This window comes from Leptospira harrisiae (assembly GCF_002811945.1).
GTDB lineage: Bacteria > Spirochaetota > Leptospiria > Leptospirales > Leptospiraceae > Leptospira_A > Leptospira_A harrisiae.
In genome coordinates this window covers 115,343-173,013 of sequence record NZ_NPDX01000001.1, presented here as the reverse complement: position 1 = coordinate 173,013, position 57,671 = coordinate 115,343, and the positions used below count along the sequence as shown (strand labels likewise).

56 protein-coding genes (2 of these 56 running past the window's edge) are annotated in these 57,671 nt (G+C 36.9%); 25 read left to right on the top strand and 31 right to left on the bottom strand.

The annotated features are described in order from the left end of the window. From CH364_RS00800 to CH364_RS00730, 15 genes are all read left to right on the top strand, one after another. Positions 1-367, top strand: the 3' portion of a protein-coding gene (locus CH364_RS00800; protein ID WP_100741738.1) for an ABC transporter permease. Its footprint begins 419 nt before the window's first position; only the last 367 of its 786 coding nucleotides appear in the window; its start codon lies off the left edge, out of view; its stop codon occupies positions 365-367. Positions 368-459: 92 nt separating this feature from the next. Continuing rightward, a complete protein-coding gene (locus tag CH364_RS00795) occupies positions 460-873 on the top strand; it encodes an LIC_11090 family protein (RefSeq protein ID WP_100741737.1) in 414 nt (137 codons plus the stop codon). A gap of 106 nt (positions 874-979) precedes the next feature. Further along, the gene (locus CH364_RS00790) at positions 980-1,765 is read left to right on the top strand and encodes a hypothetical protein (protein WP_100741736.1); all 786 of its coding nucleotides are present in this window, start codon (positions 980-982) and stop codon (positions 1,763-1,765) included. Positions 1,766-1,842: 77 nt separating this feature from the next. Further along, a complete protein-coding gene (locus CH364_RS00785) occupies positions 1,843-3,459 on the top strand; it encodes a copper chaperone PCu(A)C domain-containing protein (RefSeq protein WP_100741735.1) in 1,617 nt (538 codons plus the stop codon). Positions 3,460-3,648: 189 nt separating this feature from the next. After that, a complete protein-coding gene (locus tag CH364_RS00780; RefSeq protein ID WP_100741734.1) occupies positions 3,649-4,260 on the top strand; it encodes a GNAT family N-acetyltransferase in 612 nt (203 codons plus the stop codon). Between the two features lie 12 nt (positions 4,261-4,272). Next, positions 4,273-5,034 (top strand): phytanoyl-CoA dioxygenase family protein, encoded by a 762-nt coding sequence (locus CH364_RS00775; protein WP_100741733.1) that lies wholly within the window; start codon positions 4,273-4,275, stop codon positions 5,032-5,034. Positions 5,035-5,220: 186 nt separating this feature from the next. Further along, the gene (chrA, locus tag CH364_RS00770) at positions 5,221-6,390 is read left to right on the top strand and encodes a chromate efflux transporter (protein ID WP_100741732.1); all 1,170 of its coding nucleotides are present in this window, start codon (positions 5,221-5,223) and stop codon (positions 6,388-6,390) included. Between the two features lie 82 nt (positions 6,391-6,472). Beyond that, entirely contained in the window at positions 6,473-6,970 is a 498-nt protein-coding gene (locus tag CH364_RS00765; protein ID WP_100741731.1) for a DinB family protein, read from the top strand. Between the two features lies 1 nt (position 6,971). Next, positions 6,972-7,379, top strand: coding sequence for a hypothetical protein (locus tag CH364_RS00760; protein WP_100741730.1), 408 nt, complete (start codon positions 6,972-6,974; stop codon positions 7,377-7,379). After that, a complete protein-coding gene (locus CH364_RS00755; protein ID WP_100741729.1) occupies positions 7,369-7,818 on the top strand; it encodes a GNAT family N-acetyltransferase in 450 nt (149 codons plus the stop codon). Before CH364_RS00760 ends, CH364_RS00755 begins: the two co-directional genes overlap by 11 nt. 19 nt (positions 7,819-7,837) lie before the next feature. After that, positions 7,838-8,443: an FMN-binding negative transcriptional regulator gene (locus tag CH364_RS00750; protein ID WP_100741728.1), complete on the top strand. Its 606-nt coding sequence runs from the start codon at positions 7,838-7,840 to the stop codon at positions 8,441-8,443. An 80-nt stretch (positions 8,444-8,523) separates the two neighbouring features. Next, positions 8,524-10,086 carry an NAD(P)/FAD-dependent oxidoreductase gene (locus tag CH364_RS00745; protein ID WP_100741727.1) on the top strand — a complete coding sequence of 521 codons (1,563 nt, stop codon included), beginning with the start codon at positions 8,524-8,526 and terminating at the stop codon, positions 10,084-10,086. A gap of 2 nt (positions 10,087-10,088) precedes the next feature. Next, complete coding sequence (locus CH364_RS00740; protein WP_100741726.1) at positions 10,089-11,387, top strand: DUF2079 domain-containing protein; 1,299 nt, start codon at positions 10,089-10,091, stop codon at positions 11,385-11,387. 41 nt (positions 11,388-11,428) lie between these two features. Next, positions 11,429-12,004 (top strand): LBF_2127 family putative lipoprotein, encoded by a 576-nt coding sequence (locus CH364_RS00735; RefSeq protein WP_100741725.1) that lies wholly within the window; start codon positions 11,429-11,431, stop codon positions 12,002-12,004. Next, positions 11,974-12,336 (top strand): hypothetical protein, encoded by a 363-nt coding sequence (locus CH364_RS00730; RefSeq protein ID WP_100741724.1) that lies wholly within the window; start codon positions 11,974-11,976, stop codon positions 12,334-12,336. The genes CH364_RS00735 and CH364_RS00730 overlap by 31 nt, the downstream gene beginning before the upstream one ends. Here CH364_RS00730 and CH364_RS00725 read toward each other — a convergent pair. The 5 genes from CH364_RS00725 to CH364_RS00705 all read right to left on the bottom strand — a co-directional run bounded on the left by CH364_RS00725 (position 12,333) and on the right by CH364_RS00705 (position 22,327). After that, positions 12,333-13,682 (bottom strand): TolC family protein, encoded by a 1,350-nt coding sequence (locus tag CH364_RS00725; protein WP_423790143.1) that lies wholly within the window; start codon positions 13,680-13,682, stop codon positions 12,333-12,335. The genes CH364_RS00730 and CH364_RS00725 overlap by 4 nt on opposite strands. A 17-nt stretch (positions 13,683-13,699) precedes the next feature. Further along, complete coding sequence (locus tag CH364_RS00720) at positions 13,700-16,765, bottom strand: ATP-binding cassette domain-containing protein (protein WP_100741723.1); 3,066 nt, start codon at positions 16,763-16,765, stop codon at positions 13,700-13,702. Positions 16,766-16,767: 2 nt separating this feature from the next. Then, a complete protein-coding gene (locus CH364_RS00715; protein ID WP_100741722.1) occupies positions 16,768-17,871 on the bottom strand; it encodes a beta-barrel domain-containing protein in 1,104 nt (367 codons plus the stop codon). Next, complete coding sequence (locus tag CH364_RS00710) at positions 17,864-20,929, bottom strand: peptidase domain-containing ABC transporter (protein WP_100741721.1); 3,066 nt, start codon at positions 20,927-20,929, stop codon at positions 17,864-17,866. Before CH364_RS00710 ends, CH364_RS00715 begins: the two co-directional genes overlap by 8 nt. Positions 20,930-21,145: 216 nt before the next feature. Further along, positions 21,146-22,327, bottom strand: a complete 1,182-nt coding sequence (locus CH364_RS00705; protein ID WP_100741720.1) for an acetyl-CoA C-acetyltransferase — start codon at positions 22,325-22,327, stop codon at positions 21,146-21,148. 104 nt (positions 22,328-22,431) lie between these two features. On the opposite strand from CH364_RS00705, the gene CH364_RS00700 reads away from it, so the two are divergent. Then, complete coding sequence (locus CH364_RS00700) at positions 22,432-23,814, top strand: DUF6938 domain-containing protein (RefSeq protein WP_244280380.1); 1,383 nt, start codon at positions 22,432-22,434, stop codon at positions 23,812-23,814. A gap of 6 nt (positions 23,815-23,820) precedes the next feature. Here the strand turns inward: CH364_RS00700 and CH364_RS00695 are convergent, their stop codons facing one another. Continuing rightward, a complete protein-coding gene (locus CH364_RS00695) occupies positions 23,821-24,129 on the bottom strand; it encodes an Hpt domain-containing protein (RefSeq protein WP_100743328.1) in 309 nt (102 codons plus the stop codon). 143 nt (positions 24,130-24,272) lie between these two features. Here CH364_RS00695 and lpxA point away from each other — a divergent pair, with 143 nt between their 5' ends. Together lpxA and galE are read left to right on the top strand one after the other, a co-directional pair. After that, on the top strand, positions 24,273-25,079 hold the full coding sequence (gene lpxA, locus CH364_RS00690; RefSeq protein ID WP_100741718.1) for an acyl-ACP--UDP-N-acetylglucosamine O-acyltransferase: 807 nt from the start codon (positions 24,273-24,275) through the stop codon (positions 25,077-25,079). Beyond that, positions 25,076-26,044 (top strand): UDP-glucose 4-epimerase GalE, encoded by a 969-nt coding sequence (gene galE / locus CH364_RS00685; RefSeq protein WP_100741717.1) that lies wholly within the window; start codon positions 25,076-25,078, stop codon positions 26,042-26,044. Before lpxA ends, galE begins: the two co-directional genes overlap by 4 nt. Here the strand turns inward: galE and CH364_RS00680 are convergent. The 5 genes from CH364_RS00680 to CH364_RS00660 are packed head-to-tail and all read right to left on the bottom strand — an operon-like array spanning position 26,039 to position 31,007. Beyond that, positions 26,039-26,839, bottom strand: coding sequence for a M15 family metallopeptidase (locus CH364_RS00680; RefSeq protein WP_244280378.1), 801 nt, complete (start codon positions 26,837-26,839; stop codon positions 26,039-26,041). The two genes, galE and CH364_RS00680, sit on opposite strands and share 6 nt — an antisense overlap. 14 nt (positions 26,840-26,853) lie before the next feature. Further along, positions 26,854-28,923 carry an ATP-dependent DNA helicase RecG gene (recG, locus tag CH364_RS00675; protein ID WP_100741715.1) on the bottom strand — a complete coding sequence of 690 codons (2,070 nt, stop codon included), beginning with the start codon at positions 28,921-28,923 and terminating at the stop codon, positions 26,854-26,856. Continuing rightward, positions 28,920-29,321, bottom strand: coding sequence for a hypothetical protein (locus tag CH364_RS00670; RefSeq protein WP_100741714.1), 402 nt, complete (start codon positions 29,319-29,321; stop codon positions 28,920-28,922). Before CH364_RS00670 ends, recG begins: the two co-directional genes overlap by 4 nt. Further along, positions 29,322-30,326, bottom strand: a complete 1,005-nt coding sequence (locus CH364_RS00665; protein WP_100741713.1) for a metallophosphoesterase family protein — start codon at positions 30,324-30,326, stop codon at positions 29,322-29,324. After that, the gene (locus CH364_RS00660; RefSeq protein WP_100741712.1) at positions 30,327-31,007 is read right to left on the bottom strand and encodes a hypothetical protein; all 681 of its coding nucleotides are present in this window, start codon (positions 31,005-31,007) and stop codon (positions 30,327-30,329) included. It lies immediately after the preceding gene. 57 nt (positions 31,008-31,064) lie between these two features. On the opposite strand from CH364_RS00660, the gene CH364_RS00655 reads away from it, so the two are divergent. Then, positions 31,065-32,066: an NAD(P)H-dependent glycerol-3-phosphate dehydrogenase gene (locus tag CH364_RS00655; RefSeq protein WP_100741711.1), complete on the top strand. Its 1,002-nt coding sequence runs from the start codon at positions 31,065-31,067 to the stop codon at positions 32,064-32,066. On the opposite strand, the gene CH364_RS00650 is transcribed toward CH364_RS00655, so the two are convergent. The 8 genes from CH364_RS00650 to CH364_RS00615 all read right to left on the bottom strand — a co-directional run bounded on the left by CH364_RS00650 (position 32,063) and on the right by CH364_RS00615 (position 38,697). Next, the gene (locus tag CH364_RS00650; RefSeq protein ID WP_100741710.1) at positions 32,063-32,467 is read right to left on the bottom strand and encodes an MAPEG family protein; all 405 of its coding nucleotides are present in this window, start codon (positions 32,465-32,467) and stop codon (positions 32,063-32,065) included. The genes CH364_RS00655 and CH364_RS00650 overlap by 4 nt on opposite strands. A 125-nt stretch (positions 32,468-32,592) precedes the next feature. Continuing rightward, positions 32,593-33,384: an alpha/beta fold hydrolase gene (locus CH364_RS00645; RefSeq protein WP_100741709.1), complete on the bottom strand. Its 792-nt coding sequence runs from the start codon at positions 33,382-33,384 to the stop codon at positions 32,593-32,595. A gap of 5 nt (positions 33,385-33,389) precedes the next feature. Beyond that, positions 33,390-34,145: a type I methionyl aminopeptidase gene (gene map, locus CH364_RS00640; RefSeq protein ID WP_100741708.1), complete on the bottom strand. Its 756-nt coding sequence runs from the start codon at positions 34,143-34,145 to the stop codon at positions 33,390-33,392. Beyond that, the gene (gene arsS / locus CH364_RS00635; RefSeq protein ID WP_100741707.1) at positions 34,146-35,120 is read right to left on the bottom strand and encodes an arsenosugar biosynthesis radical SAM (seleno)protein ArsS; all 975 of its coding nucleotides are present in this window, start codon (positions 35,118-35,120) and stop codon (positions 34,146-34,148) included. A 2-nt stretch (positions 35,121-35,122) separates the two neighbouring features. Then, the gene (locus CH364_RS00630) at positions 35,123-35,461 is read right to left on the bottom strand and encodes an arsenosugar biosynthesis-associated peroxidase-like protein (protein WP_100741706.1); all 339 of its coding nucleotides are present in this window, start codon (positions 35,459-35,461) and stop codon (positions 35,123-35,125) included. A 129-nt stretch (positions 35,462-35,590) separates the two neighbouring features. Continuing rightward, a complete protein-coding gene (locus tag CH364_RS00625; RefSeq protein ID WP_100741705.1) occupies positions 35,591-36,367 on the bottom strand; it encodes an enoyl-CoA hydratase/isomerase family protein in 777 nt (258 codons plus the stop codon). Position 36,368: 1 nt separating this feature from the next. Further along, positions 36,369-38,417 carry an AMP-dependent synthetase/ligase gene (locus tag CH364_RS00620; protein ID WP_100741704.1) on the bottom strand — a complete coding sequence of 683 codons (2,049 nt, stop codon included), beginning with the start codon at positions 38,415-38,417 and terminating at the stop codon, positions 36,369-36,371. A 67-nt stretch (positions 38,418-38,484) separates the two neighbouring features. Then, positions 38,485-38,697, bottom strand: a complete 213-nt coding sequence (locus tag CH364_RS00615) for a hypothetical protein (protein ID WP_243401177.1) — start codon at positions 38,695-38,697, stop codon at positions 38,485-38,487. A 166-nt stretch (positions 38,698-38,863) separates the two neighbouring features. Between CH364_RS00615 and CH364_RS00610 the strand changes: the two genes are divergently transcribed. Together CH364_RS00610 and CH364_RS00605 are read left to right on the top strand one after the other, a co-directional pair. Further along, positions 38,864-39,094, top strand: a complete 231-nt coding sequence (locus CH364_RS00610) for a hypothetical protein (protein ID WP_100743326.1) — start codon at positions 38,864-38,866, stop codon at positions 39,092-39,094. A 229-nt stretch (positions 39,095-39,323) separates the two neighbouring features. After that, complete coding sequence (locus CH364_RS00605; protein ID WP_100743325.1) at positions 39,324-40,847, top strand: MutS-related protein; 1,524 nt, start codon at positions 39,324-39,326, stop codon at positions 40,845-40,847. Between the two features lie 15 nt (positions 40,848-40,862). Here CH364_RS00605 and CH364_RS00600 read toward each other — a convergent pair whose 3' ends face one another. Genes CH364_RS00600 through CH364_RS00570 form a run of 7 tightly spaced genes read right to left on the bottom strand, consistent with a single transcriptional unit; the run spans position 40,863 to position 49,969 of the window. Next, complete coding sequence (locus tag CH364_RS00600; protein WP_100743324.1) at positions 40,863-42,950, bottom strand: AsmA family protein; 2,088 nt, start codon at positions 42,948-42,950, stop codon at positions 40,863-40,865. A gap of 5 nt (positions 42,951-42,955) precedes the next feature. Next, positions 42,956-43,912 carry an ABC transporter ATP-binding protein gene (locus tag CH364_RS00595; RefSeq protein ID WP_100741703.1) on the bottom strand — a complete coding sequence of 319 codons (957 nt, stop codon included), beginning with the start codon at positions 43,910-43,912 and terminating at the stop codon, positions 42,956-42,958. Continuing rightward, positions 43,905-44,894 (bottom strand): ABC transporter ATP-binding protein, encoded by a 990-nt coding sequence (locus tag CH364_RS00590; protein ID WP_100741702.1) that lies wholly within the window; start codon positions 44,892-44,894, stop codon positions 43,905-43,907. Before CH364_RS00590 ends, CH364_RS00595 begins: the two co-directional genes overlap by 8 nt. Then, positions 44,891-45,940 carry an ABC transporter permease gene (locus CH364_RS00585; RefSeq protein ID WP_100741701.1) on the bottom strand — a complete coding sequence of 350 codons (1,050 nt, stop codon included), beginning with the start codon at positions 45,938-45,940 and terminating at the stop codon, positions 44,891-44,893. The genes CH364_RS00590 and CH364_RS00585 overlap by 4 nt, the downstream gene beginning before the upstream one ends. After that, positions 45,937-46,947 (bottom strand): ABC transporter permease subunit, encoded by a 1,011-nt coding sequence (locus CH364_RS00580; RefSeq protein ID WP_100741700.1) that lies wholly within the window; start codon positions 46,945-46,947, stop codon positions 45,937-45,939. The genes CH364_RS00585 and CH364_RS00580 overlap by 4 nt, the downstream gene beginning before the upstream one ends. A 3-nt stretch (positions 46,948-46,950) precedes the next feature. After that, entirely contained in the window at positions 46,951-47,997 is a 1,047-nt protein-coding gene (locus CH364_RS00575) for a carotenoid 1,2-hydratase (RefSeq protein WP_100741699.1), read from the bottom strand. Continuing rightward, positions 47,990-49,969, bottom strand: a complete 1,980-nt coding sequence (locus CH364_RS00570; RefSeq protein ID WP_100743323.1) for a SpoIIE family protein phosphatase — start codon at positions 49,967-49,969, stop codon at positions 47,990-47,992. Before CH364_RS00570 ends, CH364_RS00575 begins: the two co-directional genes overlap by 8 nt. A 137-nt stretch (positions 49,970-50,106) precedes the next feature. On the opposite strand from CH364_RS00570, the gene CH364_RS00565 reads away from it, so the two are divergent. Continuing rightward, positions 50,107-50,562, top strand: coding sequence for a hypothetical protein (locus CH364_RS00565; RefSeq protein ID WP_100741698.1), 456 nt, complete (start codon positions 50,107-50,109; stop codon positions 50,560-50,562). Here the strand turns inward: CH364_RS00565 and ispF are convergent. From ispF to CH364_RS00550, 3 genes are read right to left on the bottom strand one after another with little or no spacing between them, the layout of a single operon-like run. After that, positions 50,559-51,053 (bottom strand): 2-C-methyl-D-erythritol 2,4-cyclodiphosphate synthase, encoded by a 495-nt coding sequence (gene ispF, locus CH364_RS00560; RefSeq protein ID WP_100741697.1) that lies wholly within the window; start codon positions 51,051-51,053, stop codon positions 50,559-50,561. The genes CH364_RS00565 and ispF overlap by 4 nt on opposite strands. 5 nt (positions 51,054-51,058) lie before the next feature. After that, positions 51,059-52,045, bottom strand: coding sequence for a quinolinate synthase NadA (gene nadA, locus CH364_RS00555; RefSeq protein ID WP_100741696.1), 987 nt, complete (start codon positions 52,043-52,045; stop codon positions 51,059-51,061). A 21-nt stretch (positions 52,046-52,066) separates the two neighbouring features. Next, entirely contained in the window at positions 52,067-52,579 is a 513-nt protein-coding gene (locus CH364_RS00550; protein ID WP_100741695.1) for a hypothetical protein, read from the bottom strand. A 166-nt stretch (positions 52,580-52,745) separates the two neighbouring features. Here CH364_RS00550 and CH364_RS00545 point away from each other — a divergent pair, with 166 nt between their 5' ends. Genes CH364_RS00545 through CH364_RS00535 form a run of 3 tightly spaced genes read left to right on the top strand, consistent with a single transcriptional unit; the run spans position 52,746 to position 55,334 of the window. Beyond that, positions 52,746-53,297, top strand: coding sequence for a hypothetical protein (locus CH364_RS00545; protein WP_244280376.1), 552 nt, complete (start codon positions 52,746-52,748; stop codon positions 53,295-53,297). A 34-nt stretch (positions 53,298-53,331) separates the two neighbouring features. Further along, positions 53,332-53,910, top strand: coding sequence for a penicillin-binding protein activator LpoB (locus tag CH364_RS00540; protein ID WP_100741693.1), 579 nt, complete (start codon positions 53,332-53,334; stop codon positions 53,908-53,910). Positions 53,911-53,927: 17 nt separating this feature from the next. Further along, complete coding sequence (locus tag CH364_RS00535) at positions 53,928-55,334, top strand: COG3014 family protein (RefSeq protein ID WP_100741692.1); 1,407 nt, start codon at positions 53,928-53,930, stop codon at positions 55,332-55,334. A gap of 61 nt (positions 55,335-55,395) precedes the next feature. On the opposite strand, the gene ftsZ is transcribed toward CH364_RS00535, so the two are convergent. Both ftsZ and ftsA read right to left on the bottom strand, forming a co-directional pair. Then, a complete protein-coding gene (gene ftsZ, locus CH364_RS00530) occupies positions 55,396-56,586 on the bottom strand; it encodes a cell division protein FtsZ (protein WP_100741691.1) in 1,191 nt (396 codons plus the stop codon). A gap of 10 nt (positions 56,587-56,596) precedes the next feature. Beyond that, positions 56,597-57,671, bottom strand: the 3' portion of a protein-coding gene (gene ftsA, locus CH364_RS00525) for a cell division protein FtsA (RefSeq protein WP_100741690.1). The gene runs 164 nt beyond the window's last position; only the last 1,075 of its 1,239 coding nucleotides appear in the window; the start codon falls outside the window, past its right edge; its stop codon occupies positions 56,597-56,599.

Sequence of the window (57,671 nt, the reverse complement as noted above, 5' to 3'; positions counted from 1 at the left end):
TGCCATCGCATTTTTAATTTCTTCTTTTATCAGAAGAGGTGAAATTGTTTTAACTGTATCCTTATTAGTTTGGTTGTACTTTTTTATTTTCTTTGATGCTTTGGTATTTATCTTTAGTTTGTATTTAGGTGATTATCCAATAGAGATTCCATCTCTCATCGTAATCCTACTCAACCCCATCGACTTAATCAGAATTCTTCTAATTCTACAAACTAGTTCATCGGCTTTACTTGGATTTTCCGGAGCAATCCTATTAAAACAACTTGGTTTGTATGGTGTTTTGGGAATTACCATTTTGTTTTTATCTCTATGGATTAGTATTCCACTTCTCATTTCTTTCAAACGATTCCAAAAAAGAAATTTTTGAAACATGATTTTTATCAATTGAGTTAATTGACGGCACTTGATTTAGATCATTGAAAAACAAAAAGGGACCTATTAGAATGATATTCAATCACCATGAAACGTTGGTTACAAATTGCCTCGGTTTTGATCTTACTTCCTTTTATAGGTAAAATCCTATTTTTGGAAACAGGATTACTTGCCCAATCAATGTACCAACTTTCCATGGTCTGTCATTGTAACCATGGTTCCAAAAACGAAATTCACAAAGAAGAGGATTCACCTGTTTCTAAACGAATCGTTTGTCATCTAACAAAAGATGCTGGTCCCCACGTTTGTTCCTGTGCGAAAAAAAAATCAGCAACCAAGGTTCTGCAATCGCAATCCATGAACCCAAGTTTTGCTACAGAAACAAAATTCAATCCTCTTATCACTTATGAAGTTATCTTCTTTGCGTTCCAACCTAACGCCCACCTACGGAACGGATTCGCACACTTACCTTACAAACCACCAAGAAATCTCCATTCCTAAAGATAATGAAATGAGGTTTGTTCCTTTCTGAAGGAACAATTTAAAATCAATTAGGCAAACGAATCAAAAAAGTTTAGTCCTTGGAATTTTATACAAAGGTAATTTTATGTTTAAGAATTTATTATCCGTCTTTCTTGTATGTTTAGTATTATTGCAATGTAGTTTGGCAAAAAATACAGAAGCAAACAACACTTCAAATTTACTGTCTCTTCTAGTTGCAGCAAATACCAACCCAGGTTGTTCGATTTCTTCAACGACAGCTATTACAAGTAACCTCACTCAAGTGGAAAGTAAACCACGCACAAAATATTCTATCTCTGCTTGTGACGAAGCAGGGTTTAGCAATTTAGGTTTATCTCAAAGCGGAATTTCAAAAGGAGCCACAGGACAAAGTAACGCTTCTGTATTATTTACAAATAACGATGTAATGTTAGCAACGAACAAAGGAGGAACCAATATCGAAATTTCTTTTATTATGAACTCCACATCAAGCACCCTAGATATCATTGGTTATGGTACAGGTAGTCCTTTAAGTGGCCCGACTTATCGTTTGATTGCTGGTGCACAAACTCAATATAAAAATGCATCAAATGTATTCGGCAATACAGGTAAAGGTGGATCAGTTACTGCACCAATCCCAGCAGTAGGAACCAATCATACTTTTTGTTTAGACTTTCAGTATACAATGGGTGGTTCAAGATTCTTAAATGGTTTCAACAAACCATGTTCGGAAGTCACTGAGACTGAAAGAGGATCAATGTCTTACTATCCGATCATGCAAATGATGAATGTTCCCGTGTATACAGGCGGAAATCGATTGGGTTTTGTATTGAATGGAGTTACCATCACTTCATTTACAGTCGGTTCCATAGTATCAAATACAGAAATGTAATTTCTCTCTCCAAACACTTGTCATACTGGTGAATTTAGTAGCCAGTATGATTTTTTGGAAAAGGACAAATCACTCAAATGAAACTAAAAAACTTACTCATTATTTTTCTTATCACGACTCCTCTACTTGCAAAGGAGGTTAAAGTTGAAAATGCATATATCAAATATACACCTTCATCTACTTCTGTAGTTTACCTAACTTTAAACAATGGAACCAACGTTGAAAAAAAATTAATCCAAGCCAAATCAAACATTGCTGATCGCGTAGAGTTATTTACAATGTTACCATCTGACTCGGGAATGAAAATGGTTCCGATTTCCGAAATTACAATTCCGAAAAATGGTATCACCCATCTCACTCCAAGAGGATTTCATATTATGCTCTTTGGAATCAAATCACCGCTAAAATTAAAAGAATCCATTCCTTTTCGTTTTGTTTTTTCCGATGGATCCGAAGTACAAACCAATGTATCTGTAGAAACTTCCTTACCGAACAAAGAACAGAACAATAAAAGTAATTCCTCTTCATTCAAAAAAGAGGAAACGGGACTTACAAACAGTGTTTCGCAAAATGCTGATGAAACCGACATGACAAATTATGATCCGAATGAACAACCTAACGAAGACCATTCGGAACATGACCATTCTAATCACGAAGGACACGAACACCACAACCGTGCAGATATGTTAGCACCGGCGGGAATCATGAATCCACATATCCATGAAAAAGGAAAATGGATGATTGATTATCGATATATGGGAATGAAAATGTGGGGATTACAATCCGGAACCAGCGGGCTCAGTGATCTTGGAACATTATATTTGCCATTTACAGATCCAACTGTAGCCATGCCAACAGGAAGTTTGATAACTAGCTCTCCCATAGGAACCACCATTCCCGTTTTATCACCTAACAAATATAATTACATGTCAGTTCCCACTGATATGGTTATGGAAATGAATATGGTGAGTGCAATGACTTCCATTTCAGACAAATGGATGATTATGTTTATGGTTCCTGCAGTTAAAAACAAAATGACTATGTTATCTAGCAATTTTGATCGTGCCCCCATGAGTTCTGCAGGGATTGGTGATGTAAGTTTTAGTACTGCTTATCGATTGTTAAAAACAGAACATCAAAACTTTTTTACAGGAATGGGGATTTCTCTTCCAACTGGTTCTATAGATGAAAGAGACAATATGCCAATGATGGGAAAACAAAAAGTTCCCTACAATATGCAACCGGGTGTTGGAACATATAGTTTATTACCTCAACTTTCGTATAACGGAAACTACAAGAGGTTTTCTTGGGGTGCGCAATCACAAGCCAGTTTACGAATTGGAAAAAATGATAATAACTATAGGTTCGGAAATCGATATGAAATTTCTGGATGGTTATCATTCCTTGTACATGAAACAACATCCTTTTCTCTTCGTGTAGCAAAACAAAGGTGGTTAAACCTCCAAGGTATGGATGCGACTCTTGATCCAAAGATGGATCCACAAAATGATCCTTATCGCCAAGGCGGAATGCGGAGTGACCTACTCATTGGTATAAACTTCCTTGTCACAAGTGGAATTTTTCAAGGAGCTCGTTTTGGTTTTGAGTATGGAAAACCATTTCATCAAAACTTAAATGGCCCCCAATTGGCAACGAGAGAACTCATCAATGTATTTGCTTCGTTTACTTTTTAAAATTTAGGTCCTGTTTTTTTTGGGCGCACATCTCCGGCTCGTCGCTGCAATCTTTCCTTTCAGGAAAGGATTTCCGCTTTGATCCGGGGCGCAAGGTTACCAAAAATTCTCTATTGACGAACCAAGTAGATGATAAAAAAATTTGGATAAATTTATATTTTTATCTAAGGACTCACTTTCTTTTTTCTTATGACAAATTCAAATCTAACCATTCGTAATGCCTCTCCAAAAGATGTTGGAACAATTGTTCCTCTCATCTATTCTTCTGGCCCCAAGGCGTGGACTTTTGTTTTTGACGAAGGAAAAAAAACGTCCTTTGATTTTTTAAACTCATCTTACGTGAAACGAGGAAACACAGTCTCGTATACCAATCATTATGTGGCTGAAATAAATGGAAAAGTGGTTGGTTCTATACTTTCCTATACCCAACCAAGTTTTTTGGCCTTAACGGCTGGAACGGCACTTCGTATCCTTTCAATTTACAAATGGAATGCACCCAAGGTCATGGCAAGAGGTCTCAAAACAGAAACGATCATCCAACCGCCGAAATCGGGATGTTTGTACTTAGGTCATATTGCTGTATCGGAGACGGAAAGAAACAAAGGAATCGCAAAACAGTTAATTGAATATATAATTGCAAAGGATACAAAATTTAAAAAAATTTCCTTAGATGTTTCTGCAGAAAACAAACCTGCTATTTCCCTTTATCAAAAATTAGGTTTTGAAATCAAAGAAACGAGGCATCCGTTAGGTTGGGAAGGGATCATTCCTTCACACCACTATATGGAAAAACAAATTTAATTTTTCGTTCTTATGGATAGTATCTCAAAGGAAACAAAATACCAATTAGAAACTTTTGGTTACCATTTGTTTTCGAATTACATTCCCTTGGAAACTGTTCATTTATTGAAAGAGATCCTCCTTCGGTCCAATGCAGAATGGTCAAAGGAATTGAATCACCCTAAAAATATAAATAGTGCTTACCTAACTTCTAATAAATTCACAAAGAATAAAGAAGATCGAAGGATACTTTTTGAGTTTATTGGTTCGGAGGCTCTTCTCGAAATTTGTGATACCGTTTTTGATGGCTCCGCTTACTTTCTCAATACACAAATTTTTTTTAATCCAGAAGATCCAAACAAACTTCCTTATTGGCATAGGGATATACAATATTTGGGTATCTCGGAAGAGAAACAGTACGATCGAATTCAAAAGGATTTTGTTTGGCACTTTCGAATACCTTTAGAAAAAGATCCAGGCATTTGGTTGGTTCCGGGATCTCACAAACGTTGGGACACAAATGAAGAAAGAAAAATACGTTTGGAACTAGATGGAAAAAAAAATCACGAAAATCTAGCCAACCAAATCCTTATCCCACACAATCCAGGAGACTTACTTGTATTTTCTGCTCATCTCATCCACAAAGGAAACTACGATTCAAATCGTTTTTCCTTTGATATCTTATACACAAATTTTCCGGAAAAAAAAGAAACTGCCGAACTCTGGGAACATTTTCCAGACAAAGATTACAAATTCCAAAATCAAAAAATGCGAGAAATTTTTCATTTGATATAATGATTGAATCAACATTGAATCCTTCTTGCGCCAGCGACTGCAGCGGAAATCCTTTCCCGAAGGGAAAGATTGGAACGGAAGGCGCGGTCGAATGATAAAACAATTTTCGATGTTAAATCAAATTGAGGCGCCCCACTCTAAAGAGAAAACAAGAGTTTACCCCAATTAAAAAAGGAATCAGAAACGATGAAATATTTTGAAGTATTTTTTACTGCGCTCAAACTCGGCTGTACTTCGTTTGGTGGTCCTATTGCCCATTTGAGTTATTTTCATGATGAATATGTAACTAAAAAAAAATGGATTAGCGCTCATGCTTATGCCGATTTAGTGGCGCTTTGTCAATTTTTACCAGGGCCAGCAAGTAGCCAAGTGGGGATGGCGATTGGACTTTCAAGGGCAGGTCTTCTTGGTTCCATTCTTTCTTGGATTGGTTTTACTTTGCCATCGGCTATCATTCTAATTCTTTTGGGACTTGGGATATCTACTTTAGATGTTACTAAACACGCTCATTGGCTTCATGGATTAAAAGTCGTAGCGGTGGCAGTAGTTGCACAGGCCATCTTAGGTATGGGAAAAAAACTCTGCCCTGATAAAGAACGTATCACAATTGCCATAGTAACAAGCGTTATTTTACTTTTTTTTAGTTCTGCCGCTTTACAAATTTTAATATTACTTGTTTCTGGAATATTTGGAATTTTTTTCCTCAAATCATCTTCTGACCTCCCACATGAATCACTACATAAAGGAAATAAAACTATAGGTTATATTCTCTTAGTTTTATTTTTTCTATTATTATTCTTTCTTCCATTCCTTAGAGAAATAGTTCCAAATCAAACAATCAAATTGTTTGATAGTTTTTATCGAGCAGGTGCACTAGTGTTTGGTGGTGGGCATGTGGTACTTCCTCTTTTGCAAGCAGAAGTTGTTCCTTCTGGTTGGGTAAATAACGATCTTTTTTTAGCGGGTTATGGAATCTCAAATGCTATCCCCGGTCCATTGTTTGCCTTTAGTGGTTATTTGGGTGCAGTCTCAAACGTAGAACCTAACGGCTGGCTGGGAGCTATCATTTGTTTGGTGGCTGCTTTTTTACCTTCATTTCTTTTGATTGTGGGGGTTTTACCATTTTGGGAAAAACTCCGAAGTAATTCCAATATTCGTAAGTCCATGTTAGGAATCAATGCAGCTGTAGTAGGAATTTTACTCACAGCACTTTACCAACCTGTCTGGACAAATGCAATTTTTTCACCTAAAGATTTTGCCTTGGTTATCACTGGTTTTTTGTTTTTGGAATTTTGGAAAACACCTTCATGGATCGTGGTACTTGCTACAGTTTTAATTAGTTTTTTCATTTATTAGAAAACTAAATGGTTCAAAAGCTTAAAGGATTTGGCTTAAATTAGTCATTGATTTCCCAGATGTTTTGGAAAAATCATTCTCTATGAAAGATTTTTTCTTAAGAAACAATGCTTATCATATCTGGGCCACAAAACTTTTGTATGACTCCGTCGACCTCCTTTCGGATGAAGATTACAAAAAAGATGTAGGTTTGTTTTTTAAGTCCATCCATGGAACGTTAAACCATTTGCTAATTGTTGAAAAGGTATGGTATTCGCGTTTGATTGGCGAAATATATATTCCGACATCTTTAAGTGAAGAAATCGAAAGCGACCGTCAAACATTAAAAAGTCGAATGGTCGAACGTTTAGAATTATGGAATTTTTGGTTAACTGGGCTCGACAATTCTATTTGGGAAACAAACTTTCGATACAAAACCATGAGAGGATTTGAAGCTGAACTTATTTTTTGTGATGTGATCCAACACAATTTTAACCATAGAACGCACCACCGAGGACAAATTACCTCCGCCATTACAATGCTAGGTGGTAATTCCCCAGAAATAGATTATGTCTATTACCTCCAAACAAAAGGAAAATAATATGTGGAATCCGTCCCAAAAAACAAGGATCATAGCAAGTAAAATCTTAATCGTTTTATTTTCCATAACAATGATCTTCCACATCACTGCACTATTACAAATTATCCCTCACCAATACCTTTGGGGAGGAAGACTCAGTAGTGTTGAAGAAATGTATGTGATGGAATCCGTTTCTCTTCTCGTAAACGGCTTCTTTTTATGGGTAAGTTTTTTATACATCCGATACGTAAACCAACGTTTGGTGCCACTCTGGATTCGGATTGTTTTTGGATTTGTGGGAATTATTTTTTTACTGAATACAATTGGGAATCTAGTTGCCGTTACCGATTTAGAAACTTTACTGGCAACACCGGTAACAACCTTTTTAACCGTAATTTGTTTCTCACTAGTGCCAAAATATGAAAATTAGACAAGCTAACTATAAAGACATTTCCAAAATTTCTCCTGTATTCGATGAATATAGACAATTTTATGGACAATCCACTAACCTAACTGGTGCAACTCGTTTTCTGCAAGACAGAATGGAACATGCCCAATCCATAATTTTTCTAGCGGAAGATCTAGGAAGTGGAGAGATTGCTGGATTTACTCAACTGTATCCTGTTTTTTCTTCCATTTCCATGCAACGATCTTATATCTTAAATGATCTATTTGTAAAAAATAAATTCCGTAATCAAGGGATCGCCAAACAATTGATTGCAGAGGCAAAATCTTTTACCAAATCAAATTCTGGAAAAGGATTGGAACTATCCACTTCTACTCACAACAAAGAAGCCAGGGCTCTGTATACAAAGGAAGGCTTTGAACAAGAAACGGAATTTTTGACATATTTCTGGAAGTCTATTTAATTTTTAGGAGAGTCATATCATGTACATTCCAGAACATTTTTTAATGGAAACCGAATTTATTTACAAATCCATCGAAGAAAATCCTTTTTCGATCTTAGTATCAGAATCGAAAAATGGACTGGAAGCGACACATTTACCTCTTCTGCTTTCTGAGGACAAACAAAGTTTAGTTGGTCATTTCGCAAAACCAAACCCACAAAAAGAAAGTTTTGGAAAAGAAGTCCTTTGTATTTTTTCCGGTCCACACTGTTATATCTCTCCAACGTGGTACGAAACAGAAAGAGCAGTCCCTACTTGGAATTTCACGGCTGTCCATGTAAAGGGAATCCTAAATATCGTGGAAGATCAAAAAAAAATCCATGAGAGTTTGGAATCCTTAGTCAAACGCTTCGAATCCAAAGACTCTAAGTACCAAATCAATTCAGTTGATAACAATTATATCGAAGGATTAAAAAAAGGAATTGTTCCTTTTGAAATCAAAATCACTCACATTGAAGGCAAACAAAAACTCAGCCAAAACCATTCAGTAGAACGCCGGAATCTTGTGATTGCAAATCTAGATTTGCTGCCCGGCGAAAATGAAAAAGCGATTGCATCTTTAATGAGAAAAAACCTAATTCAATAATCTTACAATCCAAACTTTGTAAGTATCCTCGTCTTTTTCTATGATTGTTTAATTTGGAAATATAGATAACGAATTTAACCTTGAAACTAGAACTAAACGTAAGAGTCACTCCGGAGATTGCATCAAATCCAGATCATTTGTTGCAGTTTATATCCAAACAAAACAAAATTCCAAAAGCCGATATCAAACATATTGAATGTACTTCTCGGTCTATTGATGCCAGACAAAAAAATGTAGTTTTTCAACTAAGATTGGATGTTTATATAAAGGAAGACTTTATTCCCCTAGAATATCCTATTCCACATTTTCCAAATGTAAGTTTAGAAGAACCAGTAATTATCATTGGCGCGGGGCCTGCCGGACTCTTTGCCGCCTTACGAGTCCTAGAGTTAGGAAAAAAACCGATCATCTTAGAGCGTGGGAAAAATGTCAAAGAACGAGTGGAAGACTTGCGAGGGATCAATGTACATCACATCGTCAATGAAGATTCCAATTATTGTTTTGGGGAAGGAGGAGCAGGAACATATTCGGATGGAAAACTTTATACCAGATCCAAAAAAAGAGGAAATATCCGGAAGGTTCTAGAATTTCTGGTTACTTTTGGTGCCACAAAACAAATATTAGTTGACGCACATCCTCATATTGGAACTAACAAACTCCCACGTATTATTCAAAATATCAGAGAATGTATTCTTTCCGCAGGAGGCGAAATTCATTTCAAAACTAGGATCACAGATTTGATTCTCTCTGGAAATTCCATAACAGGTGTGAAATCCGCATCTGGCGATAAGTGGATGGCAAAAAACGTAATCATTGCCACTGGTCATTCTGGTAGAGAGATGTTCCAACTTCTTTATGAAAAAGGAATTCAAATCCAAACCAAACCTCTTGCCATTGGTGTGCGAGTAGAACATCCCCAAAGTTTAATTGATTCCATCCAATACCATTGTGATGTCAAAAATCCTCTTTTACCTGCTTCAGAATATTCTCTTGTCAAACAAATCAATGGCAGAGGCGTTTATAGTTTTTGTATGTGTCCAGGTGGCGTAATTGCTCCTTGTGCCACAAAACCGGGAGAAGTTGTTACCAACGGTTGGTCAAGTGCTGAACGTTCTCGTCCCACTGCAAATTCTGGAATTGTCGTAGAACTTCGATTTGATGATTTTAAACTATTTGAATCCTATGGAGTTTTTTCTGCTCTGCAGTACCAATCTTCAATTGAACAAAGAGCTTTTGTTATGAATGGCGGAACACAAAAAGCCCCTGCGCAACGAATGGTTGATTTTACACAAAACAAAATATCAAGTGAACTTCCCAAAACATCCTATACACCAGGACTTGTTTCTGTATCCTTATCAGAGTTACTTCCTCCGCTCATAGCCGATTCCTTAAAAAAGGGATTTCAAGAATTTGAATCATCAATGAAAGGATACTTCACTAATGAAGCTATCATCCATGCGCCAGAAACACGTACATCTTCCCCCATTCAAATTCCCAGAAATCCAGAAACATTAGAACACATTCAAATCAAAGGATTGTTTCCTTGCGGAGAAGGTGCTGGGTATGCAGGAGGAATTGTTTCAGCTGCCATCGATGGAATGAAATGTGCAGAAGCTGCTCTCACTGGAAGTTTTACAAAATAAAAATGAAATCAGTTCGTTACCACCTGCCTTCCTTAATTTTATGGTCGGTGGTTTTTTATTTTCTTTCGGAAAGATCTATTTTTCGTTACCAACATATGGGTGCGGGAGTAGACATCGGCCTATTTGAAAATTTATTATTTAATTTAGTTCATTTGGGAAAGGCAATCACTTCTCTTGGTGTTGATGGTAACGTTCACCATTATTTTGCCGATCATATCAATTGGTATATTTACCCCTTATCTCTGTTATACTATTTTTTTCCCTATGTTGAAAGTTTACTCATATTCCAAGCACTTGTATTGAGTATCCCAATTTTAGTAGTTCCATTTTATAAAAATGAACCTTCCTACCAATGGGTTTATCCCTTGGTTTATTCCTTATTTCTTCCAATTTATTGGATTCAAATTTTTGACTTCCATCCTGAAGTATTATGGATTCCACTTTTTTTCTTATTTTACTATTGTTGGAAACAAAAATCAAAATTTTGGATTCTATTTTTTATTTTGAGCCTACTCGTAAAAGAAGAATGTGCCTTAGTTTGGATTGTGTTTGCATTCGTAAAATACAGCTCAAATCAAAAAGAAAGTATATTTATAGGTACTTTTTCGTTACTTTATTTTATTTTTTCGATCATTCTCTTAAGTAAAATGCAAAATGCAACAGCGACTCATCCTATGCCAACACATTTGGAACGTTATCAAAATCCAATTGGTGCATTACAAAATCTACATTTGTTCCCTTATCTATTTTTATTCTTAAACCTGCCGTTTCTATTCTTACAGTTCAGAAATAAACTTTTGTTTTGTTTATTACCATATTTTTTTTATTCTCTCTTTTCCTCTTTTGAAGTAAACAAAACTCCATTCACCCACCATAGTTTCATTGCAATTCCCATCATTGTGCTGAGTTTTATAGAAAGTATTGAAAACAATCATTTAAAATTCAAACAATACTTTGGTTATATTTCCTTAGTTAGTTCTATTATCTTATTTTTATTTTTTGGACCTTTCTCAAAATCTTATTCATATAGAAAGGAATTTATGAACCCAGGAAATTCCAAAGCAGATTACCAAACCATGCGAAGTTTATTAAAAGAAAAGTCCATTGTTTCTAATGTTCCACAATACTTTTCTAACCGAACTACTGTTACTTTGTTTTTACCGAACCAAATTCCTTCAGCAGAATATCTTGTTTTCTATCAATTTCCCACACAACCGAAAATCTTTGCAATACCCAGCGGATACGAATGGAAAGAGACGATTAAAAACCATATACAAATTTTTAAACGTAAAGAAAATTGATTGATTCATCTCCCAAACTACTTATTCTAAACATCTGAAAAATGAAACCCATAGCTAATGTTCTTTTTTTCTTTTTATTCATTCATTGTTCTGTCGACTTACGCCAGGTACCTCCCCCTTCTCCGAATGGAAATATAAATCGAACACAAACTAACTTACCTTTAGTGATTGGAAAATTTGAAATTTTATCGGCAGATCGTGGTGTCTATACAGATGCATGGAGAATGGCTTTTAAAGGTCACCTAAGCTCATCTGGAATTTTTCAAAATGTAGTTACGGAACTCGATCCAAAAACCATGTCAGAATATTATACGATCGATATAGAAATGAAAACAAATTTCCAAGACAAATACAATTGGTGGTATACTTGGCCAGCATTGTGGCCCTTTACCGGAATCTGGCCAATTCAGTATAGAGAAGCAGAATATACAGTTGATTTTAAATATAAGTTATACAAAAACAAATCAATAGTTAAAGAAGAAACAGTTTCCAAAAATGGAAAATCTTCTGAATTTTTATATGGACTCTATAAAGTAAGAAACTTCCATCGCATGATTGAAGAAACAAACTTAGAAGCTGTTAGAACATGTATCCAAAATTTATCCGAATCATTATAGCTTTAAATCTCTTAAGTTTTGTTGGTTGCGTTAGCATTCCTTTCAATCCTGCAAACCATACTGATGAATGTTTGGCTTATTACTACCAAACCAAGAGGCAAGTTACAGAAGTATTCGATGAAAATACTTTGACCATCGGACTTGTGGTCACACTATCTTTACTCAACTCAGCATTTTCTCCTATTTTTCTCTTACCAATTCTTAGTACGCCATATATTCATTATAAAAACAAAGTGAAATCAGATGAAATACTCAGCCAATGGAAAACAGAAAGATGTGGAATTGGAACAATGAACTTAGAAGAAAATAGAGCTCGCCCTACAGATCTTTAAAAATTCAAAAATTTCATTGTATCACCCAAAAGCAGACCAATTTGTAACCTGAGTTGGATTAAATCATATCGGTTTTGGATTTCATTTCGCATTACATCGCGCAGTCGCCTATCAACCGTTTGTAACTCAATAATAGACGCAGAACCAGTTTTGTATGCTTTTTCCATAATTTGATAATTTTCTTCGGCAATCCGTTTACTTTCCCGGGAAATATCATACAATTCAACTAAGTTGTTATGTTGCTGGATTAATTCAAATAAATACAATCCTGTATTTTCTTTTAAAAATTGAGAGTGAGACTTTGCTAACTTAATTTCAACTTTAGATTTATCATATTCGTTTTTTGATAACCATCGATTGAATAAAGGGAATTTAAATCCAAAATTTCCACCTACATTAAAATCGGCATCGGATGACCTTGCATACCGACTAAAATCATTGCGACTATAATCATAAACCTCCATAGAGTTTGCCCAAGTCCCACTTAATCCAGAAAATGATTCACGACTTGATTGGTTGTAAACATTTACAAAAAAATCAGGCACCCAAAGCTCATTAAACCGAACCAACTTTTGAACTTCTAAAATTTTTACCTGGTTGATGGTCAAAATAATATCAAAATTCAATTCTGTTAGATTCTTTTCATATTCTGAAAGAGTTGTTTCTAAAGGTAGAATCTTATATTCTCGTTCAGGAATCTGTTTTAACGAAACGTCTTTTAGTAAAAACTTTCTTCTAAATATGGACTGACTTTTTTGTTGGTCTAACCTTGATTTAATGGCATTGTATTTGTAAAAGAAATAATCTACCTTAGAGTTCTGTGTGACTAAGTAAGATTCAATTCCTTGTTTATAAAGTTTCTGAACAGTTTGAAATTGTTTATCCGCATCTGATTCGTTGGAAAAATCGTAATTATAAAAAGCCAAAAGTTTTAAAGTTTCTGCATATTGAAAAGCTTGGTCAAATAATTCTTTTTGGTATAACGCACGATATTCTAACAACAAACGTTCGTATTCCAATTCCAAAATCATGTTGGTTAGAACCGTATTTCCTTGGTCTTGAAAATTCCAATTTAGATTTAACGATGTGCTCCAACCTTTTCTGTTGTATCCGTCTCCTCTTAAAGCTTCGAAAAAAGGGGAATGTTCTAAATTGACTGCAGGTAAATAACGTAAATTTTTTGAATCAATATCAACTTTTTTTCGTTCAATCTCCATTTCCTTCAATTTTAATTCATATGACTTTTCACCAACTAACTTTGGTAAGTCATAAAAATCCACAGTCTCCGACCATAACTGAATCACCGGGCTAATGGAGAAAAAAAATAGAAAGATAATTCGAATCAAACGAAACACTATTTCAATTATCGGATTGCTTCCTGTTTGGAATGAAGTAATTGGTAAATTCCGCTCTTAGAAAGTAACTCTTTGTGCGTTCCTTTTCCCTCCAATTTACCTCTCTCCAAGACAAAAATTTGATCATAATTTCGAATTGTATCCAATCGATGAGCAACGGTAACTATTGTGGAATTTGCAAACACTGAATTGATATGAGACAGAATTCTGGCTTCCGTTTCTTTATCCAAGGAAGCTGTTGGCTCATCCAACAATAATAAACTTGGCTTTTGTAAAAACAAACGAGCCAGTGAAACTCTCTGTTTTTGCCCGCCAGAAAAAATAAATCCACGCTCAGAAATTTCCGTATCATAACCAAGCGGGAGTTTAACGATATCATCGTGGATACAAGCTAGTTTTGCGGCATCAACTACTTCGCTGAGAGTTGCTTCTGGTTTTGTAATCGATATATTTTCCCTTACTGTTCCTGCTATCAAAGGATTCTCTTGAAATAAAACTCCAATTTTTGTTCGTAAACTCGGCAACCAAATCTCATCCAAAGAAACATCATCAATGATGATTTCCCCTTCTTGCGGATTGTATAAACCTAGAATTAATTTTAAAATCGTAGATTTCCCGCTACCGCTCCTTCCGACAAAAGCTACTTTTTTGCCTGCCTGGATTTTAATTTTTAAATTTCGAATTCCAGCGTCAGGTTTTTGACTATCATACGAAAAACTTAAATTGCTAAACTCGATGTTACCTTTCACTTCAGGTAAATCAACTTTGAATAAGTTATCACGGTCAGTAATCTCACTATCTAGAGATTCAAAACTACGAAGCCTATTCCAAGATACGTTGGCTTTTTGAAATTTTAAAAAATCAGTATATAAAGAAACAATAGGATTTCGTATATAAGCCACAAGCCCAATAATAGCATAAAGAGTGCCCAAAGTCATTTTATCATTTAGTATCAAAATACTTCCAACTAACATGACAATCACAACTGTAATTTGTTTAAAAAATTCGGTATTTGTAAAAAGTAAATTGGAATAAAATAACTTTTTACCCTCTGAATTTAATTGAGTCGTAAGTCGCTTTTCAAAATCCCAACGATGCGAATAAGTAGCACCCAAATTTTTAATTGTCTCAAAACCATTAATTGTTTCGATAAAGTAACTTAAAGTTTCTGATTTTTTTAATGATTCTTTTTTTGTTTCTTCTATGACCTTCGGTGTCAACGCACGGAGGATTAGCATCTCAGGTAAAATCAAAAATCCAATAATGATCAGTAATACAGGTGAAAGAAAAAGAAATATAATAAAGACAAAGGAACTGAAAATTAAATCAAAAAATTTCATTGCTCCTTGATCTGAAAAAAATAAAATTACTGATTCTATTTCTTCCCATCGATTTAAAATCTCTCCTTTTCTGTTTCTTTCGAAAAAGGAAATTGGCAATGAAATTAGTTTCACTAAAAATCGAATTGCAATGGTTTGATTTACGCGATTGCTAGTAAAAAAAATCACATTGGATCTGAAATACGCAAGAAACGATTGAGAAAAAGTAAGTAAAACAACAGTAATAATTACTGGAAAAAAGAACTCTTTATTTTCCTGTAACAAAACTGCATCAATCAAATACAAGTTAACTAAGGGAATAAAAACTTCTAAACCTTTAATCACAAAACTGGCAATAATGCCTGCTTTTAAATATTTGATCGCCGGTAAAAAATATTCAGCTAACCCAGAAAAGAATTTATTCTTCCATTCCCATTTTTGATCTGGCTTTTCTTTTGGAATAAAATAAATCACTACATTCGATGATTTCTGTTCCCACTCATCTCGCGACAGGTTTACTTCACCGAACTCAGGATCTAAAATGACCACTTTCTTTTTTTCTATCGACTTTACGATAACGTATCTCGAATTTTCAATAAATCCAATGGTTGGAATGTTAATTAATTCCAATTCATGTTCTTTCCAATTTACAAAATAACAATCACCCTTCTCTTCTCCAAAACTACTTTTCCAGTGTTTAGGCCGGATGTCAGGATCAAAGTCAGGAAATGCTGGATCAGCATCGTAATCTGCAAATGAATATCCCCAATAACGGAATATCATTTTACGACATACATCACCAGATTGTGATTTGCCATCTTGGAACAAAAAAGGAAATCGTAATTGATTTCTAAGTGGTGGAGAAAATTTAAGTTTGGGTAAAAAATGAAATTTGTCTGCTTCATAAATTGTTGAAGTTTCAAACTTATCTTCTTCCGAACCATCACCTAAATTTAACTTTCTTTCACTCATAATCGAGCGAATTGTAATTAATAAACTTTCCGATTTTTTAAAAAAGTTGATGGCATCTTTCGAAGAAAGTTCATAAACAAAACTTTCTTCTACTGCAGTAACTGTTGCGTTCCTTGCCTTCTTTTCCAAAACCCCCATCTCACCTAACACGGAGCCGGCTTCTACGAATGAAAAATAATCTTTTTGCCATGTAGATTTGGTGACTTTAAATCGACCAGATCGAATAAAGAACAAAGAAGAACTTTTACTTCCTTCCTTCATTAGAATTTGCCCAGAATTAATTTTTCTTTTTACTAGTACCTTGGCGATATCTTGGATTTCTAAATTTGATAATTTTCTAAAATATGGATGAATTCTAAGTTCATCTCGGAGTTGAACGTTTTCTTTGTATTCATTCCATAACTGTTTTCTTGTTTTATCCGACTCAATAAATTTTAGAAATTGAAATGGCGATAATACACGTACCTTTGAATTCTCTTCCACTTGGAAAAGTTGTTTCTTCAACGAATCGGAGGTAAACTCTGAAATTCCATAAAAGGAACCTTCTGTTAAAGTTTTAATTAAAAGTTCTTTTTCATTAATTTTTAATTTAACTTGTATTCTTCCAGTTTCAACAATGAGGATAGGAGTTGGTTCATGTTCGTTTCCACCAACACGATCATTTGCAACAAATGATCTAAATTCAAATGAACCAAGAAACTTTTTTAAATCTGTAAGTGAAAGCTTTGATAAAAACTCATCCTCGGCTATAGAAGCAGGAATCTCTTTTGTATTTTTCTTCAAAATTAATTCCTAGGATCCGCATAACGAAATAAAATTTGATAAATACTTTTCCGATCAATGACAATATCTGCAATAACCTTTAAGCCTGGGAACAATTGAAATTCTTTACCGTCTTGGTTTAAGTCCTGTGTACCTAAAACTAAAACTACAGAAAATGAATCCTTTTCTTTTGTATTTGGAATGATTTGAGAAACAGTTCCTTCTACGACACCAAAATCATTTTGATGGAATGCTTTGACTTTAATAACAGAAGATAAACCAATACGAACTGCACCAATGTCTTTACTGCTAACTTCAACAATGGCTTCTAATGGTTGGCCTTCCTCCATCAAGGAAGCTACTGTTTGTCCTCGTATAATGTTTTGCCCAACGTTGTTAACAGAAAGTTCACCAATGATTCCAGAAAATGGCATTCTAATAATGGCATTAGCAACTCTTTCCCTTTTTAACTTTGTGTCACCTCGAAGACTTGAAATGATATTTTCTTCCCTTTGGATTTCATCTTTTAAATTTCCAAACTCTTCATTAAACTCTAATAAACTTTGATCGTAGATGAATTTTGCACCAACGCCATTTTGAAAATCCATATACGCTTTTTTTAAACTTACAAATTTATTTAAAACACCGCCTGACAAAGAAGAGCCAGAATTGTTTTCCAAATTATTAGCTAAATTTTTTAATATTTTTTCTGCTTCCCTTTTATTTCGAACCAAACGTTGTAACTTTTTTTCTTCATAATCTAAGTTATTGGAATCTTTCGATAATTCAATTTGTTGTTCTGAAAACTCTAACTCCATAATGGGATCTCCTTTTTTAAGAAAATCGCCAGACTTTACGTATAAATTTGTAAGTGTACCCGTTTCTAATGCTTCCACCACATGGTAATTCCCCTTGGGTCGGATGGATCCTGATGCTTGCACCACAACATCTACTCTTCCAAAAACTAAAAAAAGAATAAAACATACAAAGAATACGGAAATTAGATAAATACCCTTTCGTTCCCAATTTGGTGCAGGATGTTTTAATAACTCATCATAATAAGATGCAGAATGTCTTGATTCCCAATTTGAATCTGTTTCTTTTATGTTTTTGAATTTTTTAAACATCTTTATCCCCTTCGCTTAAAGTTGGGAACAAATGGTAATAAAACCCTTTTGTAGTAATTAACTCAGCATGAGTTCCCATCTCAACAATACGACCTTCATCTAACACAATAATTTTATCAGCACTAACTGTACTATGAAGTCTATGTGAGATTTGAATGACAGTTCTATCTTGGAATACAGTTTCCCATTGAGACTGAATATGTGATTCCGTTTCTGAATCTAATGCTGAAGTAGGTTCATCCAAAAACAAAATACTTGGATTTGTAACTAATGCTCTTGCAATAGCTAACCTTTGTCTCTGGCCACCGGAAAGTCCAATTCCAGACTCTCCAATTTTTGTTTCGTACTTCATTGGGAACCGATCAACAAATAAATCAACAGAGGCTAACTTTGCTCCAGCAAGTAGTGATTCTTTGTTTAAGGATGGATTTTTTTTAGATAAATTTTCTGCAATAGTACCAGAAAACAAAATTGGATTTTGTTCAACAGCCCCAAATTGAATTCTAACTTCTTCTGGGTCTAAAGTAGAGAGGTCAAAGGAATCAACAAAAACTTTTCCTTTACTCGGTGAAAGTGTACCCATCATAACTCTCATTAACGTTGATTTTCCGCATCCACTCCTCCCTACGATGGCTATTTTTTCTCCTGCTTCAATTTCCAAATTAATATCAGAAAGAATATCGGGACTTGTTTCTGAATAACGAAAACTAATATGATCTAAAGTAATTTTTCCTGTTAACCTTGGTAATTCGCCAAACGGACGTTGGCTGACAACTTCTCCAGGTAAAGAATATATTTCTGTGAGTCGCATTCTTGACTCTCTAAGTTCACTTAAGTCTTCATACAAATGGCATAGTCGAACAATAGGTTCCATTAGAAGAGAATACAGAACCAGAAATGCCAAAAAACTTCCAAGTGAAAGTGTTTCATCTAAAACATCACTCACTCCAAACGCAATGACAGAAATTAAACCAATCTGTTCAAAAAACTTACTCACCAATTCTAGAATATGGACCCGTTTCCCAACTCTTAGATTTGTGAGAATGGTTCTTGCAATTTCATTGAGTCCCTTTGACAGGTATCGACTTTCCATAGCGGCTGATTTAATCAGTGGCATTCCTGCAAATAACGACAGAAAAAAAGAAGTAGTTTTCTTTTTAGATTCAAAACTATGTTTTTGTAATTTTTTAATTTTTGCACTGGAACGAACAACAAACAATGAATATATAATTAAAAAGAACAACCCAACGAAGGTAAGGCTATTATCTAAACGAAATAAAATAAAAAGATAAATTGGCAAAGTTACCAAATCCAAAATCAAAAATAGCCCTGATCTTTGTGTAATTTCGAGTATTCGTTGGTTTTCTTTTAGCCTTTGTGTGAAATCTCCTGTTTCAAATTTTCTAAATTCAGGTAAGGTTAAGTTCAATATGTGTTGAAAAAATCGAACAAAATAATTGTATTCCAAACTTTGCATGAGTCCAATTGCAATCAAATTCCGGAAAAGAGAAAACAAGGTTTGGAAAAATATTGCAAGCGCCACACCAATCACTAATGTAAATAAAAAATTCCTGTCTGAAAAAACTAATACCTGATCCACCACCTGACGAATCAAATACGGTAAAGATAAAGTCAATAATGCGGAAAAAACTGTAGCTACCAATATCCAACGGATTTCACTTTTTTGAGGACTAAACAACAATCGAAGTTCTTTAAAAAAACTAATCAAACTGACATCAGCTGACATAGTTGCTGGCGCAGGTGAAAATTGAAGTATCACCCCATCCCAAATATTTAAAAATTGAGATATAGAAAGTTCATACACTCCCTTGATTGGATGTGAGATGAGAACCGCATCTAAATCTTTATCATATAAGTACAAGAGACAAGGAACACTTTCATCATCAGTTATAAAAACTGGATTTTCCAATTCAGCAAGTTGTTCTGTTGAGAGGTGTTGTTGTTTTGTTAAAAACCCAAGTTTTTCTAATTCGATCGCTAATTCAAAAATTCCAGGAACAATATTTCTATTTAATTCATTTTTTATTCTAATTTTCCAATTGGTCGGCAAAGGTTTATCAAATGCTCTTAACGCCAATTCAGAGCAAACTAATCCAACTAAAGTTAGTTGGTCAGTTGTCACTTGTTCTATGTAGATTTTTTTGGTGGCCTTTCGCATTTCAAAACGTTTGGATACAAATGGCCGGATTGTATTTTCTTCTTTTTCTTTTGCTTTGTATGTTGAATAACGTAACAACCGCGATTGAACTATTTCTTCTAACTTGTTTCCTTTTTCAACACCGATGACCTTACGAAAAACAGCACCGGGTATTTTATATAGATCAGAATCCTCTGAAGCAACGGCACTTGCTAAACGTTTCTGTTGTTTGAAGATGGCTATTTCACCGAGAATATCTCCCGAACGCATAATGGAGATTATTTTCCTTGGATTTTCTGTCCTAATCTGAATTTTTCCAGATCTAACAATATAAGCAGCATCTCCTTCTTCCCCTTCGGAAAATATAAAATCTCCCTGCCCAACTTTTACCAACTGAATGGACTTAAGGATGAGTTTGATTTCTTCAGGCGATAATTCATCGAAGAAACTAAGTTTACGAACGTAATGGAATTTTTCTTGTTCTTCCTCTCGACGTTTTGCCTTTTCAGCAATCTCGGGATGAGATTCAACTAACTTTAAAAAACGAGTTGTAGGAAGTAATAAAACTATTGAAGGCTCTAAAGCATAATAATCATGTTTTGATGGAGTTTTTGTAAGTGTAATTCTTTCTCCAATCGATTCACCAACCTCAACAAAAGCATACCTACCTAAATTTAGGTCTTGTTTGTTTTGTTTCATTCCAAATCTGCCCGTTAAGACAAAATGGATATAATCAGGCATTTGGTTGGCTTTGATTAAGTGTTGCCCTAATCGAACAAAACGTACCTCAATGAAAGGCAAAAGATTTTCTCTTTCCGTTTCATCCAATTCCGCAAGTAAGTAATTACTGCGAAATACGGTTCGAATTTTTTCAAGATTTCGCCTAACTTCCGATTGCATTTAATGATTCGCTACAATGAGGATTTGAAGCTCTAGGAAACGCGATTTCAAAGAGGAGTCCAAATCCATACATTACTACTAACATCGACGAAAATCGACTGAGTCCTAAGCAGATATTGGTTTTTTACTTCCAAGAAGTCCTCCTTCCACCTGGCAGAAATCGCTGCCGGGGAAAGAGGCAATCAAACAATTCTGAAGTTTTTTTATTCTAGAAGGTTATGCTTTCGGGTTTTCTAAAACGATCGCAATCCCTTGTCCACCACCAATACAAAGTGAGGCGACACCGTATTTAACTCCTCGTCTTTGCATTTCCAAAGCCAATGTCAATGTGACGCGGTTTCCAGATGCTCCGAGTGGATGTCCGATCGCAACGGCACCACCATTCACATTGGTAATTTTAGGATCAAGTCCCAGTTCTTTTTGGACTGCCAAATATTGCGCAGCAAATGCTTCGTTGACTTCAAAAAGACCGATGTCTTTTAAACTGAGTCCTGCTTTTTGTAAAGCAGCAGGGATTGCAATAGCAGGTCCAATTCCCATCTTTGCAGGATCACAGCCAGCATGTCCCCATGATTTCACAATGGCCAAAGGTTCTTTTCCTAATTTTTTTGCTTGGGAAGCAGAAGCCACAATCAATGCAGAAGCACCATCGTTGATACCAGATGCATTTCCTGCAGTGACTGTTCCATCTTTTTTGAAAGCAGGTTTCAATGTGGCTAATTTTGTAGCACCAGCCTTTCCTTTAATGAATTCATCTTTATCGAATACGATTGGATTTTTTCCGCTAATCGTAATTGGATGGATCTCATCTTTTAAGATACCTTTGTTTGTTGCTTCTTCTGCTCTTTCTTGAGAAGTCGCAGCCCAAAGATCTTGTTCTTCTCTAGAAATTTTATATTGGTCAGATAAATTTTCTGCAGTCATTCCCATTGGTAGTTCAACATATATGTCTGTCAAACCAGTGGCCAATGAATCCTCAAATTCAGAATTTCCATAACGGACACCAAATCTTGCATTACGTACCACATAAGGCGCGTTACTCATTGATTCAACACCACCAGCGAGAACTGTATGTGCTTCTCCCAACATAATTTTTTTGGCAGCTTGGATGACAGCCTCCATACCAGAACCACAAAGTCTGTTGAGTGTGAGTGCCGGGCTTGCTATCGGAACTCCAGATTTCAAACCAATATGTCGTGCTAAATAGATTCCATCTTTTCCTGTAGGAATAACATTCCCAAAAATACTTTCTTCGATGAGAGAAGGATCCACACCGGTTTTTAGAAGTGCGGCTTTGGAGACTTCGACTCCAAGGTCTACGGCACTCATATCTTTGAGAGTTCCGCCAAAACTACCGAATGCGGATCTGAGTCCGCCCAATATATATACTTGTTCCATAGATACCAGGAATGGTCAAATTTAGTCACCTGTCAGCTAAGAATTGAAATTTCACTTGAAAGGGAATCGAAGATAGATAGACTTCCCACATGAATCGAGAACCCATGTTCGGCCTGGAAACCGGCTTTTTATCCAAACAAACCGCAGGTCTCATTCGCGGAATCCTCCAAAAACGTTATTCCATAGGCAATACAACCGTTCCTTTATTCTCTTCCCCTTCTCCTCTTTATCCAGGTTTAGACCTCATCTCAGACAAAGGCAACGAACCTCTCCAAAAACGATTGGTTGTGGGAACCATTCGTATGGGATATGGCCACCACCGGATGGCTCTTTCTGTTTATTCTTTTTCTTTAAAAAAACAAATTCCCACCTACTTACATGACCTACTTGCCATCAAATCTCCGGAGGCCACAGCAATAGCCGACATTGATTCGGGTTACAGTTATTTTTCAAGACTGAGTGCTGAAATTGGTGGTCCAGCCGAATGGCTTTGGGGGCAGCTTATGTCTCAAGGAAATCTCACTTCCTTAGAACTTTCAAACCAATTGGCAGAACTTTACAAGGGACTCATGAATGGAATCCCAACAGAGTCCCCTATCATCACCACATACCCGTTAAATGGTCAGATTGCCGTAACCTCAGGATTTCAAAAAACGATCCATCTTGTTTGTGATAACTACCCTCAATATTATTTATTAGTTCCGGGTGCACTCAACTTAGTCCAATCTCCTTCAGCATATTCCAAATTCATCCAAATGGGAGTTCCGAAAGAGAACATTGCTGTGGCTGGACATTGGGTTTCTGAGGACATTGTGACAAATGCAGTGACAGATAGTGAAAATCGTGTTCGAAGAATTGATGCAAAAAAATGTAGAAGGTTTCTTATCCCCATCGGTGGGGCTGGTGCACAAAAAGGATATGTTTTAGATTTAATAAGGCTTTCTAAAAAACACCTACAGAACAAAAAAGCAGTCTTTTGGATTAATACTGGAGATCATACAAAAGTATTAAAAGCCATAGAAGAATATTTGATTGTTCAAAAAATTCCTTACTTATCAATCAATACTTGGGAAGATTTAATTCAATTTATCAAACGTCATCCTTTACGTTCTGAAGATCATGAAAACAATCCACCAGTTGTAGTATTTCATTTTCCAACCCATACAGAAGCTTTTTCAGCTACTGAAAGATTGATTCGTGTTTCTGATGTTCTTATCACAAAACCATCGGAACTTGCATTTTATCCTGTTCCTAAACTTTTTATTCGCAGAGTGGGAGATCATGAAGCGGCTTCAGTGATTCGCTCCTTAGAACTTGGTGAAGGAACAGTGGAATGTAGAGAAGCAACGCACGCAAAAGAACTCGTACATATTTTTACTGAATCAGATGATTTATTACTCAGAATGAACGAGTCTGTGATTAGGAATACTTTAGAAGGAATTTATAACGGAAGCAAGGCGGCTGTTGAAATGGCAACCGCAAGTTAATTCAGATTAAGTAGAAAACTTTTTTTCTAATTCTTGTCTGGTAGATTCCCAAATCGCAGCGATTTTTTTTCCTTCTTCGACAGAAGATTCTATCTCGCCAGTTTTTGCAAAACCTTCCGCTTTGACCACAACCTCGGAAAGAGCTGCCAATCCAAAATTTGCGGCCACACCTTTGATTTGGTGTAACTCTGCCTGAAGGTCCTTTGGTTCTTTGGAGACCAAAAGACGATTTAGATTTTCAATCCGAGTTGCCATATTTTCTAAAAGAGAGGTGATCATCTCTTTTAACCAGGCTCGGTCCTCTGGATCGTTCATATCCACTAAAGATTCAATTCGCAACCAATCAATAAGCAAGTTACACCACCCTACCAAAAGAAAACAGACGCACAAAAGCGTGTAAATTACATTTTAAAAAATCATTTGCATGACCTAGGAATTGGTTTTTTTTGTAAAACACTATGAAAATTCACCCCACTGCCATCATCGATCCGAAGGCGGAACTCCATGAGTCCGTAGAAGTAGGACCGTTTTGTATCATTGAGAAAGATGTCAAAATCGGAGAAGGAACCGTCATTGAATCCCATGTCAAAATCCTATCTGGGACACGGATTGGTAAGTTCAACAAACTGTCTTCAGGGGGAAGTTACGGCGGATTACCTCAAGATTTAGCCTTCAAACCGGAAACAAAGACTTATTTGGAAATCGGTGACCATAATCATTTTCGCGAAAATGTCATTTTACACAGAGGAACCGTAGAAGGAAAAGCTACAACCTTAGGACATAATAACTATCTTATGGGAAATGTTCACCTTGCTCATGATGTGATTGTTGGTGATCACAACATTATCGTCCAAAACACGATGCTTGCAGGCCATGTTGTCATTGGCGATAAGGTTTTTATTTCCGGTTCTGTTGGAGTTCATCAATTTGTCAGGGTTTCTGATTATGCTATGTTAGCTGGACTGACAAAAGTAGTAAAAGATGTTCCTCCTTATGCAACTGTAGACGGACATCCTGGAGCAGTCGTTAGTTTGAACGTTGTCGGTATGAAACGCGCAGGAATTTCTGCAGATGTTCGGTTGGCAATCAAACGTGTTTACAAAATCATTTACCACAGTGGCCTTAATACCAAACAAGCTCTGACTGAATTGAAAAAAGATCCAAACCCAGCCCCTGAAGTTAAAAAAATCATTGAATTCTTTGAAACAAGCAAACGCGGAGTAGTCGATCACCGTTTTGTTTCAGGTGGATCTGACGAAGAATGAGAGTTCTCGTTACCGGGGGAGCCGGTTACATTGGAAGCCATATTGTGTTAGAACTAATGGAACTTGGCCATGAGATCCTTGTTGTTGATGATATGGAAAAAGGAAACGAAGCCAATTTGTTTCCTGGAAACGAATTCATCAAAGGGGAAATTCAAAATCCCGAAGTATTAAAACAAACATTTGCAAAAAAAATAGATGCCGTATTTCATTTTGCCGCATGGAAGGCTGCCGGTGAATCCATGACGGATCCACTTAAGTATACAATGAACAACTTAAATGGATCCTTTACCTTGTTAGATGCAATGGTAAAATATGATTGTAAGTATTTTGTTTTTTCTTCTTCAGCAGCAGTATATGGAGCACCAAAATACCTTCCTATCGATGAAAACCATCCTTTAAATCCTGAAAACTACTACGGTTATACAAAGTTATGTATAGAAGAAAACCTGGAATGGTTTGATAAACTCAAAGGATTAAAATCAGCTAGATTGCGTTATTTCAATGCAGCAGGTTATGATCCAAAAGGTAGAATCAAAGGGATAGAAAAAACTCCTGCCAATTTATTGCCCATCATCATGGAAGCAGCTTCTGGAATTCGCAACGGATATGAAATTTTTGGAACTGATTATGAAACCGACGATGGAACTTGTGTTCGTGACTATATCCATGTTTCAGATTTAGCCAAAGCCCATGTATTGGCACTAAACTACATCATGTCAAAAAACGAAAGTTTAACGGTTAATTTAGGATCGGAATCTGGATATTCAGTCAAAGAAATGGCTGACCTTTCTGAAAAAGTAGTGGGAAAAAAAATTTCCCACAAAACAGGTCCAAGGCGAATGGGAGACCCTGCAAAACTTTTGGCATCTTCAGCAAAAGCAAGAGAACTTTTAAATTGGAAACCAGTACACAGCGATGCGGAAACCCTTCTCTCAAGTATGTGGAATCTTTATAAAAACTTATAAAGTAGGACTTTTAATTTTTTCACAATCCGGGTTTATGGAACTTACATAATCCAAAGCCCGGTCGCCGAGTACGTCAGCTCCTAAAAAACTTCCAGCCAATTGAATCTCACCTGCTGAATACCCTTTGATCCATTCTTTCGTTAATTGATTGGATATAGGGGCATAAGACCAATGCCACTTTTCTTCTTGGTATCCTTTATTATTTCTTGTTGATAAACGATTGTAAGGTTGGCAAAACCCATATTTAGAAGCATTTTGTTTCAGCCAATCATATAGAATTTTACCTTTTCCATTTTCTTCAAAATATGAATTGTCCAAAGCATTGATATCAAAATCGGTTCCCCAGTGGTGTCGAGAAGTTCCTGGAGCACTTGAAAATTCCAAAATCAATCCGACAATCTCATCTGCCGTTTTTCCTTTAATTGGAGATCGCATTACTTTTTTACCAGTAAACTTGGATTCCCAAATTCCTTTTTGATGGCTAAAATTACGGAATGAAGAAACCAAAAAGATATGTTGTTTGTAAGAAGCTGGTTTAGAATCTTCAAAATCATTTATCATTTGATGGAGAGCTTTTTTGACATCTGGGCGAAGGAAATGTTCCCTTTCGTTATCTTCCAAGATAACAGGCGCTAATGGACCAGGAGAATTAAATTTACCAGTCAAATAAGACGTTTTTTCAATTCCTAAATATAAATCTGATTGGGAAGGTTTAACAGGTTTTTCACCACAGACCAAAAATAATGAAACTAATAAAAAGGAAATATACTTAGTTCGGAACATAGTTAAGTTCATTAAAATTTTTTGGATTAATTCGCAAATAAAAATTTGCCTTCACTGAATCTTGTACTCAATTCGGTAAGTTCCTTAGGATCGTCCAAAGGAAAAGAAGAAGCATCCTCTTTGGCTTCATCCAACAAACTTCGATCTGATACCAAATCGGCAATTTTAAATTCAGGAAGTCCACTTTGTTTAACTCCAAGAAGTTCTCCAGGTCCACGAATGGCCAAATCTTTTTCAGCCAAATAATATCCATCATTCGAAGTGACAAGGGCTTCCAATCGGTCTCGGCCTTCATCACTGATAAAATCCCCTGTCATCAAAATACAAAAACTTTCTATATCACTTCTACCCACACGACCACGTAACTGGTGTAATTGGGAAATTCCAAACCGATCTGCATGTTCTACAACGAGAATGGTTGCATTTGGAACATCGACACCCACTTCAACAACTGTAGTTGTTACAAGAATTTGGATTTCACCAGATTTGAATTTTTCCATCACAGATTCTTTTTCTGCACTTTTCATTTTACCGTGTAACAAACCAATTTTTAATTCGGGAAATACATTGGTTCTTAAATTTTCATAAGCAACCGTACAAGATTCCAAATCTACTTTTTCCGATTCTTCCACTAACGGATAAACAATATAACACTGTCTTCCCGAACTCACATATTTTCGAATCGAATTGTATACTCCTGCCCTTCGGTCTTCTTTATACCAACGAGTGTCGATGGGTTTACGGCCTTTGGGTTTTGTTTTTATATTTACGAGAGTTAGATCGCCATACAAGGTAAGGCAAAGTGTGCGTGGGATCGGTGTGGCAGTCATAGCCAAGATATCCGGATTTTTTCCTTTAGAACGAATGGTTTCTCTCTGGTCTACACCAAACTTATGTTGTTCATCAATGACAACAAGGCCAAGGTCAGAAAAAATGACATCTTCCTGTAGTAGAGAGTGAGTTCCAATGATGATATTGGATTCTCCAGCTTTGATCCTTGCCAGTTTTTCAGAACGGATTTTTTTATTTTCGCCACCAAGCAGCAGTTCGATGCCAAGAAACGGCATATTACCCATAAATTTATAAATGGTTTGGTAATGTTGGCGTGCCAAAATTTCAGTTGGTGCCAAAAAAACTACTTGGATATGGTTATCGATATAATGGAGACCAATGAGTAAGGCCGTGATGGTTTTTCCAGAACCTACATCTCCTTGAAGTAAAAAAGCCGCTGGGGAATCGGAACCTGTTTGTGATAAAATTGTATTGACCGCCACTTTTTGGTCTTCCGTCAATTCGAAAGGAAGGTTTTTTTCCAAATTTTCCCTGGAAGGAGATTTAGGTAAGGGCCATAACAATCGTTTTACTTTTTGTCGTTCTCGTTGTTTGTATAATAAAAGTCTTTGGAAATAAAAAAATTCTTCGTATGCAAATCTTTTCCGTGCAATTTGTACTGCTTCCATCGTTTCAGGAAAATGAATTTCATGAAAAGCCTCATTACGACCCAGTAACGATCTTTTTTTGACTAGTTTTGGTGGGAGATTTTCCGAAATATCTCCCCCGTCCAAAACTTGATGGATGAGTTTTCTTAATCCTTTGGAATCAAGACCGTCTTCTTTGAGTGCTTCCGTTGAAGGATATAGCGGAATGATTCGACCTGCATGGATGGAATCTTCTGGATCATCTTTGTCGGATAAAAATTCATACTCAGGATGGAGAATTTGATAACCTTTAAAGTATTCAAGTTTTCCCGAAACCACAACCTTTCTGTCTACGGTAAAAATCTTATGAAAAAAATTCACCCCACGAAAGAAAACCAAATTAATTCGTTCATTATTTGAGGTTCTAAACCCAACAAGTAACCTACTTTTTTTTCCATGAACAATATAACTATCTGCAATAGTGCCAAGGAGAGTGACTACATCGCCTTGTTTTAAAATGATGTCCTTCGTAAAATTACGATCTAAATATCGACGAGGAAAATAAGTTAGGAGTTCAAAAAAAGTAGAGACCCCATGTTCCAAAAGTACGGATTTTCTTTTCGGCCCAATTCCTTTCAATGAAGATAAACTTTGTGTTAAATCAAGTTCCTGTTTCATAGTTCATCCGTAGGTTTTGGTGGTCCAAACCCATTATCTGATTCGGAGGATGAATCTGTGGTCTTTTTTTCTGAATCCAAAATTAAATAACAGTATTTACATCCATATATTTGTGCCTGTTTTTTCCCTTCACTGTTTGTATAAGCAGAAATGGCAGCGTATAAAAATTCATTTTTGTTTAAAACTGTCCCACAAACAGGACATAGGCGAAGTCTCGGAAGATTTGGATCTTTTTCCTTTCCATAAACTTTTCTAGGATCACCCACACGCAGATTTCCTTCTTTGGCAAGGCGTTCCTTTTCTTTTTTGTCTAAACTTTGGTTGTCAACAGCAGAAAGGGCATACAAAAAAAATGCCACTGTGAATAGGACACCGCTGATCGTAAGGAAGGTGACCATTTAGTTACCTCGAATGTAATCTTCGGAACTTACTGTAGAAATAGGATTTTGTGATATGAGTTTTAAGTTTTTTTCAGAACAATCCACTTCGATGAGAGTAAACAAATCCTCTCCTCGCAATTGACAAAGGTTAGACTGCACAACATCTTTTCCTTCCATAATAATTTCTGCATAATATCCACCTTCTTGAAATCCATGTAAAGAATCCACGGCGCCAAAGTTGGATGGGTTGATAAAAACAGTATTTCTAGTTTTTTTGATTCCTTGGTCTTCATGCACATGACCTGAAACCACAAGAGAAGGAGATTCATCATCCAAATACCGACGAATCCCTTGGCTTCCACATTTTCCTACACCAGGAATGTTATCAAAATAACCATAAGCCGGATTATGAATCCAACAAATGTCTGGAAGTTCCTGTCGAAAGAAGTCTTCTGGTTCACTATAATTTTTTCCGTTCTTAGTGTATTCATGGAAAACTACAGTTAGTTTTTCTGGAATTCCAGAAGTCCAAATAGGTGCTCCGCCATATCCAGAAACTTTTAAGTTATTAAAATCAAAACTTTTTCTATGAACTTCACGTTGGTATAATTCGGTGTATTGTAAATCCAAATCATAATTTCCCGGCAAACAATAAACAGGCGATTTTGCATATTTGATAATTAGTTTTTCGATGATTTCATATTTTTCTTTCATCGTTTTAGCAGCGAGTTTATACAAATCACGATATTTTTGCGACTTTTCTACAATGGCAGTGGAATATTTTTCCGGAAAACGAATGGCATGAGTTGTAAAATCAAAAGGAGTGGAATCGTCTTTTCTTTCTGTTAACAAATAATATAACTCTTCTTGGACTCCACAAAAATCGATGATACGATCAAATGAAAAAAATGCCTTATAAATGATATCTCCGGAAAACAAATACAAATCTGCTTCTGTTGTTTGCAGAATTCGTTTTAGACCATGAAGTCCATCATGGATATCCGTCAGATAAATGATTTTCATTTATTCATTTTCCCAAAGTAACATCTGAATGTCTCGGTCTTCTTCAATATAATCGATCTTCAAATATTCAGGTCCAAAAAAATCTACAAGTGGTTTTAAGATAGTAGAAGATCTTACAAAAATATACAATTCGTTGTTGTCGCCAATGATGTATTGGATATCAATTTTTCCCGCGATAGAAGGAACTAAATTTAAAAAATAATTCAAATCAAATAGAATTTCCCATTGGAGTCCCGTGATTGCAAGAAGGTGGGGTGCCGCATTTAAGATGGACTCAAATACTTTTTTTTTGTGAAAAGGATCTACCTTACCAAACCACCTAACAAAATCAAAACGCCTGGGCTTTGTGTCCCAAACTCGGTATCCAACAATCTTTAACCGTGCTTTGTTATCTTTCACTGACACTGGTTTCAAACGAACACGATAATGAATTGACTCGACATTCAAAAAACGAGCAATCCAGAGCCATCTCATTCGATAAACTCCAGTCAGTATGACTTCACCCTTGGCAGAAGAGACTTCCAAACTCTCTAAATCGGGGTCCTCTGCAATGATCTCTGTCGATATGACCTTTCGTAAGCTACCCAAAAGTAAGGTGACCTTATAATTACTCTTTGGGACCACTTTGGGTGGCAAAAAGAGATTCAGCGGATTGAAACGGAGAAGATCCGTTAAAAGCATATTTTAATTTTTATTTTCTATTGCCTTTTTGGAAAGCAGATTTAGAATACAGAACTCATGAAGATTGGTATCATTGGCTCCGGAAGTTTTGGCACTGCACTAGGTAGTATTTTAGCGGACAAGGGTTACAACGTGACCCTTTGGACAAGAAGCGAGGATCAAGCAAGATCCATCAATGAAAACCATATGAATACCAAACATATGCCCGATTTGGTGCTTCCGGAGAAATTAAAGGCAGATACCAATCTTGTCCACGTTGTCAAAGACAAAGAGATGATTGTTTCGGCTCCTCCAAGCCATGCGCTTTCGGGAATTTTAAAGGAAATTAAGGATCATATTCCACCGAAAGTGCCAATCGTTTCCGCTTCTAAGGGGATTGAAAACGAAAGCCTCAGGCTTGTATCTGAAATTTTTGAATCCGAACTACCTGGACAATACCATTCACAACTCTCTTATCTTTCAGGCCCCAGTTTTGCCAAAGAAATGGTAAAACGAGTACCAACCATTGTTTCCATCGCTTCCAAAAATGAAGCCACCGCCAAACGAGTGCAAGAGATCTTTAGTTTTACATACTTCCGAACCTATTGGACTCCGGATGTGGTTGGGGTCGAAGTGGGTGGCGCCTTAAAAAACGTAATCGCCATTGCCGCGGGAGTTGCCGATGGACTCGGGTTTGGTCAAAACACAAGAGCAGCTCTCATCACACGCGGGTTAAACGAGATCACAAGAATGGGAATCAAAATGGGTGCTGATCCCATGACTTTCCTTGGACCATCAGGAATGGGAGATTTGGTCCTTACTTGTTGTGGGGAAGGATCCAGGAATAGAACGGTTGGTTTTCGTCTTGGTCAGGGAGAAAAACTAAACGAGATTTTAGCTTCTATGAACGAAGTAGCAGAAGGTGTCAAAACTACTCTCTCTGCAAAAAATCTATCTGACAAATTGGGTGTGGAGATGGCCATCACCCAAGAAGTCTATCGAATGTTATATGAGGATAAAGATCCGAAAGAAGTGGTCAAGGCTCTGATGAGCCGTGATTTAAAACGGGAAGGTGTCTAAACAAGGCGAACCAGCAGTACAATATAGGTGATTACTTGGGTCATGTAAAATGTAAACCGAATGTTAACTGCTAGAACACTCGTAGAAGTAAGATGAGTGAGGGATTGCAAAACCCTTGCTCCTAAAATCACAAGACCTGCCTGGTTTACAAAACTATCGATCATACCTAAGTTAGCAGTTAAAAAAACCACTGCCACAAATAAGGGAAGGTTTTCTAAACAATTAAGGTGAGCTCGGTTGAGTCTCCAATTAAAATTGGAACCATGTTGGATCCCCGCAGGGAATTCATTCGATTTCTTTTTACCAAGTAACACTTGTACGCTTCTGTAAGAAGTTAAAAATACTCCAAGCCCCAATGCCCAAAGTGTAAATCCGATGAGTGTAAGATAAATGGTTTCCACAATTCCTCCTTTGTATCTGAACCAATTGGAATGTGTTCAGAAGATACGGATGGAGATTCTAAATGACTCTAATTCATTTGTAAACTATTTAAATGAAATTCTTGGTTGGATCTGAATGCTTTCTTTTAAAATCCAATCTTTTCGATCTGTTTCCAAACCGTAAGCCAAGAAGAGGAAAAAAAATGGTCAGGTGCTTCTGGAATTTCGATACAGTTCAGTCCGTTCTCTTTTGCAAAACTGATGGTGTATTCTTTAGGAAACCACTTATCTACTTTTGGAAGAAAGATTGTGTAATTGGTTCTTTTTTGAATCACGGAGGTATCGACGAAAAACCCAGGTAAAAAAAGATTTTTTAAAAACAGAGATAAATCATCTAAGCGGATCCTAGAGTTTTGGACGGGAACATCCAGATGACCAACATTTCCATCCTCTAACCACTGAGGGTTCGAGAGTGTCTCTAATATCTGTTTGTTGGGTTTTTCTTCATCAGAACTTCCTGGTATCAAAAGGAGACGACTAAACTCTTCAATCGAACCTGATTCATATAAATACCGAAGGCTGAGGACACTATCCAAAATGGGAGAAAGTAAAAACAATTTTTGAAAGGGTACTGCTTTTGCATACATTATCAGGGCTGCCCCTCCCCCACTATGCCCAATCCCATATAATTCTTTGTTTGTATAACCTCGTTCTTTAAGATAAACATCTAACAAGGATATTGCGGATTTTGGGTCGTAGATTCCTTTTGAATTTCCATGAGAAGGAGGATTGAACCGAATGAGCCTAAGTCCAAGTGCTTCCAGTTCACTATCGCGAATCCGAAACGATCTCGCATTGCCACCCGTACTTGGCCAAATGACAAGTATCCCCCTGGCCTCTTCAGGAGAAGATCCAGACTCGATGATTTCCAAGGACATTGAATTTATAGTGTAGTAATGATGGGTCGACCGTTTTGGACAATGACAGTATGTTCGCATTGTGCTACATAGCTGAGTTCCCCGCGACGATTGCTTGCGACCAATGTCCAACCATCTTCTTCTTCGTAAGCAGTTTGGCTTCCAGTAGAAATAAAAGATTCAATTGCCAGAACAAGGCCGTTCCCGAGTTTTCTATGGTCACGTTTTTCTTCATAAACCAAAACTTGGGGTTCTTCATGGAGTTTTTTTCCCGTTCCGTGACCTGCTAAATTTTTAATGACGGTAAATCCATTTTCCACTGCGGCAGAATGAATTTCCTTACCAATGTTTCTTAAATAATTTCCAGTAAACGCCTGTTTTGTGGCACGCATCGTTCCTTCAATAGCTGTTTCACACAACTTATGAAGTGTTTCATTGGCAGTACCGACTACAAAAGATATTCCTGTATCGGCATAATAACCATCTAGTTTCGCAGAAACATCTATGTTGATCAAATCTCCATCCTTTAGGATGGTTTCCTTTTTCGGAATTCCATGTGCGATTTCAAAATTGGTACTGATGCAAGTATAACCTGGGAATTTGTAATCGAACTTGGGTGCCGAAAATGCTCCCGCTTTTTCAAATTCCTCTTTAGCAGCATTGTCTAGTTCTAAAGTCGACACTCCCGGTTTGGCTAGAAGTTTCAAAAGTTCACGAACTTTTGAAACAAACTTCCCTGCTTTTAAAATCCCTTGAAGGTCTTTTTCATTTTGAATCGACATCTAAACAATCTCCCCACCACAACTGGATCCCGCACCTGCAGTACATCCATAACAATGATTTGCTACTACGATATCTCGGCCAAGGAAAGATTGCAAATCGAAATCCTTTATATGTTTTACGTTTTGTGATTTCAAATCCAACATTTGATTGAAGTCACAATCATACACAGAACCATCATAACCTACTGATATTTGGTCCAAACACATAAGACCTTCTACAGTTGCAGGATTGTAGGCATTGGCCAGAGTTTCCATATACATTTCAAACTTACCACCCCGAACCAGTGCACCCAAAAATCGGCTGATCGGAAGGTTGTTGATACAAAACAATTGGTTGAATACGATTTCGTATTTTTTTTCCAAAGTTTCTTTGTATTCTCTTTCTAAAACAGATTGTCCTGAACCTAAAAATAATCCGTTAGGATTATAAACTAAATTTAAAGGAAGTTTGGTTCCATAACCAAGAGCGTTTAACTTCTTTAATGCGGTAATGGACTTTTGATAAACCCCTTTTCCTCTTTGGTTGTCCGTCGTACTTTCAATAAACGAAGGTAATGAGGATACAATTTCCACCTGGTTGGATGCTAAAAATTCATACAACCAATCAAATCCTGGTTCTTCAAGGATGGTTAAGTTACAACGATCCATCACTCGTTTCCCCAGTTTTTTCGCACCTAAAACCAAATCCTTAAAATGCGGATTTCCTTCTGGGGCGCCACCAGTGATATCTACAGTTTCAATGCCCGGGGTTTTTTCGATGATTTCCAAACACAATTCGACTGTAGCTTTATCCATCATCTCGGTTCGGATGGGAGACGCATCTACATGGCAATGCCGACAAGCCTGATTACACCACTTGCCCACATTGATTTGAAAAATCTTTAGAGACCTAGCATGTATAGAATGGCCTACAGAATCGGAAAATTTTTTACCACTAAATGATTGTAAGGTGGAAAGCTGTTCCTTCGTTTCCATAACTAAAAAGAAAGTTCGTCTATTTTATTCTGCATTTGGACACTATGAACCAAATTGATTCCAGCAGCCATTGCCGCAGCAACATGAACTGCTTCGTTCATTTGTGCTTCGTTGGCACCTTTTTGAAGAGATGTGGATGTATAGGCATCAATACAATAAGGACATTTTAAAGCATGAGAAACAGCTAGAGCGATGAGAGCTTTTTCTCTTTCTGTAAGTGCCCCTTCCGCCATCACAGCATTGTAATAACCAAAAAATTTATCTGCTAGAGCAGGATTGGTTCTTCCTATTTCTCCAAATTTTCCTAGATCTTTTGCATTGTAATAATGATTTTCTGCCATAAATAACTCCTAACTGTTAGACTTTTTTAAAGTGATGGCAGAGTCAATGGGGTAGATTTATGAAACCTATGTCGAGCATAGAATTTTACTCAAAATGTTGAAGGAATCAAACAAAGTAGAAACCTAAATTCAAGTAATGAACTTAGGTCTACGTTTCTCAATTAATGATAAAAAGCCTTCCTGCCCATCGTGTGATAAAATGACTTTCGTGAAAAGATCAGCATCGATTTGGAATAAGGATTCCATCTTTTTTCGATACGGTTCACGTAAGGCAGTTTTCATTCCTCGGCTAGAATTGTTTGTGAGTTTGGAAAGGGATTCGGCAAATTTTAATGATTCACCAAACAATGTTTCGGCGCTGAATAATTCATCCACAAGTCCGATTTCTTTGGCTTCAGGACCTTTGATTTGTTTCCCCGAGTAAAGAAGGTCACGAGTGACTTTTACACCCACCAAGTCTTGTAAAACAATGGTTGGAATGGATGGAAAGTTTAGACCAACAATGGCTTCGGAAAAACCGATCCTTGCCCCTTTGTCCACCATATACCGATAATCTGAAAACAAGGCAAATACTGCACCCGCTGCCATACAATGCCCATTCACTACCGCAATTGTAGGAACTGGAAATTGAAAATAGGTTTGGGCTGTTCTTAACAATTGTTCTACGGATTTTCTGACATCCGATTCTGTTTTTCCATACATGAGAGTGGGTTCAATCCCATTAGAAAAAAACTGTGTTTGTGCGGATGTAAAAAGCAAAACACGCAAATTTGGATTGTTTGCGTGTTTGTTTAAGATTTGTTCGAATAATACAAAAGCTTCGAAATCGAAAGTATTCTTTTCATTGGACTGCATCTTAATTTCTAAGATGCGGTCTCCATGAAAGATCTCTGCAAAAGGAGTCATATTAACTGTTTTTGTAGAGTTCCAAAATTCTGTCTTTGTATTTTTCTGTAATTACGTGTCGTTTCATCTTCATTAAGTTAGTCAGTTCATCCCCAACCTCAAAAGGTTTTGTAATGAGTGTTACATACTGTACTTGTTCGAAGTTTTTGAATCCCGTTTTAACACTGTTAAAATTGCGAACTTCCTTTTTGTAAAAATCCACAACCTTTGGATTGGTGATTAGTTTTTCAGGATTTTTTTCTGAAATTCCATTTTCTTCTGCCCAAGGGATGAGTGCATCAAAGTCAGGAACAATGATGGCACCTAGAACTTTTTGGTCTTGGCCCACAATCATCGACTGTTTGATGTAAGCTGATTCATCAATTTTGTTTTCGATAGGAACAGGCTCTACGTTTTCTCCACCAAGAAGTACAATTGTATCTTTGGCACGACCAGTCAGAGTCAGTGTTTTTTTGAAGTTGATCATACCGATGTCACCGGTATTCATCCAATTGTCCACGATGGTCTTTTTGGTAGTTTCGGGATTTTTATAATATCCTTTCATTACCTGAGGCCCTTTGAGATGAACCACACCTTTCACACCTAACTTACCAAAGATGATATTTTTTTTATCGTCGATATGACAAAGAACATTTCCTGCATCATCACGAATTTGTACCTGGCTGAGTGGAACAATATCACCCACAGAACCCATAATCGGACGATCAAAGGTTCGTGCGGAAATTACAGGTCCCGTTTCTGTCATACCGTAACCTTCGAGCACTGTAATCCCAATATCCATAAAAAAGGCATCTACGTGTTTTTGGAGGGCACCACCACCAGAGAGGGTCGCACGCAAATGTCCACCCGTTGCCTGGCGAATTTTGGAGAGAACAATACGATCGAGAGTGAGGTAGTTAAAAATAAGCCCGAGACCAGCCACTACATACAAGGGAGTTTTGAAAGGACTTCCTTCTGGCAATCCAAACTGCGCGGCCACTAAAGAAAGAATTGTTACTGTGTATGGACCAGTTAACAACAATTTAATGATGGAAAGAATCGACAATCCCAAGGATTGAATGATGTTTCTTCCTTCGTAATCCACTTCCCAACCTTTTAGGAAACGAACCGCAGCATGATAATGTTTAGAAAAAAAGTATGCTACTTTAAACAAAAATCTTCGGACTGGTGGAGTTTGTTTTGGATCATTGATACGAGTGTAAATCCCGTTATAAATACTTTCCCAAACCCGTGGAGCCGATGCCATAAAAGTTGGTCTAGCTTTTTGGATGTCATTTCGAAGTTCTGTTACTTTTGTATAATAAGTAGAACCACCATTGATGATGGCAAAGTATTCCACAACGCGTTCAAAAATATGCCAAACAGGAAGGATAGACAACATACGATCGTCAGGTGAAACCTTAGCAACTCGAGGAACTACATAGTGCATTTGGTGGATCATATTGGAATGCATGAGCATAACGCCTTTTGGCATCCCTGTAGTTCCTGAAGTGTATATGAGAGTGTACAAATCGTCCGGTTTGATTCCGGCCATTCGTTTTTCTGCTTCGCGTTTCCCTTTGGCACGCAAATCTCTTCCTTGTTCAAGAAGATCATAAAAATGTAGGATACCAGCACCTGATTTCAGTTTGGTTTCTTTATCCATAATGATGACAGTTTTTACCGACTTCACTTGGGATTTGTTATTTTTATATTTTTCGTACACTTTGTCATTTTCCACGAAAATCACTTTCGCTTCAGAATGATTCAAAATATAAACAATTTCAGAATCAGTAATATCAGATCCCCGAGGAACGTTGGCAGCGCCAGCAGTTAACACCGCACAATCGGCGATGATCCATTCCATACGGTTGTCAGCGAGAACTCCGACGTGTTCTCTTGCCTTAACTCCTAATTCAATGAGGGCTTCCGCAAGTGCGAGTCCGTCTTCGTAAAGTTCCTTGTAAGTGAGGGCTTGGTAATCCTTTTGGGCATTCTTATACCAGAATGCGGGTCTTGGACCGAATTTTTCTGCGGATTCCTTATAAACTTCTGCTAGGTTATTTGCCATATCTCTCCATCTAAAAGCGGTCTTTATGATAGGCCCTACTTTCAGATGGTCAAGAGAAATTTAGGCATTAATCCCAGTGGAATCCTTCGCGTTGGTGTCCTTTTTTCAAATGGCGTTTGCGAATTTCGTGGAGTTTGGTCATTTGTTCGAGATTGAGTAGATTACGAGCCGCAAGTCCCATTTGTGGGAGAAGGGTTTCGTCTTGTGTGTTGGCTAAAAACTGGTTGGTCTTCACAAAGGAGCTTTTAAACTCCAAATTCATATCGGGATAGAAATCCATACAAGCCTCCGTGCTTTCCGGTTTCCGGGGTATTTGTTTTTAAGGTTCCTCAACCATCCGTGGTAAGTAGCCTTTCCCCAATATATGTATCGCCGGAAAATGAATATCCTGAAGCAAAAAATTTTGCTTGTACTATTTTTTTTTATCTGATTTTTGGTATTCGTTCATGACGATTCGATTGGAAAATTCTACTGGCAGACGAAACGGACGGTTCGTTGCTTATGAGTACGGGGAAGACCTATTTGGCACCCTGTATTTGAATAAATTTTCTGGCCGAGATAAAGGTCGTCTCATCGACAAATGGAGATTAAATGATTTAGGAAGTCTCATTCGCGTCCTAGATACTGAGATTTCTCGTAGGGAAGAAGAAAATTACGAACGACCTCTTTTCCACTAATCCAACTTATCTGTTCCTCATCCAAAGGAATAAACGTTACCAAAACAAAATCCAATTCCTTTCGAAAAAATTAAGAAAGATTTCGATCTTTCGATTTGTTACCTTTGCCATTTTTACAACAGCACTTCTTTTTTGTTATCTTAACAAACAAACTTGGAAAGAATATTTATATTCTCTTCTTATCCTCCTTACTTTTTTGTATTTGGTGAGGTTGTATGCAAAAAGAAAAATCCAAATTTTATACGCGAAAAAAACACAAAACTTCCTACAGGAAGAGATTTATAGACTAACGGGTGAATTCAAAAAAATCAAAACCAGAGAAGTTTGGGAATATCCGGAAAGTGTGCGTAACCATCCTCTTTCCATTGATTTGGATCTTTGCACCAAACAAGGGTTTTTGGGGATTTATGATACCACCATAACAGAAGTGGGATTTCAGACTTATCTGAAACGTTTTTTACAAGAACCTATCGAAGATACAAGTCTTCATTTCCAAACATTAGAAATTCAAAACATCCTGAAAAAAAATTCTTATTTTGCATACCATCTCCTTCGTAAGTTTTTGGTGCCTGATACGGAAACCAATGAAAAGTTTCCCTTAACTTCTATTAAAACAGAAGGTTCCTTTTGGAAAAAAAGACGGTTTTTAAAGGTTTTTTTCCCAATTTGGGGAGTGATCTCTCCTATTTATATAGTTTTGGGTTTGTTATTTGACTTACCTCTAATCCCTCTCCTACTTCTTACCAATGGAATTTTGTTTGTTACCTACAGAAATGATTCCTTAAAACAATGGAAAGAAATTAAAGCACTTGCTTCTGGGGCTTCGAGGTTTCAAAAAACATTTATTTTTTTGGCAAAAAACAGAAAGACAACCAAACAAATGATAGGTCAAATATCCTCTCTAGGAGATTCTTCTGAATTACTTATTTCGCCTCTCCCTCATCTGATTTTGAATCTAACTTGTTTGTGGGATCTATGGAAAATCAAATCCCTGGAAAATTGGAAACGGAAATTTGGAAATCTTTGGAATGAACTTCAAATTCAAATTTTAAAAACAGATTCCCTCCTCCCTCTTGTGAATTTTGGGTTTTTATTTCCTGAAGCTAGTTTTGCCAATGTTTCTGCCGTTGGAAACTTACGTGCCAAAAGTTTGGTGCATCCCCTACTTCCAAAATCTAATCGAGTGTTCAATCCACTTACGAAAATGGAACCTGGAGATTTAATGATTGTTACTGGGTCCAATATGAGTGGAAAAACAACATATCTTAGATCTATCGCCATGTCATTGTTACTTGCCGGTTCTGGTGCTCCAGTCTTAGGTACAGAATTTGAATTTCCAAACTTCCAGATTCATACTCTGATCAGATCACAAGATTCGATGGAAGATGGAGTTTCATTTTTTTATAGTGAGGTGAGAAGGTTATCATCCATTATCCATACAGCTGATGATTCTAAAAAAATACCTGTTTTGTTTTTGGATGAAATTTTGAAAGGAACCAACTCGAAAGAACGTTTTATTGCGACACGAGAGATTCTTTCTGTTTTACGAGAAAAAAGAGCCATTGTTTTTCTAACCACTCATGATTTAAAATTAGCCGAAGTCCCTTGGGCCAAACGATTCCATTTTACTGAACTAGAAGTAGGTGGACAAATGGATTTTGATTACACAATCCGAGACGGGGTTTCCGGTTCTACGAATGCCCTAAAGATTCTAAAGAAAGAAGGGATTCCAATTCGTAACGAAGAGGAATAAGGATCTGGTTTCCGGTTATTCGTTGTTGGGTTTTTGTTCGTCTTCTTCCTTTCCACCAAACAATGATTTAATTCCCTTCCAACTTTTTTGGACACCACCTGTAACATTATCAACTGCACGATTGACATAGTCAGACATAGCCGATCCAGCAATTCCACCAACAGCAGCACCCGCAGGACTTGCCAAAAAAATTGTGCCCACATAAACAGAACCAAGCCAAATCGGATCGATGAAAGGAGCAGACACGCCATAAGTTCCTCGATAGATAATAGGGAGTTTTAATGCTCTGCCTGCGACTCCAGGAAAAGCGATTGTAAATCGCATATCGATGTTTTTATTAAAACCAATTTTACCGCCACCGGAACCTACAATTCCATCTGCTTTTAATGCAAAGTTTCTAACTTCAATCGTTTCCTTTGCATAATGAAAATCAAATTTTAACTCACGATAGGGAGTGGCTCTACTAAAGTCCACCTTCTTCAGATTGATTACACTGCCAATGGAACTGATCGGTTTTAGAATATTCGTATAACTCAACAACTCACCGTTATTAGCGTTAATATTTCCAATGATTTGTAAATTGGAAAGAAGAGCATCTTCTGTATCAGCTGGAGAACCTAAAACAAATTCCGAATCTAACTTTCCTGTGATTGGTGCAATTTTAAAAAGATCAGAAAGGATCGGTGCTATGCTCAAATTTTTTATATTCCCTTTGATGACAAGTCCAGGATTATTTCCCCAAAGGTAATGGCCGGTTCCATTCACAGTTCCTTCATAAGCTCTCATTTCATATTTATTAATATTCAATTTTCGTTTTGCATAGTGAAGATTTAATTTTAAAGAATCAGCATGGAATTCCCCTGCATTTATATTTCTTAAATTAAAATTTAAATATACATTCATACGGTTTACATAACCCGTACTTGGAATGCCTCTTGTTAAAATTGATTTTTCAAAATCAGGATCTATCCAAATTTTAATGACTTTGATGATACTGGGCACATCCAAATAATCCGAAGTCCCTTCAAAAGAAATGGTGGGTGATAAAGGCGACTTTAAAAAGTTTACGTATCCTGAGCCATTTAACTTTGATTTGCCTTTCCAATCGACAAGAATGTTTGCAAAAGAAAGTTTATCTTCTTGGATATCGTAATTCATGATCGTGGATACATGGCCATCAGCAAATGTTTTACCATCCCTTAATGCCAAATCACGGATATGTAAACGATCAACTATTGCATAAATTTTTGTTTCATCTCTTTTATAAAATGGGATGTTTCCTGTGGCTTTTAAAAATCTTAAATCACCGTATGTGAAAATAATGAGTATGTCATGTAGGTCTAACCCTTTTAGATTTTGAAAAGAGAGATCACCTTCAAATCTTGCCGATTCATAACTCATTTCATCCTTTACGAATACAAAATTGGAATTTAATAAAATTGGTTCATCATCTAATTTACCATAGATATAAACATCCAAATCTCTCAAATCACGATCTAACTGGAAAGTGGTTTCCCATAAGTATAATTTTATATTTCGCGAATATAATTTATCCTCAAATAAAATAGTTATATTTTTGATTTCTATTTGGTTTACGAAATTTGCAAATACCTTTGAAAAATAGTATTTTGTTTCTGTTAAAGCAACCGGATCAATATCTTTTGGTAATTCTTTTTTATTGGTATCAGAATTTGAAAGAATGCGCTCAAACAATGGAAAAGATTCGTTTTTTTCTCGAGTGATTTCAACCGTTCCAGTATTGAGATATATTTTTCTAATTTCTAAAGGTTGCCCAACAAATACTCCATAATACACTTCGATTCTAAGTTTGTGAAGTTGAATCAACTCATCTTCATTTTTAGATACAGATACCTCTGCAAGTTCTATCCCTGGAAATGGAAAAAATACAGGTTCAGAAATTTGGTAATTCACCTGTAGTCCGGTTAGTTGGTACGTTGTATCAAGTATTAGTTTTTTATAATAATCTGGGTCCGCAAGAAGTGGGTACAAAATAAAAAACATAGTCATTGAAACTACAAAAATCGCAGTGAGTAGGATTTTACCAACAACCCCTTTGATTTTATCACGAATGCTAAGTTTCATATTTTTCACTTTAATGGGAAATGGCATTTCACTCGGTGTGTTGCTGAAGGAAAAGTTTCCAAAGGTTCTTCTGTTTTACAAATATCTTTTGCAATTGGACATCTTGTGTGGAACCTACATCCCTGCGGTTTGTTCATCAAACTAGGAATTTCCCCTGTTAATGGTTGTGATACCTTGGCCCGATCCTTTAAATCAAAACTTGCCGAGAACAATGCCTTTGTATAAGGATGAAAAGGAGTGTTACTGATCTCATCTCGACTCCCTTCTTCAACTATTTGTCCTAAATACATGACTGCGATTCGATCAGATACATGTTTTACAATGTTCAAGTCATGAGATATAAACAAATAAGATAAGCCATATTTTTCACGTAATAACAAAATATTATTTATGACTTGTGCTTGAGTAGAAATATCTAAAGCCGAAACTGCCTCATCGCAAACCACGAGGTTCGGTTCTAAAATTAAAGCTCTTGCAATCGCGATTCTTTGTCTTTGCCCCCCGCTAAACTCATGTGGATACCGATGCAAAATATCCGATGGTAAGTTTACCTCAGCAAGAGCCTTGATGGCTTTTTCTTTTTTTTCGGAGGAACTTAAATTCGGAAAATGAATTTGTAATCCTTCCGTGATAATTTCTTCAATTGTAAAACGTGGGTTTAGAGAAGAATATGGATCTTGGAATACAACTTGGATTTTGCGTCGAAGGGCTTTTTGTTTTTCTTTAGGTATGTCTTTTATTTCTATATTTTCAAATTGAATAGATCCAGAATCAAAAGGTAATAATGATAAAATTGCTCGACCAATCGTTGATTTACCACATCCAGACTCGCCGACAAGACCCAAAATTTTTCCCTGTGGAATTGAAAAACTAACACCTTCTACAGCAACAAGTCGTTTAGAAGAAAAAGAAAGTGGTTGAGATTGTTTATAAGAAACAACTAAATCTTTTACATTAAGCACTTTCTTTTCCTCCAAATAAAAAACAATCTACTGAATGTTTTTCAGTCATCTTAATCTCACTGGGAACGAACTTGTCACATATATTTAATTTCTCAGGACAACGTGTATGAAAGCGACAACCTGTTGGATAGGACTTTGGTGAAGGAACAATTCCTTCAATCGTTACTAACTTTTGGCCAATATTCTCATGTGTAGGATATGCTGCGATTAATGCCTTTGTATAAGGATGTTTAGGATGGTCTATGATCTCACCAACTGTTCCTTGTTCTATGATCTTTCCCGCATACATTACTGCAATCCGATCAGCAATATGACTAACAAGTCCAATATCGTGAGAAATAAACAGCACGGACATCCCATTTTCTTTTCTTAATTCTTTTAGGAGTTCAATCAATTGGAGTTGAATTGTAACATCAATAGCACTAGTTGGTTCGTCTGCGATTAAAATTTTAGGATCACACATCAATGCCATTGCAATACAAACTCTTTGTAACATACCACCTGAAAATTGGTTGGGGTATTGGTTTAACCTAAGTTTGGCATCAGTAATTCCAACTCTCTCTAGAAGATAAACAACTTTCCTCTCTGCCTCTTCTTTGGAACCAAGTCCATGTAATAAAAAACCTTCGATGAGTTGATTTCCGATTTTATGTAATGGATTTAAAGCGGAGAATGGTTCTTGAAATACATAAGAAATTTCCCTTCCACGAACCGATCTTAGGTGGTTTGGATCAGATTTTAATAAATCATTTCCTTCAAACAAAATGGAGCCAGTTGGGTACATTGTTGTGTTGGAAGGTAGTAACTTAGTCAAAGCCAAACTTGTGATTGACTTTCCACAACCCGACTCTCCTACGAGAGCCATCGTTTCTCCCTTTGCCAAATGAAAACTCACATTGTCTACAATAGGTAATATTCCATCATCTGTTTTGATTTGGATGGATAAATCTTTGACTTCGATGGTTTTGGTGATCGTTGTCATTCGTAAACCACCTTATCTTTTGGATCAAAGGCATCACGTAAACCTTCACCAACAAAAGCCGAAAACAAAATGGTTAGAAATAATGCAACTGATGGAAAGGTAATGAGCCACCATGCTGTGAGTCTTTCTCTTCCTTGCCCGATCAGTTCTCCCCAAGAAGGATTGGGAGCTGGAATTCCATAACCCAAAAAGTCAAGGGCAGATAATACAGAAATTGCTGAAATTAAAATAAACGGTAAAAAAGTAACTAGTGGTGTTAATGAATTAGGCAACAAATGACGCATGATGATAGAAAGTGAAGATGCTCCTAATGTTTTTGCTGCATCGACAAACTGTTGTTTGCGGAGTTTCAAAAATTCACCTCGCATATAGTAACTGAGACCAATCCAACTTAATGAACCGTAAGTAACTATCAAAACAAAAAAACCTCGTCCAAAAAAGGATCCCATTATCAAAATTAAATACAAAAATGGAATCGCAGAGAGAATTTCTATGATCCGTTGTAAAAACAAATCCAATCGTCCAACAAAATAACCTTGGATCCCTCCGATAAAGGAAGCAAGGAAAATCTCCACAATGATCAGGATCAAACTGAAGGTCATAGCCAAACGATAACCATAAATAATACGAGTGAATACATCCCGACCGCGATCATCAGTTCCCATCCAGTGACGAATTGTTGGTTTGGAAGGCGGGTTGGTTCCTTCTTCTAAACTATCTAAATTGTCTTCATTGACGCCGAAAGGAATTGGAGGGAAAATCATATAATTTGATGAGTTGGTAAACCTTTCTTCTATATTTAGCTTTTTATAATTTGGTTCCGTTAAATTGTTTCCTCCAAACTTTGTTTCCGGGTAAAAACTAAAAATCGGAAAAGAAAAACTGCCTTCATACAAAACAAAAAGAGGTTTGTTATTGATCAGAAGAGGAGAAAACAAGGACAATAAGTAAGTGTAAAATAAAATCAACATAGAGTAGTAAGCTCTTTTATTTTTTTTGAACTTTTCCCACTTACGTATGTTTGCCGGGTTTGAAATAAAATTCATTCGAAATCAATCCTCGGGTCAATGAGTATATAACAAAAATCAGAGACAATTTTTCCAATCAGTCCCAAAAAACTTTGAGCAAGGAGCAATCCCATCATTAGATCAGTATCCCTTTCTCTTACGGCTTCAAAACTAAGAAGTCCCATCCCATCAATATTAAAAACTAATTCAATAAACAAAGATCCTGAAAATATCAATGTGAGGTTGCTTCCAAAACCTGTCGCAATGGGAATGAGAGAATTTCGAAATGCATGTCGAAAAATCGAATCAGAAAAACTAAGTCCTTTCGAAACTGCAGTCCTCACGTATTCTTTAGCAATTTGATCCAATAAGCTATTTTTCATGAGTAGAGTGAGAACTGCAAAACTTCCTACCACATAACAAATCACAGGTAAAAACATATGGGCCAGGCGGTCATTTACCTTACCCCAAAAACTCAAGTCTTCATAAAAATCTGAGACTTCGTGTCCCAATGGAAAAAAGGAAAACACTTCACCGGATGCAAATAAATATAATAGTAACATTGCAAAGGCGAAAACAGGAAGAGAGTATGTAAAAAAGATGATAAAACTCGAAATGAAATCAAACCGACTCCCTTCTTTTAAGGCCTTTTGAATTCCTAATGGGATACAAATTAAATAAGTTAAGAAAAAACCAGAGAGTCCAAAAAAAAGGGAAACTGGTAATTTCTCAACAATGAGATCTGAAACCTTACGGGAATGCAATCGCGACTCCCCTAAATCAAATTGAACAATTTGTTTTAACCAAAGTAGGTAAGCTACCGGAGCAGGTTTGTCTAAGTGAAGCCTTTGTTTGATAAGTTCAATTTCTTCTTGTGAAATTTGTTTGGTAGAAGCTCCTGCTAAGTTGCCAGTCCCTTTTAGTTTTGCAATTTCACTATTGAGTGGTCCACCAGGAGCAAAATGAGAAATTAAAAAAACAAGGAAAGTGATTCCGAGTAAGGTTGGAAAAATGAGCAAAAACCGTTTTAAAAAATATTTCCACATATCCTAGAACTCCCACCACTCTTTCGGTTTTTTATAACCTTTCAATTCTAAATATCCTTTAGCAGACTTTTTTTGAATTGGATCTTTCGCTTCCACCCCACCTTCCCAATAAATTGTAGATGTTGTCTTTATTCCATCAAACTCTTGTTCATTGAAAATGGGAAAAACCAACCATTCACCTTCTGGGTATCGAATCTGCCAATGAAGCGGATATTCAATTTTTGTATCCGGGCTTTTCCAAAAGGAGCCAATGGACTCCATTTGGATCTGGCCTGGTTTTGACCAAGAGGTAACCTTACCTTTTGGATTTCGATAAGTCCCAAAAATCTCTGGCGGAGATTTTGGAGATTCACGAAATCTAAAAAACACATAATCGCCACCCACTTCGTCTGACAAACAAATCCAATCCCAGCCAGTTTCTCCAGTTGCCAAACTAGGAATTGATTTTGCGTTCCGTTCACTCCATTCATGATCCATCCAAGAATCTCCTGAAGTGATAGTTTCAATTTTTCCATCGACAAAAAGAGTTCCTTTTGATTTTAATCTCGGATAACTATAGTAATACGAAAATATACTTGGATTTGTATTTGATTTAATGGATAACCCGTCTTTTCCGTGTACAAGGATCTTTCCATTCCCTTCCAAGTCCAAATCCAAAGTTAAATCTTTTGATTTTGACTTGGCCTTGATATGAAATTTATCCTTGGAAATAATTTGAAAGTGGTAATCACCACTATAAATAGATTTATCTGAATACCCAGAAAGATCACCTATTGTTCGTTTTATGGTTTGAGAAGTTCTGTGTTTTTTGTTCGTAAAATCTGAAATAGCAAAGTGGACTGGAAATACTTCCGGGTTCCAATCAGTATCGTTTAAAAACTTTAATCGAAAAAACGACAATTCATATCCGAATTGTTTCCCTGAGGCAGATTCCAAATGTCCAACAAAGTAACACCATTCCAATCCAAAATCAGAATGAAAAGTATGATCCTTTGGAAAACTAAAATGAAAAAAACAAAACGATAAAATTAAGATTTTTATTTTATTCATCAGGCAAAGACTCCCACTTTTTTTCAAGTGGAAGGATATGAAGATAGGATTCTTCAATTCGTTTCATTTTTTCAATCACATCTTTCATTTTTCTCTTTTGATTCAATTTTCGATACAATTGGGCCAAGTTATACAAACTAGATAAATCGGAATCATTGATGGAGTGAGCTTTTTTCCACTCAATCTCTGCTTTATCAAACATTTCCATTTGAAAGTAACAATAACCCAAAATTGAATGTGATTTGTAATGGTTGGTTTTAAATTTATTATAAGATTCTAACAATGAAATTGCTTTTTCATAATTCCCATTATACGCGAGTGCTTTCCCATAAAAAAGTTGGGTCTCTAATTCACGTGGTAAAATCTGATGTGCCAATTCATAAGAAAACAAAGCTTCTTTATATTCTTTATTTCGATACGCTTCATCTCCTTTCGCTTTTATGACATTAAACTCATCAAGACGGGGAGATAACTGTAGACCCAAAAGAGTGATATCATCCATTGGATCAGTTCCCATTGTAAACTCTTTATGGTTCGATAAAATGAATTCAACAGTTTCTTGAATGGATTTATCAACACAAGATTCAATGATTTGAATTAACCTTGTTTCTCCATATTGAACTCCTTTGTCATTTTCTGCTTCCGTAAGACCATCGGTGTATAAAAACAATTTATCACCAGGTTCTAATTGAATTTGGAAATCTTGAAATGTATCACCTGCATCAGGAAACATTCCAAGAAAGGTTCCGTCACCTTCGCAAATTTCTGCTCGTTTGGTTTCGGCTCTAAAAAGAATGGGTCTTGGATGTCCGGCAACAGAATAAATTACTTTATAATTATCATGGATCAAAACATATACACAAGTTGTGTATCCCTGTTGTTTTACTAAATCCAAAAGCTCTCTATTGATGAGTTTAAAAGTTTCAGAGGGTTTTGTTTTTTTGAAATTCGAAAACAATAACTTAGATAATGCTGTAATAAAGGCAGCAGGTACACCGTGACCCGATACATCACAGACAGCCACTCCTAACTTATTATTATGATATGGAAAGTAATCATAATAATCTCCACTCACTTCTTGCATCGGAGTGAATCCCGTCCAAAACTGGATCCCGTTCCAATCGGGGATAATTTCAGGTATTAATCCTTTTTGAATGTTTTTTGCAAGTCGTAAGTCTTTTGCCATAGAAAGTTGTTTTTTTTCCAACTCTTGTTTGAAAGATTTTAATACTTCAACCGCTGCTTCTAAATCTCTGTTTTCAATGGCAAGTTCTCTAGACCTTCGGACCACATCTTTTACATCAACAATGGAAATTTCTTCTAACTGCGAATCACTTCGAGAAGTTACCATCACTCTATGTCTATTACTGACATCATCTTTTGTTAAACGAGAACGTGATAAAAACAAATTGTCTTCAGACCATTCCAATTCGTATTCATTGGAATCAGCACCAAATTGAATGTCTTCACCCAGTTCTTTATGAGAAATGTGAATTCCAAAAAGTTTTGTTTTGGTCATCCGAATTGTAAATTCTTTAAGTTCAAAAAGTACGGCAAGGCCATTCAACATTCCCTGAAAAAAGACAGCATCATACCACTTCTCTTGGTATTCAGGTAAATATTTAAAAACGAATAAAACCTTATGATTAGAAATTGTTTTTAGATTCAAATAAACTACGCGCGTTAGTCGACCTATTAAAATGGGAAGACGATGAATCATCTCTTCTAAATCAATACGAGAATCATCTAGAGGCAATAAATCATAGGCATTTGTAATGAGACTCTCTGTTCCTAGGTGGTATAAAATTCCAGAAATGTCGAGAGATTGTGAAATAATTTGAATGATTTTATCTTCCAAATCTTGAGAGATCCAATAATTAGGATCTTTTAGAATTCGATTGTAGATAATATCATCTAAAATTTCCGGAAAGGGATTGGTATGGCGTGATAAATGATACTCGCGTTGGTACACTTGCACCAATCCCGAGACACGTTTCGATGATATTTCTCTTCCTGAGTGCAGTGACAAAACCCTCCCGCAAGTTTCCCTTCGGTAGGAGAAAAATAAATTTCAATCGATCCCTAGGCAATAGATTTTTCAATGGAGATATGATTTGGTATCTTCGTGTGTTTGGTGTTTTTGTTTTAGTTTTTGCGTTAGTCATATTTCGACAAAGTACAACGCAAGTTGAGAGAGTTTGGGAAATCACAAATAAACCAGAACAAGTGCAAAAAGTTCTATATGACTCGTTTCAGCCCAAATCCTTTCGCACACCCGTGATTGGCGAAACCTGGGAAACTAAAGTTATGGGCGAAGTGGTCAAATGTACGAAAACGGTCGCTAACTCACAAGGTAACTCTGAATTCCAAATCACAACTGAAGGTTTCAAACACTACCAATTCCTGAAAGAATCCTTCCAAATCGAACCCATCCAGAACGGCGTTCGTATTCATGGAACCTGGGAATTGGAAACCAAACCCAACACCCTTTCTAAACTTTTATTTCTATTTTTTAGCAATGCAGACTTAAACTACATTGCCGATGGAAGACAAAATCTGTTCTAAGATTTTTCCTTTGTACTTTCGAGTAGAACAGTAGCCATCACCATCACACCTTCACTTCGTCCCAATGATCCCATCCCTTCGGACGTAGTGGCTTTTATGGACACACAGTCTAACGGTAATTTGGTGATATTTGCCAAAGAAGCATTGAGTTCTGCGCGAATGGGGTTGATCTTTGGATGGTCACCCACATAAGTACAATCAATATTCACTAGTTTAAACTTTTTCTCAAGCATCAGTTCCAAACACTTATCAATGATCCGAGAGGATTTCATGTTTTTATACTGAGGGTCTGTATCAGGAAAATGAACCCCAATATCACCTAAAGCCAAAGCACCCAAAATGGCATCGGCCACAGCATGCAAAATAACATCTGCATCACTATGACCAAGAAATGCAAATTCTGATTTTACCTCAACACCGGCAAGTATCAATGGGCGAAAAGGTTCATGGATTAATTTATGAAAATCGATTCCGTTTCCAACTCTAAACATAAGTCCTACTTTTTATAACTCAATTCTAACATACGATTGACTGACTTTTGAGCAAGACGAATCACTTCTTCATCTAAAAAGATTTCAAACTGTTCTTTCAAAAGTGCATCTCTTACTTTTTCCAAAGTAATTTTTTTCATATGAGGACAAGTTTGACAAGTGGATACAAATTCCTTTTCTGGAAATTCTGCACGTAGATTATCACCCATAGAACATTCTGTCACAAGCATAATTTTGTTTGTTTTGCTTTGACGAATGAAATCAACCATCTGTGAAGTTGAACCCGAAAAATCAGCCTCTTTCACAACATCTTCATGACATTCTGGATGAGTGATGACAGTTAAATTTCCAGAAAACAATCGTTTTGCGGAACGTATATCTTCTGGAGTGTACATTTCATGAACCATACAACGACCAGGATGCGAAATGATTGTTTTGGAAGTTTGGTTTCGAACATTTCCAGCTAAATATTCATCAGGAAGAAAAATGACTGTGTCGCCTTCTACTGCATTTACAATTTGTAAGGCATTGGCCGAAGTACAACATACATCCGTTTCTGCTTTTACTTCCGCCGAACAGTTGACATACGTAACAACAGGAACTCCAGGGTATTTGGCTTTGAGTGCTTTGACATCATCTCTTGTAATGGCTTCCGCAAGGGAACATCCCGCTTTGAGATCCGCAATCAGCACTCGTTTTTCTGGAGATAAAATTTTAGCAGTTTCAGCCATAAAATGAACCCCATTAAAAAGGATCATTGAAGCTGTAGTCTCCTTTGCCATTTTAGAAAGATACAAAGAATCTCCAATGATATCGGACACTCCCCAGAAAACATCCGGAGTCATATAGTTATGACCTAGGATTACAGCATTTTTTTCTTTTTTGAGACGGTTAATTTCTTCCGCCAAAGGAAGGATTCGTTCTTCAATTTCGTGAGGAAGATAAATCGGATTAAGTTTTTGAACCAGTTGGTCTTTTGTAACAAGTGACATATAACACTCCTTATGTGGATATCAAAACGGATCGGAACGAAGAACTGTATCAGTTTCTCGAAGTCCGGAGTCTACCGGTGGAATTGCATTCTCTAAAGATGCACATTGATTAAAAGCTTCTCGAAAGGAAATTTCCGCTTGTGAGGTTCCTGTCCTTTGGACTCTGCGATAATCAGAATTGGAATTAAAAGAATTTTGGTTGCATCCTTTAGCAAAATTGTAAGCTAAATTGACTTTTGTAAAACAATCAAAATATAAAATAGCTACAGCATCAGTACTCAATTCTTGTGGGAGGATTTCTCCTTTCAGCCGAGAAGAAAGAGTAGTACAAACAGCCAGACTAGAATCTGCCACCGCCACACAATTTGTTTCCGATAAAATAAATCTTTGACATGCGGAATTAATGGCGTTCCCCTGCGAAAGGATCGAACTAAGAACTTCCGTATCAGAATCTTCGTCCGATTGTTTTTTACAACCATTTGCCACAAAGACAATGCCTGTTAACAAAAAGAAAACTACCATCTTCCTTTTCATACTGATTCTACTTTCCCTCCTTTTGGTTGGTCTTGTCTATTTCCTTTTTCAGAAAAAAGCGAACTCAGATCCCAAACAATCATCCTTCGATTCACATTCTGAGGTCTATTGGCAGAGGTTACAAAATCGACCAGAGGTTCTACAAGGACCAGGTTATCCTTCCGATTTGCGTGATTTTTTAGAAACCTTACGTGGAAAAGAATCCTATCTCTGGAAAGGGGATCGGGAAAAAACTTATGCCTATTTGTTGGAAACCTTTCCAGATGAACGAGGCCATGTTCTTTACGCGGTATATGTGGCTTTTATGAATTGGAAGGAAAAAACTTTGGAACTAGAACAAAACGAAGGAATTTCTTCTTATGAAAAACTAACAGCCGTGAATCGTTTATCGGAGGAAATTTTTCCTCCTGTGATTCGCAATCTCATTTTTCCTAAACACCCTACAACCCCGCCAGTTTGGCTTCTCTCGTATTTGGAAGATTATATTCAGAAAAATCCCTACAGTTATGCAAGAGAACGTAAACGAATTTTTCTTAGGAAAAAGGAGGAACTCTACAAAACAGAAAAATGGGAAATCCAGACCTGGGAAAGTCCTATGTTTTTCCAGAAAGTGGTCGAGTTAATCTATGCTAGGGAATTATTAGAAATGTCCGAAGAAGAAAGAACTTCATACCGCAGTGCAAAACAAGAAGAACTGAAAGTCGATTTTTGGAATTGACAAGTCACTTGATCACCCCCATATAAATGGGGTTATGAAACAAATTCTTTTCTCCTTTCTCTTAGTAGGATTCTTATTCCAATGCAGTAGCAGTCCCAAACGACTGGACAATGCTGATGATTATATCTCCGACTCAGGTGGGCTTACCAGCCAGGAATTGGTGAAAGCTGCTGATAAACTCGCAGGTCAAATTGGGGAATATTTTAAAGAAAACCCACATGAAGAAGGTGTATTTGTTGCTCACTTCCCAACACGTAACGATACTTCAGAACAAATCCAAACAGAACTTTTTGACAATGCCTTTGTTTCCAAACTCATCAAAAGCAAAATTTATACAGTTCGTACCAAAACGAGAGAACAGTCGCTCAACGAAATTCAGTTCAGTTTGTCCGGTCTCACTTCCAATCGCCTTTCTATTGGAAAATTAAAATCACCCAACTTCTTTGTTCGTTGTGACATCAACGAAAACATGTTCACATCCAACGGTGAAAAAATTGTAGAACAATCTATCAACATTGAACTTGTCGAAGTAGAAACCACAATCGCTGTTTGGTCTGAAAAAGTTTCTTATCGCAAATTAGCAGTTCGAGGAAACAAAGGGGTTAGCTGGTAATCGCTACCTGTCGTTCCATGAAAAAAACCATTCTTTTTCTCTCTCTTTTTATTCTCGGTTGCGCCAGTGATTATAACAAAATCATCAAAGCAACCGAATCGGCGTATTACGGACAGGACTACGACTCTGCCATTCCCAAAATTAGAGACCTTTACGAAGGATCCTCTAACAAAGATAAACTTTTATTTTTAATGGAAGCTGGTATGATTTTTCATACCAAAGGTGATTATGTTACCTCTAATAAAGTTTTCAAAGAAGCAGAAGATTTAGCAGACAATATCAAAGTTAGTATGACAAGGTCTGGTCTTTCGTTTGTTCTTTCCGACAACGAGTCCAACTACACCGGAGAAGATTTTGAAAGGGTAATGATTAAGTTCTATATTGCGAACAATTACCTACTGCAAGGTGACACAAACAACGCAAAAATTTATTTTCGAAGACTCGACTTTGAATTAAAGGAAATGCGTTTTTTAGCGCCCGATTACAGGCAAAATAACGCTGCTCGTTTGATTGATGCCTATGTTTCTGAAAGTCTTGGCAGATACAATGATGCAAGGGTCCAGTATAAAAACATGGAACAACTCATTGGGAAAAGCCAAAATCTATCTGCCGACAGATACCTGTTAGCTGTTAAAGAAGGGGATTCCGGTGACCAAACAAAATATGCAGCCGGACGTTCTAGTTTACAAGCTTACAATCGTTCGATGCAAAGGATCTCTCCAGAAAATGAAAAACTTTCTGAGGTAGTCATCATTCACGAAGCAGGAAAATCGGCGATCAAAATGTCTAGGGGAAAACTCATTGAAGATGAATACTTTGCTGCTGCCCTCCGTGGTGCTGTGGAAAAAGGACTTTTCGCCAAAGGAGCCGGAGCTTCGTTAACTGGTGCCATTGCGGCACTTTCAATTGCAGAAAATCCCATTCCCATTTATAAAGAAAGGGATCCGAAAGGTTCCCTTCCCAAAAAATACTATATTAACGGTGTGGATGTTGGTTATTCCGATATCATGAACAACTACTCCGAAACAGCAATGAACAACTTCAATGAAAATTACAAAGCTCTCATCACTAAGAATTTAACTTCTTTAGCTGTAAAGATAGTAGCTGCAGTGATTGCATCGGAGGCCATGGCACGCGCCATTGAATCAGGTGGGAAAAACAAAAACAATGATTTGGTTTCATCATTAATTCGAGTGGCGGCTGGTGCGGCGGCAGGCCTTGCTGTTTCACAAACCATTGCCCCTGACCTACGTTGTTGGAGGACTATCCCTGCCAACTTCCAAGTCAAACGAATCCTTCTCGCACCAGGAGAATATGATTTTAAAGTAGAATCACCGGGATCCGTTGTGACAGCAGCACCGAAAAAACTTCTAGTTGAGGCCGACAAACCTCTGTTTATTTCAGTACGTTCTTATTCGAACTAACACCAATTTGACTGATTCACTCACTAAATTGGTGTGAATCAGTCAGTCTAAGCTTTGACTTCTAATCGTTCTTTCGTCTTAAAAAAGCAGGAATGTCGTAATCCTCTCCGTAATTTTGAAATGGGGAGGATTGTTTCTGAGAAGAAAAACCACGATTCGTTTGACGGATACTTCGGACAGAATCTTGCTCTTTACCAAACCCCAAATCCTTTTCTTCTGATTTTCTAATATAAACCATAGGAGAAACCGATTCTTCTGAACCCACTGCCTTTTGTTCTCTTTGGTATTGTTTTCCTTTTTTGTTAAATCCGGTCGCAATCACAGTGACTCGAATTTGATCTGAAAGTGAAACGTCTTCATTGAGTCCAATGATGATATTTGCATCGGGATCGGCTTGAGCCGTAATGATTTGTGAAACTTCATTCCATTCATGGATGGTCAAATCATTTCCCCCAGTTACGTTGATGAGGAGAGACTTTGCACCTTGGATGCTTGAATCCTCTAACAAAGTGTTATTGATGGCTTGTTCAACGGCCTCACTCACACGAGTTTCTCCACGACCTTCCCCAACACCCAAAATTGCATCTCCCGTATCTTTCATGATGGTTTTTACATCAGCAAAGTCTACATTGATGATTCCTGGATGATTGATAATGTCACTGATCCCACGAACACCATTTAACAGAATATCGTCGATCACTCGAAATGCCATATCCACAGGTGTATTTTTATCTACTACTTGAAAGATAGAATCGTTACGAATGGTGATGAGTGTATCTACATTTGCTCGAAGTTGGTCAATTCCAAGTTTCGCAAGTTCTGCTCTGCGTTTTCCTTCAAAGGAAAAAGGAACTGTCACCACACCGACTACCAAACACTTTAGTTCTTTGGCAATGGCAGCAATAATGGGTGCAGCCCCAGTTCCCGTTCCGCCACCCATCCCTGCAGTGACAAAAACCATATCAGCACCTTTCAGCGCAGATATAATTCGTTCTTTGTCTTCAAGAGCTGCCTTTTCACCGAGTTCTGGATCTCCGCCGGCACCCATCCCGCGAGTGACTTTGTTACCCAATTGGATTTTTACTTCTACTGGAGATTTTAATAATACTTGTTCATCGGTGTTCATCACAATAAAGTCAACACCCGTCATTTTTGAGTGTACCATCCGAGTGACGGCATTCATTCCGCCTCCACCAACTCCAATGACTTTGATAATAGCAGGGCTTGTTTTTTCTTCTTCTAGGTACAACATTTACTTATCCTTAGAGATTATTCTCCATCCAACGACGAACTTTTTTCATCCATCCATCGGAATCAGATCCGGAATGCATGTTTCTTTGTTCTAAATTTTGTATTTTGGAACTATATTTAATCAGACCAACAGCAGTTGCATATTCAGGGCTAGAAATTTTATCCACAAGGCCGCTGAGCCCTGCTGGTTTCGCACGACCCACTGACAGGCGTAATACTTCCTCAGCAGTAGCTTCAATCCCTTGCAAAAGGGAAGTCCCACCTGTAAGGATGACTCCTCCCGCCAAACTTGACTTAAATCCTGAACGAACAAGTTCATGATCTATCATTTCTAAAATTTCGCGAACCCTTGGTTCTAAAATTTCCACAAGTTCTTGGCGAAATACCGAACGAGCTGGCCTACCTGAAATCGATGGAATTTCAAATTTCTCTGTGGGATCAACCATATCAATGCGCGTATGGCCGTATCGTTTTTTGATGACTTCTGCTGTTTCCACAGTTGTTTTTAAACCAATGGAAATATCGCTAGTGATATGGAATCCACCAAAAGGAACCACGGAAGAAAAAGCGATTCCCCCATCCACATAGATAATGATATCGCAAATTCCCGCACCAATGTCAATGACTGCGGTTCCTAAATCTTTTTCGCCAGAGGTAAGGATGGCTTCTGAAGAAGCAAGACTTGATAACACTCGGTCCATTTGCAAAAGACCAGCCTGTTCCACACAACGATCAATGTTATTTAGTGCTGTATTCCCACAAGATACAATATGTACTTCGGCTTCCAAACGAACTCCTGTCATCCCGATCGGATCTTTGATGTTCACTTGGTCATCAACTTTGAATTCTTTTGTAAGCACATGAATGACTTGTTGATCGTTGGGAACATGTACAGCTTGTGCCGCTTCCACAACTCGCATGATATCGGTTTCAGATACAATTCGTTCTCTGTTAGTCACTGCGATGATTCCTTTTTCATTGAATCCATACACTGATTTTCCAGATACGTTGACCACAACGGTATTCACTTCTTGACCAGCCATAAGTTCAGCATCGCCAAACGCTTCTATGATGGACTTTGTAGTG

Excerpts from the sequence above, each read along its gene's own strand:
- CH364_RS00795 (WP_100741737.1), top strand. The coding sequence starts at position 460 with ATGAAACGTTGGTTACAAATTGCCTCGGTTTTGATCTTACTTCCTTTT.
- CH364_RS00790 (WP_100741736.1), top strand. The coding sequence starts at position 980 with ATGTTTAAGAATTTATTATCCGTCTTTCTTGTATGTTTAGTATTATTG.
- CH364_RS00785 (WP_100741735.1), top strand. The coding sequence starts at position 1,843 with ATGAAACTAAAAAACTTACTCATTATTTTTCTTATCACGACTCCTCTA.
- CH364_RS00780 (WP_100741734.1), top strand. The coding sequence starts at position 3,649 with ATGACAAATTCAAATCTAACCATTCGTAATGCCTCTCCAAAAGATGTT.
- CH364_RS00775 (WP_100741733.1), top strand. The coding sequence starts at position 4,273 with ATGGATAGTATCTCAAAGGAAACAAAATACCAATTAGAAACTTTTGGT.
- chrA (WP_100741732.1), top strand. The coding sequence starts at position 5,221 with ATGAAATATTTTGAAGTATTTTTTACTGCGCTCAAACTCGGCTGTACT.
- CH364_RS00765 (WP_100741731.1), top strand. The coding sequence starts at position 6,473 with ATGAAAGATTTTTTCTTAAGAAACAATGCTTATCATATCTGGGCCACA.
- CH364_RS00760 (WP_100741730.1), top strand. The coding sequence starts at position 6,972 with ATGTGGAATCCGTCCCAAAAAACAAGGATCATAGCAAGTAAAATCTTA.
- CH364_RS00755 (WP_100741729.1), top strand. The coding sequence starts at position 7,369 with ATGAAAATTAGACAAGCTAACTATAAAGACATTTCCAAAATTTCTCCT.
- CH364_RS00750 (WP_100741728.1), top strand. The coding sequence starts at position 7,838 with ATGTACATTCCAGAACATTTTTTAATGGAAACCGAATTTATTTACAAA.
- CH364_RS00740 (WP_100741726.1), top strand. The coding sequence starts at position 10,089 with ATGAAATCAGTTCGTTACCACCTGCCTTCCTTAATTTTATGGTCGGTG.
- CH364_RS00735 (WP_100741725.1), top strand. The coding sequence starts at position 11,429 with ATGAAACCCATAGCTAATGTTCTTTTTTTCTTTTTATTCATTCATTGT.
- CH364_RS00730 (WP_100741724.1), top strand. The coding sequence starts at position 11,974 with ATGTATCCAAAATTTATCCGAATCATTATAGCTTTAAATCTCTTAAGT.
- CH364_RS00715 (WP_100741722.1), bottom strand. The coding sequence starts at position 17,871 with ATGTTTAAAAAATTCAAAAACATAAAAGAAACAGATTCAAATTGGGAA.
- CH364_RS00710 (WP_100741721.1), bottom strand. The coding sequence starts at position 20,929 with ATGCAATCGGAAGTTAGGCGAAATCTTGAAAAAATTCGAACCGTATTT.
- CH364_RS00705 (WP_100741720.1), bottom strand. The coding sequence starts at position 22,327 with ATGGAACAAGTATATATATTGGGCGGACTCAGATCCGCATTCGGTAGT.
- CH364_RS00700 (WP_244280380.1), top strand. The coding sequence starts at position 22,432 with ATGTTCGGCCTGGAAACCGGCTTTTTATCCAAACAAACCGCAGGTCTC.
- CH364_RS00695 (WP_100743328.1), bottom strand. The coding sequence starts at position 24,129 with ATGAACGATCCAGAGGACCGAGCCTGGTTAAAAGAGATGATCACCTCT.
- lpxA (WP_100741718.1), top strand. The coding sequence starts at position 24,273 with ATGAAAATTCACCCCACTGCCATCATCGATCCGAAGGCGGAACTCCAT.
- galE (WP_100741717.1), top strand. The coding sequence starts at position 25,076 with ATGAGAGTTCTCGTTACCGGGGGAGCCGGTTACATTGGAAGCCATATT.
- CH364_RS00680 (WP_244280378.1), bottom strand. The coding sequence starts at position 26,839 with ATGAACTTAACTATGTTCCGAACTAAGTATATTTCCTTTTTATTAGTT.
- recG (WP_100741715.1), bottom strand. The coding sequence starts at position 28,923 with ATGAAACAGGAACTTGATTTAACACAAAGTTTATCTTCATTGAAAGGA.
- CH364_RS00670 (WP_100741714.1), bottom strand. The coding sequence starts at position 29,321 with ATGGTCACCTTCCTTACGATCAGCGGTGTCCTATTCACAGTGGCATTT.
- CH364_RS00665 (WP_100741713.1), bottom strand. The coding sequence starts at position 30,326 with ATGAAAATCATTTATCTGACGGATATCCATGATGGACTTCATGGTCTA.
- CH364_RS00660 (WP_100741712.1), bottom strand. The coding sequence starts at position 31,007 with ATGCTTTTAACGGATCTTCTCCGTTTCAATCCGCTGAATCTCTTTTTG.
- CH364_RS00655 (WP_100741711.1), top strand. The coding sequence starts at position 31,065 with ATGAAGATTGGTATCATTGGCTCCGGAAGTTTTGGCACTGCACTAGGT.
- CH364_RS00645 (WP_100741709.1), bottom strand. The coding sequence starts at position 33,384 with ATGTCCTTGGAAATCATCGAGTCTGGATCTTCTCCTGAAGAGGCCAGG.
- map (WP_100741708.1), bottom strand. The coding sequence starts at position 34,145 with ATGTCGATTCAAAATGAAAAAGACCTTCAAGGGATTTTAAAAGCAGGG.
- arsS (WP_100741707.1), bottom strand. The coding sequence starts at position 35,120 with ATGGAAACGAAGGAACAGCTTTCCACCTTACAATCATTTAGTGGTAAA.
- CH364_RS00630 (WP_100741706.1), bottom strand. The coding sequence starts at position 35,461 with ATGGCAGAAAATCATTATTACAATGCAAAAGATCTAGGAAAATTTGGA.
- CH364_RS00625 (WP_100741705.1), bottom strand. The coding sequence starts at position 36,367 with ATGACTCCTTTTGCAGAGATCTTTCATGGAGACCGCATCTTAGAAATT.
- CH364_RS00620 (WP_100741704.1), bottom strand. The coding sequence starts at position 38,417 with ATGGCAAATAACCTAGCAGAAGTTTATAAGGAATCCGCAGAAAAATTC.
- CH364_RS00615 (WP_243401177.1), bottom strand. The coding sequence starts at position 38,697 with ATGGATTTCTATCCCGATATGAATTTGGAGTTTAAAAGCTCCTTTGTG.
- CH364_RS00610 (WP_100743326.1), top strand. The coding sequence starts at position 38,864 with ATGACGATTCGATTGGAAAATTCTACTGGCAGACGAAACGGACGGTTC.
- CH364_RS00600 (WP_100743324.1), bottom strand. The coding sequence starts at position 42,950 with ATGAAACTTAGCATTCGTGATAAAATCAAAGGGGTTGTTGGTAAAATC.
- CH364_RS00590 (WP_100741702.1), bottom strand. The coding sequence starts at position 44,894 with ATGACAACGATCACCAAAACCATCGAAGTCAAAGATTTATCCATCCAA.
- CH364_RS00585 (WP_100741701.1), bottom strand. The coding sequence starts at position 45,940 with ATGAATTTTATTTCAAACCCGGCAAACATACGTAAGTGGGAAAAGTTC.
- CH364_RS00580 (WP_100741700.1), bottom strand. The coding sequence starts at position 46,947 with ATGTGGAAATATTTTTTAAAACGGTTTTTGCTCATTTTTCCAACCTTA.
- CH364_RS00575 (WP_100741699.1), bottom strand. The coding sequence starts at position 47,997 with ATGAATAAAATAAAAATCTTAATTTTATCGTTTTGTTTTTTTCATTTT.
- CH364_RS00565 (WP_100741698.1), top strand. The coding sequence starts at position 50,107 with ATGATTTGGTATCTTCGTGTGTTTGGTGTTTTTGTTTTAGTTTTTGCG.
- ispF (WP_100741697.1), bottom strand. The coding sequence starts at position 51,053 with ATGTTTAGAGTTGGAAACGGAATCGATTTTCATAAATTAATCCATGAA.
- nadA (WP_100741696.1), bottom strand. The coding sequence starts at position 52,045 with ATGTCACTTGTTACAAAAGACCAACTGGTTCAAAAACTTAATCCGATT.
- CH364_RS00550 (WP_100741695.1), bottom strand. The coding sequence starts at position 52,579 with ATGAAAAGGAAGATGGTAGTTTTCTTTTTGTTAACAGGCATTGTCTTT.
- CH364_RS00540 (WP_100741693.1), top strand. The coding sequence starts at position 53,332 with ATGAAACAAATTCTTTTCTCCTTTCTCTTAGTAGGATTCTTATTCCAA.
- CH364_RS00535 (WP_100741692.1), top strand. The coding sequence starts at position 53,928 with ATGAAAAAAACCATTCTTTTTCTCTCTCTTTTTATTCTCGGTTGCGCC.
- ftsZ (WP_100741691.1), bottom strand. The coding sequence starts at position 56,586 with ATGTTGTACCTAGAAGAAGAAAAAACAAGCCCTGCTATTATCAAAGTC.